The sequence below is a fragment of the Halogranum roseipondis genome (assembly GCF_059695585.1).
Genome location: NZ_CM185235.1, coordinates 2425181 through 2479387, shown reverse-complemented (window position 1 = coordinate 2479387; position 54207 = coordinate 2425181). Strand labels below are relative to the sequence as shown.

Here is a 54207-nt window from a genome sequence, read left to right as displayed (position 1 = left end):
CTTCGAGAGCTTCGACGGTAGTGAGCGTCTCCGCCGGGTCGAGTTCGTAGGCGACACGGCGGTCGTCGGCGACGTTGGTGACGCGGCGCGTCTCGGTCACGCGGTCGACGGCGTCTGTGTCACGCTCGTCACCGTCTCGACGGCCGGCGAGGACACCACAGACCTCTCTCGGATCGTCGCCGACGCCCTCACGCGCGTGAGACAGTAGTTCGGCGCAGACTGGAGCGGGGAGAACGAGTCTACTCGAAGTCACGGCGCATGGCGATCTCGAACCAGGGACACAGACGCAGCTGACGGTACCACTTGGGATGGTCGTGCAGATGCTCGTAGTCGGCCCAGAGCAGCCCGGCGATCTCGTCCTCGTCGGGGTCGAGCGTGGTGTCCTCGAGCGTCACCTTCAGCACGGCACAGACCTCCCACTCGACGCCCTCGTTGGGGTAGTAGCGTTTGTACTCGAAGCGGTCGGTCAGTTCGACGCCGTCGTACTGGTCGGGCGTGATGCCGAGTTCCTCTTCGAGACGCTGTCGGGTCGCCTCCTCCTGACTCTGCCCCTCGACGGGGTGGGAGGCGACGGTGCCGTCCCAGTGGGTGTCCCAGAGCCGTTTGGAGGGTGCACGCTGACCGAGGAGGATGCGCCCCTCCTCGTCGAAGACGAGACAGGTGAACGCACGGTGGCGGATGCCGTCGCCGGTGTGGGCGTCGAGTCGGTTGACGAGCCCCTGTTCGTTGTCGTCGGCGTCGACGGCGATGACGTCCTGTCCGGCGTTCTTGTGGCGCTCGGCCGCTGCGGCGTCGTCCGAATCGGCGTCCGATCCGGTCGCCGAAACGTCGTTCGTGCTCATGCGAGAGTCATCGGTGAGGGGGATGAAGGAGTCTTCGATGCGACCCCGTCGAGCGAGAGACCTCGTGTCTCCGACACTCACTGGGAGTTGGGGATAAGAACAAAGGCCCGCCGCCGAGTCTGCAGACGTGTGTACGCCGTCGACCTTCACAGTCACAGTCGCTTCTTTCACGCCTGGCGAGGACGGGCAACGCGATACGACGCCTTCGGCCTCAAGCTCAACACCCTCGCGGCGCGACTGCGCGGACTGGACGCGCTGGCCGTGACGAACCACGACTACAGCTACTCCGCGGAGACACGGTTTCCGACGATCCCCGGCATCGAAGTCTCCACGTCCGACGGGCACGTCGTCGTCGTCGGTGCGAACCCACCGGACAGAACCGAGGTCGGCGAACTCAGTGCGTCCGAGACCGTCGACCTCGCACACGACCGGGGCTGTGCGGCCATCCTCGCTCACCCGTACCGAAACAGCAACGCCCGAAACTCGGGGGCCGACTTCGACGCCGTCGAGATCAACGGCAAGAACCCCGAACACATCGCGAAGACCCAACAGCTCGCGAAGCAACTCGACCTCCCGCTCGTCGGCGGCAGCGACGCACACTACCTCGTGGAGGTCGGTCGCGCCTACACGAAGATCGACGCGGACGACCTGACTCCCGCGGCCGTCGCCGACGCCATCCGCGACGGACGGGTGACCGCCGTCACCAAGTTCGGCCCGTTCGACCGGCTCGTCGACCGTGCCTACACGCGAATCCACGCGGAGAAGAAGTGGATGGAGTCCGACAGCGTCGAGACGGCCGAGCGCTGACTCGCCGTCCGCTCGCACTCGTCAGTCCGGGTTCGGGTCGTACTCGTCGCCGACGAACACGCCGAGGCTCCGTGATCGCGTGCTGACGTCGAGTGCGTTCGCCTCGACCATCTCCCCGTCGAGGCTGAACTGGACGGTGTCGTCGAGGACGCGCAGTCGCAGCGACGGGGTCTGGAGCCGAGTGATGCTGGCTGTGTCGCTGCCGAATAGGCGTTGAACCGCCGCCTCCCCTGCGAGATTGATCGTGGGTTTGTCCTCGACGATGGTGACGTCGAACTGACCGTCTTCCATGTCGGCTTGCGTCCGGCCTTCGACCGGGAACCGGCGGCCGTTCCCGACGAGCGCGAAGATAGCCTCCCCCTCCCAGGCGTTCTCTCCGACCGCCTCCACGCGGAGGCGCATCCCGTCGTACTCCGAGAGCGTCTGGAGGGTGTTGACGACGTAGGCGAGGATACCGAGTCGGTCTTTCGAGTCGGGCGTCGTCGCGGCGCTCGCCTCGGCGGTGATACCGCCGATACAGGAGTTGACGAACGGCTGCGTCGGCCCTTCCGGGACGGAGGCGACGCCGAGATCGATACGCCGCTGTGTCGCCTCCTCGATCACCTCGAAGGCGTGTTCGATGCTCCGGATCCCGAGGTTGCCAGCGAAGTTGTTGCCGGTCCCTGCCGGGACGACGGCCAGCGTCACGTCGTCGAGTGCGTCCGCCTCTACGAGTCCACGGACGACCTCGTTGATCGTCCCGTCGCCGCCACAGGCCGCGACGATCTCCGCACCGTCTCGGGCCGCGTCGGCGGCGAGGTCGACGCCGTCACCCGACTCGCTCGTCTCGCTGATGGAGAAGCCGTGGTCGACGGCGAGGTCCCTGACCTGCGTTGGGTGTGAGCTGTCGCCGCTGACTGGGTTGAGAACGAGGACACGGTCGCTGAACGCCGGATGGCCGCCATCCGTCTGTCGCTGGCGCTCGATTGACATCGTCTGTCACTCGCACGGAGCGACACAAAACCCTGCCGGCTAGCCGAGTCGCTCGTCGAGGATGAGTCGGGTCTTCGTCCGCTTGACCTCCTCCAGCTCGCGCGCCTGCGTGATGAGCTCGTTGACGCCGCGGGTGTCCGCACAGTCGACGACGAGGACGACGTCCTCCTCGCCGCTGACCTGCCAGGCGAAGTCGACCTCCTCCCACTCGGCCATCTGGTCACAGACGACGGTCGTGTCGACGTCGACGGCGACGGACACTTCGATCATCGCCTTCACGTTCCCGGTCCGGGTCGACACGGTGAACCGTTCGATGACGCCGTCGTTCGTCAGTCGTTCGACCCGGTTGCGAACCGTCCCTTCGGAGGTCCCGACACGCTCTGCGATCTCCGTGTACGGCGTTCTCGCGTCTCGCCGGAGGATGTTCAGGATGCGTCGGTCGAGGTCGTCCATACACGACCCTGACCAGCGACGCTCATAGTGATTACGAAATTCGTAACTCAACTACGAAAGTAACACTTATGGGTCCGCTTCGATATGTATCTCGTAATGTCGGACGCCTACATCGCACTGGCCGACGGCCGCGTCGTCGAGGCGCGTGGCCGCGTTCCGGGGCGTACACGTGGCGAACTGGTATTCACAACAGCCTACACGGGCTACGAAGAGAGTCTGACCGATCCCTCCTACGAGGAGCAGGTCCTGACGTTCTCGTACCCGCTCATCGGAAACTACGGCGTCCGAGACGAGCGACTCGAGTCCGACCGCGTCCACCCGCGTGCGGCCGTCGCCCGCGAGTTCACCGACGACGTCGTCGAGTGGCTCGCCGAGGAGGACGTCCCCGCAATCGACCACATCGACACGCGCGACCTCGTGACGTCCATCCGCGAAGAGGGCGCGATGAAGTGCGGTATCGCCGTCGGCGACGACGTCACCCCCGAGGACGCCCGCGAGGAACTCGCGAAGTGTAAGGGGATGAGCGAGCACGTCGACATCGGCAAACAGGTCAGCGTCGACGAAGCCGAGCACTACACGGGCGGCGGCGTCGCGGACGTCGCGCTCGTCGACTGCGGAGCGAAAGGCTCCATCGTCTCCTCACTGACGGAGCGTGGCGCGGACGTCCACCTCCTCCCGTACGACACGACGGTCGCGGAGATCGAGTCGCTCGACCCCGACGTACTGTTCATCTCGAACGGCCCGGGCGACCCGGCCAACTTCGAGCAGGCGGCGACGCTCGTCGAGGAGTTCGTCGGCGAGATCCCCATCGCGGGCATCTGTCTCGGCCAGCAGGTCGTCGCCCGCGCACTCGGCGGCACCACCGAGAAGATGGCCTTCGGCCACCGTGGCGTCAACCAGCCCGTCATGGACCTCGAGACGGGGCAGGTCGTGATGACGACGCAGAACCACGGCTACACCGTCGCCGACCCCGGCGACACGCTGAACGTCACCCAGCGCAACGTCAACGACGACACCGCCGAGGGGCTGGCGAACGCGGACCTGGACGTCATCACGCGTCAGTACCACCCCGAGGCGAACCCCGGGCCGCACGACACGCTCGGCTTCTTCGACGAGGTGCTCGGGATGGTCGACCACGGCGGCGACACGCAGCGGAAAGCCGTCGCCGACGACTGATCACGACGGCCGGACGAGGCCGTCGCCGACGACTGATCACGACGGCTGGACGAGGCCGTAGACGACCCGACCGGCTGACCACCCGGCGCACCACACCACTGTCCTCCTCACGTTTTTCGACGCGACCGAGTGACGACGCTCGAAACCGCCTCCGACGAGTCGATCCGGCGACTACTCCTCGAGCAGCAACCCCACCGCGTCGGAGATCGCGTTCACGCGCGCGGCGTGCTCGTAGGACTCCTCGCGGATGCCGTTCGTCACGTAGGCGAACCCGACGTTCCGCTCGGCGTCGCCCCACGCGAAGACGCTCCCGAGTCCCGCGTGGCCGAACTGTGTCTCGCGGCTGACCGTGCCGAACATGTCGTTGGCCAACCCGCCGGTCCAGAAGCCCAGTCCGTACCGCGCGGGTCGCGAGAGCGTCCCGTCGTCGTCGGTCTCGGCGTGCATTCGCGTCGCGGTCTCGACGGTCGACTGGTCTAACAACCGCGCCCCGTCGAGTTCGCCGCCGTCGGCGAGACAGGCGTAGAACCGCGCCATATCGCGGGCGGTGCCGATACCGTTCGCCGCCGGGATCACGGCGCGGTGGACCGCCTCGTCGTTGAACGCCTCGGCCGACTCCGACGCCGGAATGCCGAGTCCTTCGCCGACGTCCCGGCAGCGGTCGAACTCCTCGAAGCCGACGAGCGTGGCGACGTCGTCGGCGTCGTCGTCGCGGAGACCGATCGAGGTGTCGTCCAGCCCGAGCGGGTCGAACACGTTGGCGGCGACGTACTCCTCGATGCGCTGGCCGCTCACCCGTCGGACGAGTTCGCCGACCAGCCAGCCGAAGTTGAACGTGTGGTAGGCCGGCCGTTCGCCCGGTTCGTAGACCGGATCGATCTCCTCCATCGCGGCGACCGCGGCGTCCCAGTCGCCCCACTCCTCGGCCCGCTCGTCGAACTCGCCGTAGGGGATGCCCGCCGTGTGGCTCAGTACCTGCCGGACGGTGATCTCGGCCTTCTCGCTTCCCGCGTCGGCGAACTCGGGCCAGTGGTCGACGACCGGATCGTCGTAACCGAGTTCGCCCCGTTCGACGAGTTGGTGGAGCGCCACGGCGGCGAACGGTTTCGTGCAGGAGAAGAGGAGGTGTCGCGTCTCCGACGTCGTCTCCGCGCCGTCGGGACCGGTGACGCCGCCGGCGAAGTCGACGACGAGCTCGCCGTCGACGTACACGGCCAGTTGCGCGCCGTGGTGGAGGCCGACGGCGAGCTGTCGTTCGAACGCGCCTTCGAGTCGTCGCCGCTTCGCGTCGCTGAATCGGGCCATGGGACCTAGCTAACGTGGCAGCCGTTTAACCGTATGGTCGCGGGAAGAGAACCGAGGGGAGCGAAAACGAGCACAGAGCGACGGGACTACCGCGACAACGGCGACAGGCGGTAGAGCGCTCGAGCGCCGCGAAGTGCGCCGGTCTTGGCGAATCTCCCACCTTGGAGCGCGCCGACCTTCGCGTAGTAGCCGCTCTTGAGCGCGCCGACCTTCGCGTAGTAGCCGCTCTTGCGCGCCGCCCCGATACCGTAGTGTTTCGTCGAGGCGACGAGCGGGGTCCGCCGACCCTGCACCTGCGTGTCGCCGTTGCGGATTGCGTCGAGGATCATGTCGGCGTCGACGTTCGCGCGGTGGGTGTCCTCGAAGGTGATTTCGGTGTAGGCGCGGCCGACGTACTCGAGGTGGTGGGCGTCGCTGGCGGCGACGCCCGGGTAGCCGTTCCCCGCGGCGAACGTCCGCGCGCGGCGGTTCTTGTACCCGGTGAACAGCCACGAGTTGTACGTCTCGACGGCGTCGCAGTCGGTCAGGTAGCGCTTGCGGACGCCGTGTCGACTCCGCTGGAACGGGTGGGGGACGATGGCGACCCCGCCGTGGTCGCGGACCCACTCGACGGTCTGCGCCATCGGTTGGCGACGCGGCGGCATCTCCTCGACGCCGATGGCGAGCAGGTGGCCGTGAGCGGTGGACACCTCGACGCCGGGGATGCCGACGAGGCCGTAGAGGGGGGCCAACTCGGCGGCGCGGAGGGACTCGTGGAGGACGTCGTGGTCCGTGATGACGACCGCGTCCAGTCCGATCTCGGCGGCCTGCTCCAAGATGAGCTCGACGGAGTCGTGGCCGTCGTAGGAGGCGTCGGAGTGGACGTGCGGGTCGATCCGGACGGTCAGTTCGTCGGGCACGTTCGCCGACTGTTCGAACTGCAAGAATAAAAGCATGCCTGCCCGACTCCCCCGATCTCTTACAAAAACGCGCTCCAGCGAACGGTTTTGTACAGTCCGCTGGTAGCAGTTGGCATGAGTGCACCTGCCAAGGAGTACGTCGAAGCGGTCCCGCTCGCCGACCTCCGCGAGGAGGGGCGAAAACTGGTCACGGTCGACGGCGCACACGTCGCGCTGTTCCACCACGAGGGCGAGGTCCGCGCCGTCGACAACCGCTGTCCGCACATGGGCTTTCCGCTCACCGAAGGGAGCGTCGACGACGGCATCCTCACCTGTCACTGGCACCACGCGCGGTTCGAACTCTCCTGCGGCGACACGTTCGACCCGTGGGCCGACGACGTCCAGGCGTACCCCGTCGAGGTGCACGACGGGACGGTGTACGTCGACCCCCATCCGGAACCCGACGAACCGCCCGCCCAACACTGGGCGAACCGACTGGAGGACGGCCTCGAACAGAACCTCCGACTCGTCACCGCCAAGGCCGCCATCGGCCTCGTCGACGCCGGCGTCGATCCGACCGAACAGGTCCGGCGAGGCGTCCTGTTCGGCACGCGCTACCGCGAGGGCGGGTGGAGCTCCGGCCTCACCATCCTGACGCTGCTGGCGAACGTCCTTCCGGATCTCCGCGAGGAAGACAGAAAGCGCGCGCTCTATCAGGGGAACGTCCACGTCGCGGCCGACTGTGCGGACCAACCGCCGAAGTTCGACCAGGAGGCGTTCGACGCGCGCGACATCGACCCGGAGCGTCTCCAGTCGTGGTTCCGCGAGACAGTCGAGGTACGCGACGCCGACGGCGCCGAACGCTGTCTCCGGACGGCGATCGCCGAGGGCTGTTCGCAGTCCGAACTGGCGGGGATGCTCGTCGCCGCCGCTACCGACCACCGCTATCTGAACACGGGCCACACGATAGACTTCGTCAACAAGGCCTGCGAGGCGCTCGATCTCGTCGGGTGGGAACACGCCGAGCACGTCTTGCCGAGCCTCGTCGAGGGACTCGCCACCGCCGACCGCGCCGAAGAGCGGTCGTCGTGGCGACAGCCGGTCGACCTCGCCGCCCGTCTCGAGGAGACGTTCGAGCGCCTCGACGACCTCGTCGACGCGGGTGAGGGTTCGGAGTGGACGGAACCCGACGGCTTCACCGACGCGCTCCACAGCGACGACCCCGAAGCCGTCGTCGTCGCGCTCGAAGACGCCGTCCGCGAGGGGGCGACGGTCGAAGCACTCGCCGCCGCCGTCGCGTTCGCCGCCGGGAAGCGGGTCGCGCAGTTCGGCACGTCCAACGAGTTCTCCGACTGGAACACGGTTCACCACACGTTCAGCTACGCCAACGCCGTCCACCAGTTGAGCCAGCGCACGGAGTCCAGCGAGCTCTACCGCGGCGTGTTCGACGCGGCCGTCAACGTCTATCTCGACCGCTTCCTCAACACGCCGCCCGCGCCGCTCCCCGACGAGGGCGACGCCGACGCGAACCCCGAGGAGTTGCTAGCGGACCTGCTGGAGACGTTCGACACCGAAGGGCGAGTGAACGACGCCGGTCGACTCGCGGCACACTACCTCGACGCCGGTGGCGACCCCGCCCGACTCCGACAGCGACTTGGCGAGGCACTGCTCCGCGAGGACGCCGGCTTCCACACCTACCAGGCGATCGAGACCGGGTTCGCCCAGTGTGACGAGCGCGCGGACGCCGGCGAGCGCCGGACGCTCCTCGTCGCCGTGGCCCGCTATCTCGCGGCTCACTTCCCGACGCGTCGCGAGCGAGAACAGACGTTCACCATCGCTGCGCGACTGCAGCGCGGCGAGATGATCCACGAGCGGTAGTCGGGTACGCGGTTCGGCCGACCGACGGCGCCGGGCGCCTCAAGCGCCCGGGATGCCGAGCGCACCCGGCGCGACCAGCCCGAGGAGGCTCAGCGCGTAGAGGACGACGACCGCCGCCAGCCACGCGACGAAGCCGACGCCCGCCGCGGCCGCCCAGCCGCCGGGGTAGCGCCAGTTGATGACGCCGACCCAGATGATGAGCATCAGTATCGGACCGATGAGCGGGATCCAGCCGACGAAGAAGCTCATGACGGCCCACACGAGCGCCCCGATGGCGGCGGTGACGAAGGCGTAACCGTACGACGCGGAGTCGTCGATGACGAGTCGTGCTCCCACCATGATCCCCAGCCCGCCGATGAGCAGGCTGATGAACGCGATGAGGATGGAGTCGACGAGCGCCATGATCAGTTGTCGACCTTCCAGCTGACGTCCAGTTCGAGCGACTCACGGTTCCCACGCAGAAGTGAGGAACGCTCGACCACCTCGATCTCGCTCTTGACCCGGTCGGGTGGGTGGAGCTGAACCGTCTTGTTGCCGACCGAGATGTCCATCTCGCCGTCCCGTTCGAACTGGTCGGCGATCGTTCGGAGGTAGTCGGCAAACTCGTCGCGGTTCATCTTCGTCTTGTGTTCGGTCGAATCCGCCATAGCTGTCAGTACGGGAGAATTCCGCAAAAGCCTACGGGCCGCTCGCCGTACACAGATGGTAAGCGACTTACGATGTGCCGCCGGAGATTTCGGCATGATAGCTGTCGTCGGCGGCGGAATCGCCGGACTCGCCGCTGCCTACCGGCTCCAGCAGCGTGGCCACGAGGTACAGGTGTTCGAGGCGACCGACGAGGTCGGCGGCCTCGCCGCGCTCTACGAGACGCCGGGAGACCCCATCGAGAAGTTCTACCACCATCTCTCGAAGTCAGAGGAGACCATCGTCGAGTTGGCGGAGGAACTCGGCGTCGGCGACCGCCTGGAGTGGCGCATCGGGAAGAACGCCTACTACGTCGACGGCGTCGTCCATCCGCTGGACACGCTCCCGCAGATCGCGGCGTACCCGCACATGAGCTTCTACGACAAGTTCCGCCTCGGGATGCTCACGCAGGAGATCGACGTCCGCGGCGGGGTTCCGAAGTTCGACACCTACGACGACCTCGAGGACTTCGAGCACGTCCCGATCAAGCAGTTCCTGCTCGAACACACCACTCGCGGCGTCTACGAGAACTTCTTCGAGCCGCTGTTGCGTGCGAAGTTCGGGAGTCGGATGGACGACGTCAGCGCCGCGTGGCTGCTCGGCCGCATCAAGTTCCGCGGCGAGCGCGACCTCCTGCGCGGCGAGTATCTCGGCTACTTCAAGGGCGGGTTCGCCCCCTTCCTCGACGCGCTCGTCGACGCGGTCGGCCGCGAGAACATCACCACCGACGCGCGCGTTCAGGAGGTCGCCGTCGACGATGGTGCGGTCTCTTCGGTCACCGTCGAGGCTGACGGAGAAGAGACGAGCTACGACGCCGACTCCGTCGTCGTCGCCGCGATGCCCAACGTCCTAGAGGACCTCGTCGGCTACGAGTGCGACATCGACTTCCAGGGGGCGGTCTGTGCCGTCGTCACGATGGACGAACCGCTGACCGACACCTACTGGCTCAACATCGGCCACGAGGCGCCGTTCGGCGCGCTCATCGAACACACCAACTTCGTGCCGCCGCAGCGGTACGGCGGCCAGCACCTCCTCTACGTCGCCAGTTACATCCAGGACTCCGAGGAGTGGCTCTGGCAGGCCGACGACGACGAGGTCGAAGAGCGGTGGCTCGACCACATCGGAGAGATGTTCCCCGACTTCGACCGCTCGTCGGTCCAGCAGGTGCGCATCGCCCGTAACCCGCGGGCCGCACCGGTCTACGAACGGGGCTACCTCGACATGGTCGTCCCCTACGATCTGGCCGACGACACCGCCGAGGGCGTCTACTACGCCGGGATGGCGAGTCGCGCCCAGTACCCCGAGCGCAGTCTCAATGGCGGCATCGTCGCCGGGTTCGAGTGCGCCGACCGAATCGCGAAGAAGCAGCGGGCCGATCGGACGGCCGACGGGCCGACGGCCGGACAGCCACAGTCGGACTGACCGCGCGAACGCAGCCCAACGAACCGTTCGCTCGGCTCAACTCGGCCGAGTTCTCCACCTCTCTTTGCCGTCGAACTCGGCGAGCAGCGTGTCTACCGGAACAGCCACGAGAGCGTCCGTCGGGAGCGAGAACGGCATCGACCCCAGCAGAGATTGTCATCGGTTCGGGACCGACCGGGATCGTATGCTGCGAACCGAAACCCCCTTATGCGAAACTGACTGACTAATCAGTTAGTGACCGTTGATTCGATTCCCTCCGACCCACCCGACGCCCACGAGTCGATCATGCGGGCGACCTATCGCGCGCTCTGTACGCACGGGTTCGCCGAGCTGACGATGCAGGACATCGCCGACGAGGCCGACAAGAGCACTGCCCTCCTCCACTATCACTACGACACGAAGGAGAAGCTCCTCGTGAGCTTTCTGGCGCACATGCTCGCACGGTTCGACGAGCAGATCGCCGAGACGGACGGCGCGTCGGCGACCGAACGACTGCAGTGTCTCTTCGACCGCCTCAGCCCCGACAAGGGCGACGAGGACCGCGACGGGTTCTACCGTGCGCTGTTCGAACTCCGGGTGCAGGCACCCTATCGCGAAGCCTACCGTGAGCAGTTGCGGGCGAACAAGGCGTCCATCCAGCGCATCGTCGCCGACATCGTGCGGGACGGCATCGAGACGGGCGAGTTCCGCCCCGTCGACCCCGAACAGACGGCCCGGTTCGTCCTCGCTGCCCTCGACGGCGGACGGAGCGCCGCGGTCGTCCTCGGCGACGAGGAAGATCCGGCGGCAGTTCGCGCAGGGCTGGACGAGTTCGTCCTCGAGAGCCTCCGACGGGACACAGACGACGCAGTCGAGACGACAGATACGGAGGCGACGGAGTGAGCGCCGCCGGTCGCGACGTCGACCTCGTCGACGGCGAGTTGGTGAGACCGATGTTGGTGCTGTCGCTCCCGATCGTCCTCTCGCAGTTGATGCAGGTCGGCTACAACCTCGCCGACACGTTCTGGGTCGGTCGCGTCGGCTCGACGGCCGTGAGCGCGCTGTCGTTCTCGTGGCCGATCGTCTTCCTGATGATCTCCATCGGCGGCGGGTTCACCGTCGCCGGCACGGTGTTGGTCGCCCAGAACAAGGGGGCCGGGAACCACGACGCCGTCGACCACGTCGCCGGACAGACGATCGGCTTCGTCGTGCTCGTCTCGGTGGTGTTCTCGGCCATCGGCTACGTGCTGACGCCGCTACTCCTCCCGCTCATCGGGACCACCCCCGGTACCGCCGTCCACACGATGGCGGTCGACTACACCCGGACGATCTTCCTCGGCGTCTACTTCATGTTCGGCTTCTTCATGTTCCAGGCGCTGTTGCGCGGGTGGGGGGACACGAAGACGCCGATGTATCTGATGGCGTTCGGCGTCGTCCTCAACGTCGTCCTCGACCCCTTTCTCATCCTCGGGTTCACGGAGAACCCCCTCTTCGGCGTCGTCGGTCTCGAGGGGCTCCAGTCGTCGCTGTTCGCGGCGACCGGGTTCGCCGGGTTCGGCGTGCAGGGGGCCGCCATCGCGACGGTGTTCTCCCGTGGTGTCGGCGCGCTGGTCGGGATGTACCTCCTCTTTTCGGGTCGCGTCGGCATCCATCTCTCACCGCGCGACCTGATCCCCGAGCGCGAGACCGTCGAGAAGATCGTCCGCATCGGCGCGCCGTCGAGCGTCGAGCAGTCGACGCGCGCACTCGGCGTGACCGTCCTGACGGCCGTCGTCGCGTTCGCGGGGGCGCAGGCCGTCGGCGTCGACACCGAGGCCGCCGTCGCCGCCTTCGGTATCGGTAACCGCCTGAACTCGCTGGTGTTCCTCCCCGCGATCGGACTGGCACAGGGGACCTCGACCGTCGTCGGACAGAACCTCGGGGCGGACCAAGCCGAGCGCGCGAAACGGGCGGTGCTCGCGAGTTCGGGTATCATCGCCGCCGCGCTCGTCGGCGTGAGTGCCGTCGCGTCCCTCTTCGCCCGCCCCATCGTCGCGGTGTTCATCCCCGGCGAGGAAACCGTCATCGGGATCGGCGTCGACTATCTCCGCATCATCGCGCCGACGTTCGCCTTCCTCGGCGTGTTCAACGTCGTCAACGGCGGGTTCCGTGGCAGCGGATCGACCCGAACGGCGATGGCCTTCTCGCTCGTCTCGCTGTGGGTGCTCCGCATCCCGGCGGCGCTCGTGCTCGTCACGCAGTTCGGGTTCGGTCCGACCGGCGTCTGGTGGGGGATCGCCTTCTCGAACGTCGCCGCCGCGGTGCTCGGGTTTCTGTGGTTCCTACGGGGGACGTGGCAGAACAACGTCGTCGACACGTCGCGACCGACGCCGGCCGACGATTGAGAGGGGTTCGGCTACTCCGCCGCTTCCTCGGGGTCGGCACCGCCGCGGGTGATCTCGCCGCTGTCGTCTTCGACGTAGACGTCGTCGGCGAACCCGCCTTCGGCGTGCGGATGCTCGGGGTCGTCGAGTCGCTCCGGCGTCGACGCGGCGTCGGGGATCTCGCGGTTCCGGAAGTCGCCGAGCGGGTCGGCGATGGTGATGTCGTGCGTCTCGAAGAACGGCTGGTACCGCTCGTAGTGTTCCTCGAGTTCGTCGACCGGGAACTCCATCATCTCCGTCCAGCCGTGGTTGTAGAAGTCGAAGTTCGCCTGGATGTGGGTGATCTCCCGCGCCTGCGCCTCGGTGAACCCCGCTTCGAGCGCCGACACGTAGGTGTCGAACGTGCAGTCGAAGAACGCCTCCATGTGCGGTTCGCGCTCCTCGCGACGACCCTCGGCCGCCTTCTCTCCGAAGACGTCGACGTGGAGATCGACGAGTTTCTCGGTGACTTTCTCGCCGACGACGGGTGCGGTCAACGCCTGCTTGAACGCGAAGTGTCGCACGTTCTGACGGAGTTTCATGTGTCGGAGTTGGAATTCCGTCGCCTTGAAGGCCACGCTACCGGTCGTCTCGCGGTCCGCGACGACGGATCGACGCCGGTCCGTCCGCCTCGCTCGGTCGATGGGCCGTCGGGCGGTTTCGGTCGCGACATTCGGCTTCTAACCTCCTTATACCCCTTTCAGACGAGGAATGGTGAAGATAGCAACCCACATTAACCCCGGATACAAACCCCCTGCACATGACAGAGTCGTATGTGATAATCGGCGACGGGATCGCAGGGAGTTCCGCCGCCGAGACCCTCCGCGAGGAGGCACCCGACGCCGACATCACCGTCATCACCGACGAGGGGGAGGCCCTCTACAATCGGATCCTCATCAAGGAGTTCGCCAAGGGGAAACTCCCCGAAGCGCCCATCTCGATCCACGACGAGTCGTGGTACGAGGAGCGCGACGTCGAACTCCGACTGAACACGCACGTCAAGAACATCGACCCCGAGGGACACACCCTCGAGACCCACGAGAGGAGGTGCTCGACTACGACAAACTGCTCGTCGCCACGGGCGGGACGCCGACGCAGCTGCCGGTCGACAACAGCGACGCCGAGGGGGTCCACCACTTCTGGACGTTCCAGGACGCTCGCCGCATCAAACAGAGCGCAGAGTCCGGAGAACAGGCCGTCATCGTCGGGGCCGGCCTGCTCGGTATCGACCTCGCGGCCATCTCGGGTGCCCAGGGGATCGACGCGAAGTATCTGATGCGGGGCAACGCCTGGTGGCGTTACGCGCTCTCGGAGGAGGGCGCCGAGATCATGCACGACGCGATGCGCGACGTCGGCGTCGAACCGGTCTTCGGCAGCGGCGTCGACCACTTCGAGACCGACGACGACGGCCACGTCACCGCCGCCGTCGACCCGAACGGCGACCGCTTCGAGTGTGACTGGGCGGGCGTCGCCATCGGCCTGAACTTCAACACCGAGATCCTCCAGGGGACCGGCGTGAAGCAGGACGACGGCGTCCTCGTCGATCAGCACATGCAGACGAACGTCGACGACGTCTACGCGGCCGGCGACCTCACGCGCTTCTACGACACCATCCTCGGCGAGTACGCCCAGAACGGGTCGTGGGGGAGCGCGAAAGAACAGGGGACCATCGCCGGCAAGAACATGGTCGACCCCGAGTCCGCGGAGTTCCGCTGGGTCTCCTCGTACTCGATCACGCACTTCGACTTCCCGTTCCTCTCGTTCGGTCATCCGACCATCGGCGACGACGAAGTCGAGAAGAAGTACTCCGACACCGAGTACCGCCGCCTCGCACTGAAGGACGGCAAGATCGTCGGCGGCGTCCTCATCGGCGACCTCGCGCCGCAGAGCGCCTACAAACGACTCATGAAGGAAGAGCGCGTCGTCGGCGACCAGAAGGACGTCCTGATGCAGAAGAAGTTCGACCCCGACGACCTCGCACCGACTCAAGAGCAGTAACCCCGACTCTCCCGCCCGTCTTCCGTCTCTCGTTCACCCGCTCCCGTCTTCGTTCGACCGTCCCGTTTCTCACCTCGTCGTCCGTCTCGATCCAACTGTCTCGTCGTCTGGATAGTCGTCAGCAGTAACTTTTATGTACGACTGTGGTCATTGGTATCGTATGTCACAGTCCGTCTCACCGGCAGTACAGTCGCTGTCACGCGTCGAACAGGTCCACCCCTCGGCGCGGGTACGCCACTTCGACCAGTTGAGTGAGCCGGCACAGGAGTACGTGCTCGCGTGGGCCGACGACGAGACCGTCCCGAAGGTGGTACCCGACGACCTCCAGTCGGGAGACGTCGTGGTCTTCACCGACTACCTCCGCGTCGACTGAGAGCGCTTTCTACGGCGACGCCACGTCCGGCAGATCGAGCGGACCGTGTGTAGACGGCGTCAGTACGCGACCGAAGCGGTTTTGCGAGACCCGACGCGAGTGTAGACCATGGACAACAGCGGGACGATGACGCTCGCGTTCGAACTGGAGGCGCTGAAGGAGGTCGCCGACCCGAGCGCCGTCTTCGAGGATGCCCGACAGTGGACGAAGTACGTCGGCGTCGTCAGCGAGAAGCCGACCTACGTCGTCACCAACTTCACGCGCAAAGAGCGCATCCGACAGGACTTCTTCTCCGGCCCTCGCGGCGTCGAGGAGAGCCTGGAGAACGTCAAGCGGCAGTTCGACACCGACCGCCACGTCTTCGTCGGGACGACCGACGAGGACCGCGAGGTCGCCGAGGGCTGCGGGTGGGAGTTCCTCCACGTCGAGGACGCCGCCGAGGCCGCCGACTGGACGCTCGCCACCGGCGACGACGACGAGGAGGACCCGTTCGACGCCGAGACGCGCGACGACTGGCCCTGAGACGTCCGGCGGGAGAGTGTCGTTATCGAAAGCCCTAATCGGCGAGACTCCTACTGAACCGATAATGAGTCACCAGCTGCCCGACGTCCAGGCGACGCAGCCCGACGTCACCGTCGGGCTCAGTCAGGTCGGCGTCACCGGCGTCGAGAAACTCGTGAAGCTCGCCCGCGACGGGAAGCGTCCACTCATCCTGATGGCGGAGTTCGAGGTGTTCGTCGACCTGCCGGGCGGTCGGAAGGGGATCGACATGAGCCGCAACATGCAGGTCATCGACGAGGTGCTCGAGGCCGCGGTGAGCGAACCCGCCTACCGCGTCGAGGACCTCTGTGGCGAGGCTGCCGAACGGCTCCTCGCGAAACACGACTACACCACCACGGCGGAGGTCAAGATGACCGCGGACCTCATCATCCGCGAGGACACTCCCGCGAGCGAACTCCAGACCCAGAGCACGACGAAGATCATCGCCAGCGCGACCGCGACCGACGAGGGAACTCGCGAGGAGATCGGTGCCGAGGTCGTCGGGATGACCGTCTGTCCCTGCTCGCAGGGGATGTCTGCCTCTCGCGCTCGCGACGTGCTACAGGACCTCGAAGTCGACGACGACACCATCGAGGAGTTCCTGGAGAAGGTTCCCCAGCCGGGACACTCCCAGCGCGGCCACGCGACGCTCACCATCACCAGCGAGGGGTCGCCCGACGTCGACCTCATCGACATCGTCGACGCCGCCCGCGACTCGATGAGCGCGCGCATCTACAACCTCGCGAAGCGACCCGACGAAGACCACATGACCTACCACGCCCACGCGAACGCCAAGTTCGTCGAGGACTGCGTGCGCTCGCTGGCGGAGTCGGTCGTCGACCAGTTCGACCACCTGCCGGACGACGCCGTCGTCCACATGAAACAGTCGAACGACGAGTCGATCCACCAGCACAACGCCCACGCCGAGCGCGAAGTGACGATGGAACGACTCCGCTCGGAGATGCGTCCGTAGGTCGCGATCCGCGGTTCGGACCCCGTCCGTTCTCGTTGCTTACTCCGACAGCGACAGCGACAGCACCTCGGCGCTCTCCCAGCGGGGGTCGAAGACGCGGCGGACGTCGCTGGCGAACTCGGGGTCCTTGAGGTCGATCATCGCGAACGTCTCGCCCGGGTCCAGCGGGTTCGGCACCTCGATGCAGACCTCCGCGTCGTCGATGAGGTTGAACGTCCCCGAGACGTTGTCCGTCGTCCGCACCTCGAACTGCGGGTGGTCGACCAGATAGTCCGCGTACCGGTCGCCGACGCTCGGCGGGAGCGTCTCGACTAGCTCCGGCGACATCAGGAGCAGCACCTCGACGCCGCGGTCGAGCGCCTGCTCGAGCTCCTCGACGACGAGTTCGCCGACCTCGCCGAGGTCGAACTGGACGGACGACGACCCCGCGACCATCACGATGTGGCGGTCGGCCGCGGCGAGGCGTTCGAGCAGCAGGTCCACCGTCTCGTCGGGGCCGACGGCCGCCGTCCAGAACTGTCCCTCGACGGGTTCGCTCGCGTCGAGTTCGTCGACCAACTCGTCGACGATCCCCTCGTACTGGCGGGCCTTCTCCTCGAGCTCCTTCCGTTTGTCCTCCAGCAGTCGGTCCAGCGCCGTGTCGGGTTCGACGGCGACGTACTTCTTCGGTCGACTCGCCGCCTGACTCCGGACGAGACTGTACTGCTCGAGGGTGTTGAGCACGTCGTAGATGCGGCCCATCGGCACGTCGCTGGCTCGTGACAACTCCTTCGCCGTTGTCGGTCCGGTTCGCAACAGCGCCCGGTACGAGCGAGCTTCGTACTCCGACAGCCCGAGGTCCCGAAGGTCGGCCATACTCCACCAACGAAAGCCACGAATAAAAACACATCGGACGTTTACACGGAGAATCAGTTGGTCGGTTGTTTCGGTCGTCCGGTTCAGAGTCGCCCGGTTCAGAGTCGTGCGTGTTCGGCGACCGTCGCCATCAACTCCTCGGGTGTCTCGGCGGGATGTCGCTCGTCGCCGTCGAGGAGATACGCCGTCCCGGCCTCGTAATCGCCGGCGGCGTCGGGGAGGACGATCTTCTCGTGGTCGGCGATGCGGAGCGCGGCACGGTGGAGGTCCGAGCCGACGTCGTCGGCGACGGCGACCACGAGCGGATCGCGGCAGAGTCGGGCGGCGACCCCGCCGTAGCCGGCCACCTGCACGCCGATTCTGTCGGCCGCGCCGGCGAACGCCCCGATCGCGTCGCGGGCGACGTCGCGGTACGACTCGTCGTCGGCGAGTACCGCGAGATCGAGCAGTGCGTCCGCCATCTCGACGTTGCCGTCGAGGGGACGGAGCGGTCTGTCGAGCATCCCCGGTCCGGCCGCCGGACCGTCGCGGAATGACCCCTCGTCGAACAGCTCCTCGACGGCGGCGTCGGCGACGGCGCGGGCGACGTCGAGTCCCTCGCCGAGCACCTGCTGGGCGCGACAGAACGCGGCGACGACGCGGGCGTGGTCTTCGAGCAGGAGCGACTCGCCGACGTCGTCGCCGGCGACGAAGCGAGTGACGACGCCCTCACGCTCCCGGCCGACGAGGTCGGTCCGGAGGGTGTCGAGGATGCGCCGCCCGTACTCGCGGGCGTGTTCGTCGTCGGTGTAGGCGTGGTAGGTGAGAAGCGCGTCGGCGGCGAGGGCGTTGCCGCCGGCGAAGACGGTCAGGTCGGTCCGGGGTCGTCGCGCCTCGGCGCGCTCCTCGGCGTCGAGCAGGTAGTAGTCCCGTCCCTCGGCCGGTCCCTGACTGCCGCCGACGCCGAGGCCGGTCCAGAGCTCGTCGGTGAGGTAGTCGACGGTCCGGGCGGCCGGTTCCCGGTAGACCTCGTCGCCGGTGTAGAGGTAGGCGTTGGCGAAGGCCCGCAGGAGCGTGGCGTTGGCGTCGACCCGTTTCTCGTGGTGGACGTCGCTCCAGTCGCCAGCGCCGGCGTAGCGGAAGAACCCACCGGAGACGTCGTCGAACAGGTGGTCGCGGACGGCGTCGAGCGTCCGCAGCGCCTGCTCGCGTTCCCGCTTCAGCGCGAACTCGACGGTCCGGGCCATCGGGAACTTCGCGTCGGACCCCCACCCGGCGAACCGCTCGTCGTACTTCTCGCTCAACTGGCCGGCGAGGTGTTCCTCGATGGCGGGGGTGACCTCGCTCGACGGCGTCGGGTTGCCGGCGAGTGCGCGGGGGACGCGTCCGGCCTCGGAGCCCTTCGCGTCCCACATCTCGCGGACCCGGTCGAGCACCTGTCGCATCCCGTCGGGACCGAGATACATCGCACCCGTCAGCAGTTCCCCGTCGGGCGTCAGAAACGCCGTGGTCGGGAACCCGCCCATGTTGTAGCGTTCGCGGACGCGCGGGTGGCGGTCGACGTCGACCCGAATCGGGACGAACCCGTCGTTGACGTTGGCGGCGATGCGCGGTTCGGCGTACGTCTCGGTGTCCATCTCGTGACAGCTGGCGCACCACGTCGCCGACAGCGAGAGGAGGACGGGCTTGCCGGTCTCGCGAGCCTCGTCGAAGGCCGCCTGCCCCCACTCTCGCCACTCGACGTGCGTCTGGTCGGTCATGCCTACGAGTCGGAGGCGGTGCCGGGTAAGGGCTTCGAGGTAAGTTACCCACGACTGAAGTCGTGGGCTTTCACCTCGAACTCTGTGTGAGCGCAGAGCGTTGTCGTCTGGTTGCACTGTCGCGTGGTTCCGTCCTCCCCTCCGTCGGTGAGGTTAGGTTTCATTTACAAGCAGAATCTACGAGACGTTCCCTCTGAAACCTCTATCCCTCCCATGGAACCCGACGACGCTCACAGAGAGGAGTCTCCGCCGCGCCGGAGTGAGACCGAGCAGTTCTCCGGTCTGGAGGCCCTCTCCGAAGAACCACTGAACGCCCAGACGGCATCGCGCAAGCACCTCGAGAGCTACCTCACTCCGAGAGAAGAACACTACGTCAGGAGTCACCATCGCACGCCAGACATCGACGAGCGGGAGTGGACCGTCTCGTTGCGGGGGTTGCTGGACGAAGACGTCGACCTCTCGATGGACGACATCAAACACCGGTACAGTACCGAGTCCGTCGTTCACATGATGGAGTGTTCGGGGAACGGTCGGGCGTACTTCTCTCCGGACGCGGAGGGCGACCAGTGGACCTACGGGGCCGTCGGCCACGCCGTTTGGACTGGCACGCCAGTACGGGAGATTCTCGACGACTGCGGTGCTGCGACCGACGACGGACTCTGGCTCACGGTGATGGGAGGCGAAGCCGCCGCCGACGAGGACGTGTTCTGCCGGTCGATTCCGATGTCGAAGGCCGTCGACGACTGCCTGCTCGCCTACGAGATGAACGGCACTCCCATGACCCCGGAACACGGGTATCCCGTTCGTCTCCTCGTTCCCGGTTGGTTCGGGAACAACAGCGTCAAGTGGGTCGAAGAGATGCGGGTGATGGAGAAGATGGTCAGCGGCGAGGAGTGGGAGTCGAGAGACGGACGCGACTACACGAACTATCAGCAGTCGTCGTATCGAATCCTGCCGGCACAGGACGACGAACCCGACCGGCACGCGTCGGTCGACACGCACAGCACCTACGAGCAGATGCAGGCAAACGACGTGCAGAACGCCTATCTCTTCGACCAACTCGTCAAATCGCTCATCACGTCGCCGGACGACGAGAGCGAACTGACGCCGACGCCCGACGGCTGCGTCGAAGTAAACGGCGTCGCGTGGGCAGGAGACGACGAAGTCGAACGGGTCGAGATCTCGGTCGATGGGGGCGAGACGTGGGACGAGGCGGAGTTCGTCGGGCCGGAGTTCGGTCGACACGCCGTTCGAAAGTTCCGGTACGTCTGGGAGGCCCCACAGGGAACGCACACCCTCCTCTCGCGAGCGACAGACGAGACGGGACAGACGCAACCGGCGACGGTTGCCGACCCGGAGGCAGGTCTTCGCGAGATCGACGACACGCAGTATCCGTGGAACCAGAAAGGCTACGGAAACAACGCCTTCGTTCCGCTCGGGGTCACGGTCACTGTCGACGGTTAGACGACGCACCACGAGACGCCGGACACCACGTACATCGCTCCGGAACGTCTCGAGTCGCGCGCCCTCTCCGGTTACCCGAGAGCGCGACGTTTAAACGAGCCAATCGACAAAGAGCCTCTATGGCAGAACCGCGCGTGCCGGGCGGGGGCGGCGACGTTCTCGAACTCCCCTGTGGCGAGGAGAAACGGATCCGCGACCTCGACATGGGGATGCGAGAGTTCGACTGCGCCTGCGGCGAGAGCCACGCCGTCGTCATGGACATCCACCCCCCGGACCGCTTCATCCCGGAGTTCCTCGTCGAGGTGTTACGAGAGGCCATCGAGACGACGAGCGAGGAGATGCCGGAGTTCGACACGCCGCACATGCTCGGCATCGTCCTCGAAGAGTTCCCTCGACAAGTGGTCTCCGAGGACGTCACTCAGGACCACGACGTCGGCTACTCGATGGTGTGGGTGACGGCGTTCGACTCGCGTCGACTCCACGAGATCATCGTCGAACTCCTCGTCGAGCTGATGGAACACGCCGTCAGCCACACCGACGACCCGAACGCGACCGCCGAGTTCGAGTCGCAGATGATCGACTTCGACGTCGAGGAGTTCGTCGACCAGTACCGTGCTCAGCGCGACGTCGACGCCGACGACGTCTACGTGTGACCGACGCCACCTGACGCGAGTCGCTGCCGTCGTCGGCCGTCACAATCAACCGTCTGGTGGTCGAATCGCGTCACATGAGCGACGACACGAACTCCGACAGAGAGCAACGACCGATCGAACCGGGGATGGTCGTCTACGACCACGAGGGCGATCAACTCGGTGTCGTCACCGGGATGACGAGTGAGGGGTTCGAGGTGTCGATCCGCGAGGAGAGCCTGTCCGTCGACGACGACGGGTACGCCGACAGTCAGGACATTCAGGAGCACGACCCCGGACAGGAGTTCGGCGAGGGCTACATCATGTGGCGCTGTGCGGAGTGCGGCGAGATGGGCGAACTGGAGGACGGACTCCCGGAGGAGTGTCCGAACTGTGGCGCAGAGGCGGTCCAGAAGTGGCGGGAGGACTGATCCGATGAGCGACCAGCCCACCGTCCGCCGAGCGGAACCGGACGACGCCGCCCGCGTGCGCGAGATCGCCGAGAGCACGTTCACGCAGGCGTACGCGCTCAGTCCGCAGGACATCGAGACGATACTCGACGCGGAGTTCGTCGAGGACGACCTCCGGTCCCAGTTCGAGGGCGACGACACGACGCTCGTCGCCGAGGACGACGGCGTGCTCGCGGGGTTCGTACGACTGGACGTCGACGATGGGTCCGTCCGCTGGCTCCACGTCGACCCCGAGCGCCGCGGTCTCGGCGTGGGGACGACGCTGTTCGAGGCGGCCGTCGACGAACTCGAGTCCCAGGGAGTCGAGACGGTGCGTGGCGTCGTCCTCTCGTCGAACACCGCCGCCGGCGCGTTCTTCGAGCGGTTCGGTTACGGGAAGACCGACGAGTGGCGGACGGAGATCGACGGTCTCGACGTCGTCGAGTACGCGTTCACGGCGCAGGCCGACGTCGAGGCGGACGACCGGGGCAACGACGCCGCCCGCGAAGGGGACCGTGAGGAGTGGGACGCCGACGCCGTCGCGAGCGAACTGCCGGACACCGCCACTGCCGACGGCGAGGAGGTGTACCTCGGCGACGACGTGGTGCCGGGGACCGAAGGCGGGTTCGTCTCGACGTACACCGACGGCGAGCGGACGACGGAGCACGGCTACTACTGTACGAACTGCGGGTCGACCGACGTCTCCATCGACAGCATGGAGCGACTCGAGTGTCAGAACTGCGGGAACGTCCGACGGCCGGACGACGACTACGACGGGTCGTACCTGTAGCGACGCGCGCGCGGACCATAGCCCGGTCGTCGAACCGTTCAGTATCGAACACCATACCGGCGAAACGTCCGGTCATATAGCTTGTGCTCGCCGCTGAGTAATCAAAAGTTATTGTGTCTCGGCCACAATCCCGGGTTGGCTTCGAAATCCCTTGCCCGGAGGTTCGAGAAGCCATTCGCGACGTGTCCCAGCACGTCGCATTTTCGTCCCTGAAAGGGAGCGGCTTCCGTTGGACTCCACCGATGGAGGGATGTTAACTCCTGCGTCTCGTTTCGTCGTCGCGTGTCTTCGTCCGTTCCCAGTGTGACCGTTCGACCCTCGAGTCGAAACTCTGGACTCGCTCTCCGTCGCCGCCGCTTCGGGCGACGATCGTGTCGTCGTCTCACACCCCTCCCAGATCGGTCGTCTCGCGACCGCTCCGTCCGGCACGACAGCCTCGATCGGTGTGCGACGCCGATTTCGAAATTCGCAAAACTGCTTCGCACCTCGTAATCTTTCGCCGGGCTTATTACGATGTACGGATTTCGTCTCGATGATGACCGACGAGAACACCGCCGACGGAACTGCATCCGCGTCTCAGTCGTCCGAGCAGAGAACGATCCTGCTCATCGGTAGTGGACCCATCCAGATCGGCCAGGCAGCGGAGTTCGACTACTCCGGTGCACAGGCCTGCCGCGCACTGCAGGAGGAGGGAGCCCGAGTCGTTCTCGTCAACTCGAACCCCGCGACGATCATGACGGATCCGGAGATGGCCGACCGCGTCTACATCGAACCCATCACGACCGACGCCATCTCGGAGATCATCGAGAAGGAGCGTCCCGACGGCGTCATCGCCGGCCTCGGCGGACAGACGGGGCTGAACGTCACCGCCGAACTGGCCGAGGAGGGCGTCTTAGAGGAGTTCGACGTCGAGATCATGGGGACGCCGCTCGACACGATCTACGCGACGGAGGACCGCGATCTCTTCCGGAAGCGGATGGAGGACATCGGCGAGCCGGTACCCGCCTCGACGACCATCTCGCTCGACGAGGGCGAGTCCGTCGAGTCGCTCACGGAGGAGAACCTGGTCGACCGCGTGGAGGCGGCCGTCGACGCCGTCGGCGGCCTGCCCGTCATCTCGCGGACGACCTACACGCTCGGTGGCTCCGGCTCCGGCGTCGTCCACGAGATGGACGAACTCGTCGAACGTGTCCGCAAGGGACTGCGCCTCTCGCGCAACAGCGAGGTGCTCATCACCGAGTCCATCGCGGGCTGGGTCGAACTCGAGTACGAGGTGATGCGCGACGCCGACGACTCCTGTATCATCATCTGCAACATGGAGAACATCGACCCGATGGGCATCCACACCGGCGAGTCGACGGTCGTGACCCCCTCGCAGGTCATCCCCGACGACGGCCACCAGGAGATGCGCACTGCCGCACTCGACGTGATTAGGGAGTTAGGAATCCAGGGCGGCTGTAACATCCAGTTCGCCTGGCACGACGACGGCACGCCCGGCGGCGAGTACCGCGTCGTCGAGGTGAACCCCCGCGTCTCCCGCTCCTCTGCGCTCGCCTCGAAGGCGACCGGCTACCCCATCGCCCGCGTGACGGCGAAGGTCGCCCTCGGTAAGCGTCTCCACGAGATCACGAACGAGATCACGGGCGAGACCACCGCCGCCTTCGAGCCCGCGATCGACTACGTCGTCACGAAGGTCCCGCGGTGGCCGAAGGACAAGTTCGGCGACGTCGACTTCGAGCTCGGGACGGCGATGAAGTCGACCGGCGAGGCGATGGCCATCGGCCGCACCTTCGAGGAGTCGCTGTTGAAGGCGCTCAGATCCTCGGAGTACGACCCCGCCGCGGACTGGGCCGAGGTCGACGACGAAGAGCTAGAGGAGGAGTACCTCGTGACGCCGACGCCCGACCGTCCCTACGCGATGTTCGAGGCGTTCGACCGCGGCTACACCGTCGAGGAGGTCATCGACCTGACGGGGATCAAAGAGTGGTACGTCGAGCGGTTCAAGCGCGTCGCCGACTCGACGGTCGCGGCCGCCGAGGGCGACTTCACCGAGGCGGCGACCGCCGGCTTCACGAACGCCGAGATCGCCGCGACGGCTGGTGCGTCGGTCACGGAGGTCGAAGAGCAGGTGCCGGGTCGCACCTACAAACAGGTCGACACCTGCGCCGGCGAGTTCGCCGCCCAGACGCCGTACTACTACTCCTCGCGCAAGCCGGAGTTCGTCACCGGCCCGTTCAAAGGGCAGTCCGCCGGCGGCGAACTCCGCGTCGACCCCGACGTCGAGAGCGTCGTCGTGGTCGGTGGCGGCCCCATCCGCATCGGACAGGGCGTCGAGTTCGACTACTGTTCGGTCCACGCGGTCCGTGCGCTCCGCGAGATGGGCATCGACGCCCACGTCGTCAACAACAACCCCGAGACCGTCTCCACCGACTACGACACCTCCGACGGCCTGTTCTTCGAGCCGATCACGGCCGAGGAGGTCGCCGACGTCGTCGAGGCGACTGGCGCCGACGGCGTGATGGTGCAGTTCGGCGGACAGACCTCGGTCAACATCGGGGAACCGCTCGAAGCCGAACTCGCGCGCCGTGACCTCGACTGTAGCGTCCTCGGGACGACCGTCGAGGCGATGGACCTCGCGGAGGACAGAGACCGGTTCAACGCGCTGATGGACGACCTCGGCATCAAACAGCCGAAGGGCGGCACCGCGACGAGCGAGGCAGAGGCGCTGGAACTCGCCAGCGACCTCGGCTACCCGGTGCTCGTGCGTCCCTCCTACGTACTCGGCGGCCGTGCGATGGAGGTCGTCTACGACGACGCGGACCTGAAGGAGTACATCGAGGAGGCGGTCCGCGTCTCGCCCGACAAGCCGATCCTCGTCGACCAGTTCCTCGGCGGCGCGGTCGAACTCGACGTCGACGCCGTCTCCGACGGCGAGGACATCCTCATCGGCGGCGTGATGGAGCACGTCGAGACCGCGGGCGTCCACTCCGGCGACTCGGCGTGTATGATCCCGCCGCGCTCGCTCGACGAGGAGACGCTCGGCCGCGTCCGCGAGGTCACGGAGGACATCGCTCGCGCGCTCGACACGGTCGGGCTGATGAACGTCCAGTTGGCAGTCAAGGACGGCGAGGTCTACGTGCTGGAGGCGAACCCGCGTTCCTCGCGGACGGTGCCGTACGTCTCGAAGGCGACGGGCGTCCCGATCGCGAAACTCGCGGCGAAGGTGATGGCCGGGTCGACGCTGGAGGAACTGCAGGCCCAAGAGCAGATTCCCGAACAGGTGAGCGTGAAGGAGGTCGTCCTCCCGTTCGACCGCCTACCGGGGTCGGACCCGCGTCTCGGCCCGGAGATGAAGTCCACGGGCGAAGTGATGGGAACGGCGTCCTCGTTCGGCAAGGCCTACGAGAAGGCCCAGTCGGCGACGGGTAAATCCATCCCGGCCGACGGGACGGCCGTGGTCGACCTCTCTGCCGAGGAGTTCCCAGACGTCGACAGCGAGGAGGCACAGGAACTCGTCGACGGCTTCGGCGAGTTCTTCGACCTCGCAGAGTTCGACGACCTCGAAGACGCAATCCGCAGAGGGAAGGTCGACCTCGTCGTCTCGCGCAACCGCGACGCGCTGGAGGTCGCCGTCGAGGAGGACGTGACCTACTTCTCCACACACGCGAGTGCGAAGGCCGCACTCGAGGGGCTGCGCGCACGCGACGACCCGATCGACGTCCAGGCGGTCTCCGACCGTCCGACCCGGCAGGCCGAGTGGGGGAAGTAGACGGCGAGCGCCGTTCGAGCGGACCGGAGTAGAACCGACTCGTAACGACGCTCTCGATTGCGCTGACGTTTCTCTCTCGCTGGCGACGCGGTTATCTTCGCTCCGGTCGTAGTCTCATCGACAGGCGTCGGTCCGCCGTCGTCGGATAGTGGCCTGGCCACTCACGATCACACAGTCTTCGGCGGACCGCCCTGCAGTTTTAACCACGCCGAGCGGCTGCGACGGAGAGAACCGTCGACACAGCGGCGGGAACGCGGCGAAGACGCGACGCTCGGTCCGCTCAGTCCGAAACCGCTCAGTCCAGTTTGTTGAGCGCCTCGAAGAAGTCGGCCTCCGGGCCGGCGAGGCGGACCGGCGGGTCCGTCCGAGCGACGTGGACGTCGACGGGTGGGACGACCTCGTAGGCGTTCCGACCGTCGCTGACGACGACGCCGGACGGTGCCCCCGAGAGACTCACCGTGACCTCGCTGTCCGGGGGGACGACGAGCGGCGGCATCCCCCCGTCGGCGCACATCTCGGTGACGACGAGTCCGTCGACGCGCGGGTGGACCAGCGGGCCACCCTCGCTGAGGTTGTACGCGGTCGACCCAGTCGGCGTAGCCACGAGGACGCCGTCGACGTGACCGCTCGTGTAGAGCGCGTCGTCGACGCGGACCTCGACGTCGACACCGCCTCCGCGGCCGCGGCGCGGCCCCTGTACGACCACCTCGTTGACCGCGGGTTCGCCCTCCCAGTCGTCGACGCGGGCGGCGAGTCGGGGAACGTTCCGCGTGCGTAACTTGCCGTCGCGGTGCGCCTCCACCTCGGCCATCACGGCCTCGACGGCCGACTCGGGTGGGACCGCGTTGAGAAAGCCCACTTCGCCGAGGTTGATCCCGAGGATGGGGGTGTCGCGTGCGCCACGGGCCGCAAAGAGGAACGTGCCGTCGCCTCCGATGCTCACGACGAGGTCACAGGTGGCGAACGCCGTGGCGTCGACGCCATCCGCGTCGAGCGTCCGGGCCGTCTCCTCGTCGAACCGTACCGCGACGCCCGCCTCGTCGAGGCGCAACTGGAGGTCTGCGGCGAGTCTCGCTGCTCGGCGGTTGCCCCGCTGTGCGACGATGCCGACGTTCATGTCCGGCGGTTCTCGTCGGGCCGACAAAAGGCCTCCGTACGGGCAACATTCATCACATCGGCTCCCGACGTGTCGGTGATGGCAGATCGGACGGTCTCAGGCGACGCTCGACCCCAGTCGGACGGAGGCGACGACGATGGCTGACGACGACTGGTTCGAGCGGGCGCTCCGCGAACAGGACGACGAGAGGGAGGAGACCGTCGACGCGGACGTCGAAGCCGAAGCCGAGACTGGGGGCGACGACGGGACGGACCGACCGGACACCGACGAGTCGGACGAGTTCGACGACGCCGGCGCTGACGACCCTTTCGCCGAGGATTTCGCCACCGCCTTCGAGAACGCACCACGCCCGTCGGGGATGGAGTCCGACGAGTTCGGGTTCGGAGCGTTCGGAGAGGCCGGTAACGACGGATTCGCGTTCGGAGAGGCCGGTAACGACGAGTTCGGATTCGGCGCACCCGGTGACTCCGCGTTCGACGAGGAGGCGTTCGAGTCGGAGATCGACCGGATCGAGATCGGGATCGACGGCCTGGACGAGATGGTTCTCGGGGGTGTGCCCGAACGATCGCTGATGACCGTCATCGGGAGCGCCGGAACCGGGAAGACGACGTTCGGACTCCAGTTCTTGGAGGAGGCGCTCGCGAACGGCGAGAGCGCGGTCTACATCACGCTCGAAGAGAGCGAGGAGGCGATCCTCGCGACCGCCGAGGAGAAAGGGTGGCCGTTCCGTCGATACGTCGACGAGGACCGACTCGCGGTCGTCGCGCTCGACCCCGTCGAGATGGCCAACAGCCTCGCGAGCATTCGCAACGACCTCCCGCGACTCGTCGAGCAGTTCGACGCCTCGCGACTCGTGCTCGATTCGGTCTCGCTGCTCGAGATGATGTACGACGTGCCGTCGAAGCGCCGAAACGAGGTGTTCGACTTCACGCGGTCGCTGAAGGAGGTCGGCGTGACGACGATGCTCACCTCCGAGGCGAGCGAGGACAGCCCCTACGCGTCGCGATACGGTATCGTGGAGTATCTGACCGACGCAGTGTTCGTCCTACAGTACGTCCGTCCCTCCGACTTCCAGGAGACGCGGCTGGCGGTCGAAATCCAGAAGATCCGCGACGCGAACCACTCTCGGGAGACGAAACCCTACGAGATCACGAACGAGGGCATCAGCGTCTACCGGCAGGCGAACATCTTCTGACCGCCGACATCTTCTGCCCCCGTTCGCGCCGACCGTGCGACAAAAGGGCTATGAACGCTCGCTGGGAACGGGCAGACATGAAACCGCGCTACCTGATAGCGCTCTTGCTACTCATCCCACTGGCCGACTCGCTGGCGCTGGTCGCGTTCGCGCAGTTCGTCCTCGACTGGCGGCTCGTCGTCGCGTTGGTCGTCCTCACCGGACTGGTGGGGATGCTCCTCGTGCGCGCCGAGGGACGGCACACGCTGCGTCGGTTCGAGCGCCGCGTCTCGATGGGCGAGATCCCGACGAACGAAGTGATGGACGGCGGCCTGCTCGTCGCGGCCGGCGCGTTCCTGCTCACCCCGGGGCTCGTCACCGACGGCATCGGCTTCCTGCTGGCCGTCCCGGTGACGCGCTACCCGATCCGCGAGGTGCTGAAGCGCTACGTCGTCCAACCGTACCTCGACAAGCGGGCCGACGGGTTCGTCAGTGGAACCGTCTGGACGGGCGGCTTCCCCGGCGGCGACGAGACGTACGATATGGACCCCGAATCGTACCGGTTCGAAGACGACAGCTGAGCCGGTTTCGCCCCCTGCGAACACGCCGCAGTCTGGCGAAAAACCGACAGACCCAAAGGGCAAAGCAAAGGGGAATCTTTAAACACCAATCGCCGCAATGAGTAAATGCGCCAACCTGGGCCAATAGCTCAGTCAGGTTGAGCGCTCGGCTGATAACCGGGAGGTCCGCGGTTCAAATCCGCGTTGGCCCATCCAACATGTTCACGGCCCGCGGCCGTGAACGGCTGGGGCCAGTCAACTCCCCGGCCACCTAACTTCGTTACAACGACACCGAGAGAGGCGTCCAGCCTCCGACGGTGTGTTCTCGTGGTGACTCGCTTCACGGGCGACGAGCGTCGGCGTCGTCACTCGCTATTTCAGCTCGCACGGCGACTCTCTCGTCCGCGAGGAGGATCGCGTCGTCCGCCGCGGGGAGTGGTCCGCCAACCCACACGGCAGCAACCGGACCGCAGTTCGAGGAGTGCGACCGAGGGCAAACCTTCCGGGCAGCAGGTTTGCAGGGGTCGCATCTCCTTATTCATCTCCCAGACACATCACTATTCTGTTGTATTTGTTGTCTAAATATTTCTCGTTGAAACAGCGACTATTATTCCGATAGCAAAAGACAGTTCCGTACGTTCGAGTGAATCACTGCCTTTCACTTCGGCTCGTTCGTCCTCGCCCAGCGCGGACGCTCCGGCCTCGAACCTCCACCGGTGGACAGTCGCTCATCTAAATAGATATTTAGATAGAAGATTAGATGGGAACAGACGGCGTTCGACCCCTGAGACGGCTCAGACCCGAAGCAGTCGCAGCCGACCGGCGAGGAGGCCGAGGAGCGCGCCCGTCAGGTGAGCGACGAGTGCGCTCCCCGGCGCGCTGAACAGCAGCGTCAGTCCGGCGGCGACGACGGCGACGAGTGCCACGAACAGTCGCGGCGGGAGACGGAGCCGATCGAGGACCGTCGACGAGACCGGGTTGGCGGTGACGACGTAACCGACGAGTGCGAACGCCGCGCCGCTGGCACCGAGTACCCCAGTCGCCGGACCGACGAGACTCCCGAGCCAGACGTGCGCCAGCCCGGCGAGGACGCCCGTCGTCACGAAGAAGGCGTGAAACCGGTACCGGGTGGTCGACGTCGCGACGAGCGTTCCGGCGAGGGCGACGACGACGGCGTTCGACAGCAGATGTGTCGGCCCGGAGTGAGCGTACACGCTCGTCACGAGCGCCCACGGCGGCGTGAGCACGGGCGGAGCGAGGACGAACAGCCCGAGGAGACCGACGAGCGAGGCGCCCCACGTGAGAAGCGAGACGACGACCATCGCCACGAGCGTCTCGACGACTGGGTTGCCCGTGACGGCGGCGAGCAACGAACGGTCGTTTCGGTCGACGGGAGGGCGAGAGTGAGCGGACACGGCTTCGCCTTCAGTTCGGGGCGACCGGAGCAAAACTCTTCGCACGGCTGGTGACCGACGTCCTCCCGTCCTCGGCGCGAGGCATACACCCTTAGCCTCTCAGTCCCTACGTTAGTCGTGGCACAAGACGAATTCAGTCGCATCACGGGCCTCCCGGACGACCTCGGCATCGACGCGGACCTCCAGCGAACCCAGCGGCTGTTGACGGTACGCGTCGACACCCGACGGTACGGGAAACCGGTCACTGTCGTCGCCGGGTTCGACGGCGACACCGACGTCAAGGCGCTCGCGAGCGACCTCAAGCGGACACTCGCCTGCGGCGGCACCGTCGAGGACGGCGAGATCGAACTCCAGGGTAACCACCTCCAGCGCCTCCCAGACCTACTTCGGGAACGCGGCTACGACGTCGAACGCTGAGACGACAGTCGGTTCTCCGGACACCGGACACGTCGCGTCGACGGACTTATCTTTCACGTGTCAGTCTGTCGGGGCATGCCCTCCAGACGCCCATCCGCTCAGCGTGTCTTGTCTCATCCGCGTCCCGTCGACGAGCGCAGTCGTCGTGAGGTGACCCGACGTGCCTGACTTCGGGACTCGACTCGCCGACGGCTGGTCTCGGGCGAACGCGGCACTCGAACTCGCGTTCGTTCCACTCGTCGTCGCGTTCTTCGACGTCGACGCGATACAGCAGATCCTCGCCAGCGAGAGCGACTTTCAACTCGGCGTGTCGTTCAGTTTCCCGTCGGCGGTCGTCGACGTCTGGACCTTCGTCAACGTCCAGCGAGAGACGCTCCACGTCGGAACCGGCGGTCCGGAGGCGAGTCCCGGCGGACTGTTCGTCTACTTCTCGGTGGTCGGCGCGGTTGCCGGAACGGTTCTCCTGGCCGTCCTTCAGTCGATGCTCACGGCCGGCTATCTCGGGAGTCTCCGGCAACTGCTCGCGACGGGGTCGTACGACTTCGGATCGGGCGTCCGGCGATACACCGTGCCACTGGTGACCTATCAACTGGTCGTGACGCTCTCGGGGCTCGCACTCGCCGGTCTCGGTCTGCTCGTCGGTCCCGGTCTCCTCGTCCTCGTGCTCGTCGCCATTCCACTCTTCCTCGTCCTCACGTACGTCTTCTATCCGGTTCCGTACCTCGTCGTCCTCCGCGAGCGAGGACTCGTCGACGCCGTCCGCGGCAGCGTCGACCTCGCGACCGGCGGTGGCCCGTACGTCGCCTACACGCTCGGCTTCATGGGTTTCTCGGCGCTCGTGTCGCTCGTCGGGACGGCCGTCGTCGCCAACCTCGGTGTCGTCGGTATCGTCGTCGGAGCCACCGCGGCCGCACCGCTCGGGGTCGCGTTGAACCTCGCGACGCTCCGGTTCCTCGCCGACGTCGACGACGCGTCACCGACGTTCGACGAGTGGGAGACGGACGACGAACCGTCACCGTCGACGGGTTCGGCCACGTCGACGGACTGAGTGCGGCGTCAGAACCCCTCCCGGAGGTAGACCGTCTCGGTCGGAAAGAGCGTCACGAGCGTCTCACGGGCCGCCGCAGACTCGACGGTCAGGTCGCCGTCTCGTTCCAACTCGTCGACCGACAGCGACCCGAGAGCCAACTGTGAGAGCGCGCCGATGTCGAGACTCGCGTCGGCGTCCGCGTCGCTCCGGCGACAGGTCACGCCGTCGCTCCCGACGGTCAACTCGAACGTGCCGTCGTTCCAGTCGCAGTGGTCGTCGCGGACGGCGAGCGCGACCGACCCGGTCGCGTCGTCGGGCAACGACAGCGCGTCGACGACAGTTTCGAGGTCGACGATGCGGGCCATCGGTCCCGGCCGGACCTCGACGTCCGCAGCGCGGGGGTCGGGGAGCGCCTGGAGCAGTCGCGTCTCGCCCGCCCTCCCGCGAAGTCGGACCGTGTCGACTTGCGAGTCGTGGTCGCGGCAGAACCGCAGCAGGTGGCCGCGGGCCTCGTCGTCGACGGCGGCGAGTTCGAAGACGTCCATCCGCTTGTCGTCGCCGTCCTCGTCGACCGTGTAGCAGAGGTAGCCACGAAGCTGTCCCTCGTCGTCCGCCCAGCCGTAGACGTAGGGGTCCTTCCGCCACCCCTGGAACGTCCGGTAGCGCCACCAGCCTTCGGTACGCTGGAGTCCGAGCGCCTCGGTCGCCCACGCGCGGTGGACCTCGTCGAGTTCGGCGTAGTCGTCGGCCTCGAGACGACGGAACCTCCCGGCCGGATCGGGGACGACGTCGCCGAGCTCCGCGGGTGGCACCGACGCCGCGATCGACGTGTTCGTCATGGCGTAGCCGAACCGCCGGTAGAAGGCGTACTCGAACGGCCAGAGGACGGCGAGCCCGATCTCCTCCTCGCGGAACTCGCGGTGGAGGTTCGCGAGCAGGTCGGCGACGTACCCCTGTCGGCGCGACTCGGGCGGCGAGGCGACAGCCGAGACGCCGCCGACGTGGTGGAACTCGCCGCGGACTCGGGCGGTGAAGTCGTAGTACGCACACATCACGACGAGGTCGTCGGCGTCGACGTCGGCGATCGGCGTGTCCGGGTCGACGTCGTACAGTCCGCGCCGGTGATACTCCTCCGGTCGCTCGTGGTCCTCGTCGTCGGGATCGGGCCCTCGCTCCGGTTGGAAGGCGTAACTGAGGAGTCGGTGGACCACCTCGTCGTGATCCTCGGGGATGGGTCGATAGTCCATGCGCTCGCATCGACAGCCCCGACTAAAGCGTTCCGGGTCGTGTGTCACACCGAGACACACCGGAGAGCCGAACCGAGGGATTCACGGCGATTCGGTCCGGAGAGGAAGCCATGAGCGACGTGACTGAGAGGAGCGGGCTGCTGGCCGGCGACAGAGTCCTCATTCTGGCGATCCTGTTCGTCGGGGTCGTCGGCTCCGGGCTGGCGCGGTGGTTCCTCGGCAACGCCGGTTATCCGACGTTCGGTTCGTTCGTGTTCGTCATGGGGTATGCGGGGATGGTGTTCGTCCTCTGGTACGGCTGGCTCAGAGAGATGGATCTCACCGGTCCCGGCGGACGGTAGAACGGAACTTTAATGCGGGATTCGCGGTGAGTTACGAGCAAGAATGCTGCCGCTACAGCTCATCGACAGTTTCCTGCTCAACTACAACATCGGGCAGGCACTGCTGCTGGGATTCGTCCTGACGACCCTCGCGGCGCTGCCCCTGAAATCACAGAAGATCCTCGGCATCAACACGATCCTGTTCGGCGTCATCTTCATGCTCACGCCGCAGTCGCTCGCGAAGCCGCACTACCTGTTTTTGGGGCTGGCGCTCCTCGTCGTCGGGCCGCTGGTCTACGTGACCGCACGCGACTGATCGGCAGCGTCTCCCCCGACACGGGGTCGTCGACTCGGTCCCGTTCTCGCCGCTCTCAGCTCCCTCTCGAACGGCGTCTCCGCTACCTTTTTCTTCCGACCTCAGAAACCGAGAGGCATGATTACGGTGAGGGCCCCAGCGACGAGTGCGAACTTGGGCAGCGGTTTCGACGTCTTCGGGGTGGCCCTCGACCGTCCGGCAGACGTCGTCAGCGTCGAGAAGGCCTCACGGACGACCATCGAGGTGACGGGTGCGGGCAGTCAGTTCATCCCCGAAGACCCGAAGAAGAACACGGTCGGTGCCGTCGTCGAGGCGCTCGACGCCCCGGCACACATCAAGATCGACAAGGGGATCCGTCCCGCCTCGGGGCTCGGATCGTCGGCGGCGAGCGCTGCCGCCGTCGCCGTCGGCCTCAACCAGCTGTACGACCGCGGACTCACTCGGAAGGAACTCGTCCCCATCGCGGGCGAAGGAGAGGCAGTCGTCTCGGGTGAACCCCACGTCGACAACGTCGCCCCCTCCATCCTCGGCGGGTTCACCATCGCCGCCGGCGACGACGTGACGACGGTCCAAGCGTCGATCCCGCTCGTCGCCTGCCTCCCCGAGATCGCGGTGTCGACGCGCGACGCCCGCCGCGTGATCCCCTCGGAGGCGTCGCTGGACGACGTGGTCCACACGGTCGGCCAGGCGGCCACGCTCGCCACGGGGATGTGTCGCAACAGCCCCGACCTCGTCGGGCAGGGGATGTACGACAGAGTCGTCACGCCCGCCCGCGCCGAACTGATCACCGGTTACGAGGAGGTCCGTCAGGCGGCGTTCGACGCCGGCGCCACCGGTGTCACGGTCAGCGGGGCCGGACCGGGCGTGCTCGCCGCCTGCCACTCTCGGGACCGTCGGGAGATCGCCAGCGCGATGGTCGACGCGTTCGCCGACGCCGGCGTCGACTCGCGGGCCTACCAGACCCGCATCGGCAAGGGCGCGGAAGTCCTCGACTACTGAGACGCCGACGACGCGTCGACGACGTCTGTCACCGGTTCGCGTGCGCCGAGATGACAGTTCTCCGAGAATCTTCATCACCCCACGTGTCGAATCAAAAGTATGAACCGCGCACTCGTCGTCGTCACTGACTCCGCCCACAACGACCGCATCCTCCGCGAGGCCGGCGAACTCGCCGCCAGCAACGGAGCCGAACTGGTGTTGCTCTCGGTGACGCCGACCGAAGAGTACGAGGACACTCACGACGCCGTCGCGAGCATCGACTCTTCGGACCTCGTCTACACCATCGAACAGGCCGAAGAGTCGGTCGTTCGCGATATCGAGCGGACGGCCTCGGAGGCGTTCGAGGGGCTCGACGTCGACTACCACACGAAGGCCGTGTTCGGTCGCGAGGTCGACAGTATCCTCGACGCCGCCGACGCGTACGACTGCGACCACCTGTTCATCGCCGGTCGCCGCCGCTCGCCGACCGGGAAGGCGCTGTTCGGCGATCTGACGCAGCAGGTGCTCCTCTCGTTCGACGGCCCGGTGACGGTGTTGCTCGGCGACGAGAAGTAGGGTCTCTGTTGTCGCTGTCGCGGGAACGGTGCTGTCGTGGTCGCGGTAACGGAAAGCGTACGAGAGCGTTGTCCCGCGAGCGAGGGCCGAAGGCCCGAATCTCGCGGCTTTTCTCATCGAGGTTTTTTGGCGGGGTTCGAGGCCACCGAAGGTGGCCGAGGACCCCGTGAAAAAAGGTCGGTTTTAGACCCCGCGACCCTGCAGTTTCTCGTCGTCGGTCATCTCGCTGTTCGACTGCCCCTTCATCCCCTTGCCGATGTTGGCGGCGATCTCCGCGAGCGTCTCGGGGTCGTCCCAGTTGTTGACCGCCTCGACGATGGCGTTGCCCATCGAGACGGGGTCCTCGGCACCGAAGATGCCCGACCCGACGAAGATGCCGTCACAGCCGTGGTGCATCATCAGCGCCGCGTCCGCGGGCGTGGCGATGCCGCCGGCCGCGAAGTTGACGACGGGGAGTCGACCCATCTCGGCCGTCTCGTGGACGAGGTCGGCGGGGGCCTCGTGTTCGCGGGCCCACTTCTGCCGTTCCTCGTGGTTCATCCCCTCCAGTTGGCGGATCGCGCCCTTGATGGCGCGCTGGTGGGTGACCGCCTGGTTGACGTCGCCCGTCCCGGCCTCGCCTTTGGTGCGGATCATCGCCGCGCCTTCGTCGATGCGGCGGAGCGCCTCCTGGAGGTTGCGTGCGCCGCAGACGAACGGCGAGGTGAACTCGCGTTTGTCGATGTGGTACTCGTCGTCGGCGGGCGTGAGTACCTCGGACTCGTCGATCATGTCGACGCCGACGGCCTCGAGGATCTGCGCCTCGGTGTGATGACCGATGCGGGCCTTCCCCATCACCGGGATGGACACCTCGTCGATGATCTCCTCGACGGACGCGGGGTCGGCCATCCGGGCGACGCCGCCGCGCTTGCGGATGTCGGCCGGCACCGCCTCCAGCGACATGACGGCGACCGCGCCGGCGTCCTCTGCGATCCGTGCCTGTTCACGCGTGACGACGTCCATGATGACGCCGCCCTTCTGCATCTGTGCGAACCCGCGCTTCACGAGATCTGTTCCGCGCTTGAGTTCCTCGAGGTCGGTCTCTTCGGGCATACGTGTGCGTTCGACCGGACGCACTTAACGGATATCGTTCCCGTGTTGTCACGAGCCACGAACGGTCGTCTCACAGCGGTGGTTAATAGCTCGGAGCGCGATGTACTGTCGAGTGATTCTCGTGTCCACAGTTACGCAATCCAGCCCACGCGCCGGTAAGACGTTCACCAACGCGCTGCTCGGCGCAGTCGCCACCGTCGTCCTCGCGTTCGTCCCGTTCTCGCCCATTCTCGGCGGCGGCGTCGCCGGCTACCTCCAGCGCGGCACCCGCGAACAGGGCGTGAAGGTCGGTGCCCTCTCGGGCGTCCTCGCGACGGTTCCCGTCGTGGCCGTCGTGTTCCTCGGCGTCGCACTGTTCACGATCGTTCCACCGGGGGCCAACCCGCTCGGCGTCGCAGTCGGCGGGCTGGCTCTCGCGCTGGTGGCCTTCCTCGTCGCCGGTGTCTACACCGTCGCGCTCGGGGCACTCGGCGGCTACCTCGGGGCGTACCTCGCTGAAGACCGCGTCCGCTGACCGCCGCTGCTATCGTCATCGCTTTGTAAACACCTGCCTTCGAATCCGTCATGTCTGTGACTGACGGGCGTGGGGGACTCCCCGACCCCGACGACCTGCCGCGGTGGCTCGCGCCGCTGCCACGCTGGTTGGAGGACTTCGGACTGCGGATCGCGTGGGTCGTGGTCGCCATCAACGTCGTCGGGACCGCCTTCGGGTTCTGGTACTACGGCTTCCAGCCGATCCCGCTGTCGACGCCGCTCGTCGGCCTCCAGTTCGCGAACGAACCGCTCGTCATGTGGCCGTTCGTCCCCGACAGCCCCGTCGCGACGTTCTTCATCGCCCTCTCGCTGGCGCTGTGGAAGCTCGGTCGATCCAACGAGTACGTCAACGCACTGGCGTTCTTCGGCTGCTGGAAGCTCGGCTTCTGGACGCCGTACGTGCTCGCGCTGTTCTTCGACGGCTTCATCGGCGTCGGCTGGCCGATGTACGCCTTCCTGTTCGGGAGTCACCTCGCGATGGTCGTGGAGGCGTTTCTCATCCATCGCTACTCCGACTTCCCGGTGAAGGCCGTCGCAGTCGCTCTCCTGTGGTACGGGTTGAACGACGTCGTCGACTACTTCGTTCCCCTCGTCGGGACGCCGCACCACACGTTGCTTCCGCCGCAGCTGCTCGACGCGACGACGGGGTTCTACACCCACCCCTCGCCCGCCCACGAGTACGCCGCCGCCGGCGCGGTCGTGTTGACGCTCACGGCGACGTTCTGGACGCTGTCGACGCGCGTGAAGAAGCTCGAATCCCGAACGGGCGAGTAGCCGCTGCGCGTTCGACGCGCTCGATCGCACCTCAGGCTTAATCCGCACCCCGCCGAACGTGCTCACGTGACTCTCTTCGAGACAGTCTCCGACCTCACGCTCGCCGTCGAGTCGAGCGACCGCACCCGCAACGAGCGCGACACCTCGAGCGGGTTCACCCGCGCGACGACCGTCTACGGTCTCCACGGTGGCGGCGAGACGGGACGCGGCGAGGACGTCACCTACGACACCGAGGACCACGACGCCCTCGCCGACGCCCCGGCACTCGTCGGCGACGACGACGGACAGATCGCCCCCGGTGAGTACACGTTCGCCGAGTTCTCGGCCGCGCTGGACGACGTCGACCTCTTTCCGACGAAGGAACCGGAACGCGACGCCAGCGACCACTACCGGCGCTGGGCCGTCGAGTCCGCGGGGCTGGACCTCGCGCTCCGACAGGCGAGGACGAACCTCGGCGACGTCGTCGGCCACGACTACGACCCGGTGCGGTTCGTCGTCAGCACCCGCCTCGGCGACCCGCCGACCACGGAGCGCGTCGACGCACTGCTCGGGCAGTATCCCGAGACGGAGCTGAAGCTCGATCCGACCGCCGAGTGGACCGAGGACGTCGTCGCCGACCTGGCGGAGACGGGCGCGGTCCGCATCCTCGACCTGAAGGGGCGGTACGAGGGGACCGAGGTCGACCAGGAACCGGACCTCGACCTCTACGAACTGGTGTTCGAGCACTTCCCGGACGCCGTCGTCGAGGACCCCGGTCAGTCGGCGGCGACGGACCCGCTGGTCGAGGCGAACGCCGACCGCATCTCGTGGGACTACCCCATCACGGGCGTCGAGAGCGTCGAGTCGCTCCCGTTCGAACCGGAGTGGTTGAACGTCAAACCGTCGCGGTTCGGGACGGTCGAGTCGCTGTTCGACACGCTCGACTACGCCGCCGAGAACGACATCTCGCTGTACGGCGGCGGCCAGTTCGAACTCGGCGTCGGTCGCGACCAGATCCAGGCGCTCGCCTCGCTGTTCTACGCCGACGGGCCGAACGACGTCGCCCCCGGCGTCTACAACGACCCCGAGGTCCCCGACGACGCGCCGACGAGTCCGCTGTCGCCGTCGTCGAGTCCGACGGGACTCGGGTTCTGACCGACCGTCGCGAGAGCGGTCGTCCGCGCGGCCGTCAGTCGTCGGCGTGCGCCCGGACCCACAGTTCGCCGATGCGCGAGAGCCGCGTCCGGTAGGACTTGCCGTGTTCCTCCTGCTCGATGTACCCCTTGCCACCGGGTCCGAGCCGGTCGACGTTGTAGATGACCTTCGAGCGGAAACTGTCGGTGTACTCCTCGTTGAGTTCGCGGGCGAGCGCCTCGGCCAACTCGGAGACGGAGGCGAACTCGCCGTGGTCGCCGAGTTCGAAGAGGATGACCTCCTCGAACGGTTTGACGTTCGCGAAGGAGGCGACCGGCAGTTCGACGATGTGGTCGTCGCCGATCTGTTTCGCGCCGATGGTGGTCCCGCGCTCGTCGAACTCTTCGAGCAGATCGGAGATGCTGGTGAGTCGGTCGGTGACGCGCTCCTCGTCGACGTCGCCGTCGCGGACGGTGCGGAGGAGCTCTCTCGTCGCCCGGAGTTCCTCGGCCATCTCGGTCTCCAGATACTTCTCGGGAGCCGTGTAGTAGGTGTGGATTCGGTCGCGGTCCGCCTGTCGTTCGAGCGTGATCGAGTGGGCGGCCAGTGCGAAGGCGAAGGAGACGGGACGCGGCATCGCGCTGACGTTGACCCACACCTCGCTGCCGGCGTCGAGTTCGGCGTTGATGAGGTCGTACGCCTGCTCGAAGGCGGCGTCGTAGTCGTAGACGTCCGCGAGCACGACCCGCTCGGTCTCCGCCCCGAGGAGGTTGGTGAAGTCCTTCTCCAACTTCTTCGAGAGGTTCCGAGAGTACTCGACGTTCGCCTCGCTGCCGACCGCGCCCTCGAGGAGGATGACGCGGTCGACGTCCAACTGATCGCGGATCAGCGGCGCGATGAGCCGGTCGTAGTCGAAGCCGACCGGGACGATGTGTGTCTGCATGGGCGGCGATTCGCAAGACCCGGGCAAAAGGGTTCAGTTCGTGGGCGTCGCGACCACGAGCGAGACGCCCGGCGCGGTGAGGAACGACCGTCGGTCCCGCACCTCGAAGCCGGCCTCGGCGAGCCACGCGCTCACGTCGCTCACGTCGTGCGCTCGCTGGCCGAGCGTGACGAGGTAGGTGAGTCCCACGAACCCGACGGTCGCCCGAGACAACGCCGTCCGGGCGGTGCCGTCGAACTGATCGAGCACGTACAGCCGTCCGTCGGGCGCGAGCGCCTCCCGCACGCGCTCGAACAGCGCGACGCTCTCGGGGCCGTCGTGGGCGTGAACGACGTTGAACAGCAGGGCGGCGTCGTAACCCTCGCCGAGCGAGTCGGTCGTGTAGTCGCCGGCGACGAAGGAGACGCGAGCTTCGACGCCCCGCTCGCGAGCGGTCTCCAGCGCCACCTCGCGGGCCGGTTCGGTGTCGAAGACGTCGACCTGAACGGTCGGGTGGCGCTCGGCGAGCGTCGCCGCGTACAGGCCGTGACCGCCGCCGACGTCGAGCACGCGGGCGTCGCCGGTGACGTCCAGTCTCTCGACGGCCATCGGCGCGAGGACGCTCGCCGCCGCACGGAACCCCTCGTGAGCGAGTCGCCAGCGGTCGGGATGGTCGTCGAGCCACTCGTACAGCGTCTGTCGCGGCGCACCCTCCCTGACCGCCGTCACCGCTTGTGCCTCCCAGAACGGGAAGACGACGTCGTTCCAGAACGCCAGCCACGGGCCGACGCCGTCGGCGTCGAGCATCCACGCCGCCGTCATCTCGGTGTTCGCGTAGCGCCCGTCCTCTCGGTCGAGATAGCCAAGCGCGACGAGGAAGTCACAGAGCGGTTCGAGCCCCTCGGGCGCACAGTCGAGTCGCGTCGCGAGGTCGGCGAGGCTCGTCGGTCCCGATTCGAGGGCCGCAAACAGGCCGAGTTCGAGTGCGAGGCCGACGGCTCGTTCGGCCGCGCCGCCGACCAGATCGAGCACCGGACCGGGGGCTCTGTTCAGCCGAAGCAGGATCAACCGCTCGAGGGCGTTGGGTACGACGGGCACGAGACGAGTACGTCGGCCGAGCATATCAGGCTGTAGCAGCGCGGGTCGACCCGTCGGACGGCGTCACTCGGCGGTCGGGAGTCGCATGTAGACGCCGCCGCGGACGTAGTCGACGCCGAAGAACGCGAGCATCGCCGCGCCGACGACGCCGGCGACGGCTCCAACCGGCGAGACGGACCCTCCGGTCAGGACGTCGTCGACGGTCGTGACGAGCATCGAGAGCGCCAAGAGGAGTTGACCGACGCCGACGAGGACGTTCCATCGGACGGTCGCGGAGCCGACGGCGAACGAGTCACGGAGTCCGGCGACGAACAGCAGCGCCCCCGCGAGCGTCAGCGACCCGACCCAGAGCCACGTCGTCGGCTGCGACGGAACACCGGTGACTGTCGAGAGGAGGGCGGCGAAGGCGAGCAGTCCGACGCCGAGGAGGACCAGCAGGCGGCGCATGCGTCCCCCGTCGGCGGGGACGGTGGTAGCTCTTTGGGCGCTTTGGGCGCTTTGAGCGATTTAAGCGACTCAGAGCGCGTCGACGACGTCTCGGCTCGAGACGATCTCGGCGAACTCGCCGTGGAGATGCGTCAACGCCGTCCGATGCAGCTCCTCGGCCGTGTACCGTCTCCCGTCGGGTCCCTCGCGGTCGAACGTCGCCGTCCCGTCGGCGACGAGGAGTGGGGAGAAGCCGAGGTTCTCCGCCAGCCGCGTCGTCGTCGACACGCAGTGGTCGGTCGTGAGTCCCGCGATCACGAGCGTCTCGTGGCCGCCCTCACGGAGGAACGCTTCGAGGTCGGTCCCGACGAACGCACCGTTGACCCGCTTGACGAACTCCGCCTCGCCGTCGCGCGGTTCGAACCCCGGTTTGAACGCGAATCCAGAGCCGTCGCCGCGGAGCGGGGAGTCCTCCTCCGTGGAGTCGTGTCGGGCGTGGACGACCGGGCGGTCGGCGGCACGCCACGCGGCCAGCAGCTCCGAGAGCCGGGACTCCAGCTCCGGGTTGTTGCGCTCGCCCCACGTCGGGTCGTCGAACCCCCGTTGGAGGTCGACGAGGAGGAGCACCGCGTCGGCGGGGATCGAGAGAGTCACGCCCGAACCTCGCGCCAGCGCTCGGGGAGGGGGGCCTTCGGATGCTCCCGGCTGATCTCGATGGGACACTCGTCGGGCGCCTGTGACTCGTCGGCCGAGAGCATGTACTGGTGCCACTCGCGGTCGCCCTCGACGCCCCAGTCGCCGATGTCGGCGTGCGGACAGACGCCGTCGTAGTTCTCGATGCGCCGTTGGATGGTCTCGCGGGCCTGCTGGCCCGCGTCGGTGTCGACGGTGATCCCCTCGAACAGCGTGCGAGGCTGGAAGGTTATCTCGAGGCCGAGCGGACAGAATCGGCTCGTCCGTTGCTCGTAGAACGGCGCGCGACAAGTCGGGAACATCGGCTCGCCACCGAAGGAGAACTCCCAGAAGTCGCTGTCGGGGTCCGTGGGGATCTCTTCGGGCCACGGCTCGGGGTCGTGAACGTGGAGGAACTGGAGGACGTGCCAGAGTCGTTCGTGGTACTCGCGCTCGGTGAGTTGCTCCTCTGGTGGCTTGAAGAACGTCACGAGCGAGCAGCGCTCGCTGAACGCCTCGAAGACGTCGAGATACTCGAGGAGGTTCTCGCGGAGCGCGAACAGCGCGTCGGGGTGGGTCGTCGACTCGACGAAGGTGTAGAGCGCGTCGCCGTTGCGTTCGGATTCGACACCGAAGTAACAGGGGAACGGTTCGCCGTCCCGCTCGTCGACCATCGAGGCGTGGAACGTCTCGAAGTGGTCGACCGCCCAGTCGGGGAACCCGCCGGACTCGATCCGAGCCATCACGGTCTCCTGGTCGAACAGGGACTGAACCCCCGATTCGTTCATACGCCGTCTCGGGACTGCGCGGCGATTTAGGTTTCGGTCCCCTCAGTCGGCCTGCAGTCCGTCGGTGAACCGGGCGGCGTTCTCGTCGGCCGTCGGCGACGTCAGCGCCGAGACGCCGACCGTGAGCACGAGACCGAGCAGCATCCCGTAGAGCGCAAAGTCCCAGCCGAGGTAGGTCGTCGGCAGCGGGCCGAAGACGTGTCCGAGGTAGAACGCCTGACTGCCGGCGAGTCCGGCGACCATCCCGTTTCGGTTCGTCCGGGACCAGTAGAGCGCGACGATCACGGGCAGAGCCAACTGAGCGTAGCCGCCGAACGCCGTGTCGCCGACCTGAACGAGCGACCCCGGGCGGAACAGGCTGGCGACGAACGCGACGAGTGCGAAGCCGACGACGCCGATGCGGGCGACCCAGCCCTCGCGCTGGCTGCTGGCGTCGGGGGCGACGAGCGGCCGATAGAGATCACGCGTCAGGTACGACGACCCCGAGAGGAGCATCGAGTCCGAGGAGGACATCATCGCGGCCATCGCGCCGGCGACGACGAGCGCCGCGAACCAGACGGGCGTGTACTCGTTGAGGAGCGCCGGGACGACGTTGCCACCCTCGGGGACCGTCACGCCGAGCCCTCGCGCCCACGACCCGAGCATGAACGCCGGAACGAAGAGGAGGACGACGAGCACGGGCCACAGCGCGAACGACCGCTTCAGGACGCGCTCGGACTTCGCGACGAAGAATCGCTGGTTGATCTGCGGGAACATCGCCACGCCGAAGGCGATAGTGACGGCGGTCGACAGCATCCACTTCGCCGAGTAGAGGCCGCCGCCGCCGAGCGTCAGGAGATCGAAACTGCCCGCTCCGCCGCCGAGTGCGAGGAACTCGGGGTTCGTCTCGGCGAGGGCACCGGTCGCCGCCTCGGGACCGCCGACGGAGACGAGCACCCACGCGACGGCCGCCCACGTCACCGTGAGCATGAACAGTCCCTGGATCGTGTCGGTCCACGCGACGCCGCGGAGCCCCGCGAGGACGACGTAGACGATCATGAAGACGGTGATGAGCGCCGCGCCCGCCCAGTAGGGGACGACGCCGTTCGTGAGGCCGACGAGCGCCTCGCCGGCACCCATCTGCTGGAGCATCACGTACGGGAACAGCCAGAACAGCGAGATGCCGGCGACGAGCGCTCTGAGTCCGGTGGACCCGAAGCGGTCGCCCAGCATCTCGCCGAGCGTGACGTAGCCGTGCGTGCGGCCGACGAGCCACTGCTTGTAGCCGACGACGTACCAGAGGATAGCGAAGAGGATGCCGTCCATCAGTCCCATGACGAGAATCCACTCCGGACCGGCGGTGAACGCGAGGTCGGGGCCGCCGAAGAAGGTGAACGCCGACAGTAGCGTCGCGAACGTCGTAAAGAGGAGGACGACCGTCCCCATCGACCGACCGGCCAGATAGTAGTCTTCGGCTTCACGGCTCGTCACGCGGTAGGCGAGGAGGCCGACCGCGAGCGCGACGACGAGGTAGACGGCGATGACGGCCAGTTGGACGCCGAGCCCGTCCGACTGCAGCGGGACGAACTCAGCCACGAGTGACCCCCGCCAGCAGCTGCCAGTCCGACCGGGTGAAGGCGTAGAACGCCACGGTCGCGGCACCCATCCAGCCGATGTGCCACCACAGCCACAGCGGGAGCCCGGCGACGACCCGCGAGTCCCCCCACAGGAACCACGGGATGGCCAACGCCACCAGTACGCCGAAGACGGACGCCCAGAGGAGCGTCTTCCACTTCCGGTTCATACGTGACGCGTAACCCACACAGCTACCTAAGTATTACTGAAAACTCACATCAAGGCAGGTTTGAAGAACTATTTTCTTCACAAGGGTCTGGTGGAGAGGGTCGTCGTGCCACGGAAGCTATGACGACACGCCTGCGTGTCTCCACCATGCAGACGGCGATCCAACTCTACTCGCTTCGCGCGCTCGACGAACCCGTCACACAGCTCCTCGAACACGTCTCGGAGACGCGACTCGACGGCGTCGAGTTCGCCGGAGCGGGCGGTGAACCGCCGGGACAGATCCGCGAGGCCGTCGATCGAGAGGGGCTGGGCGTCGCGGGTGCGCACGTCCCCGTCGAAGCCGTCGAGTCGGACCTCCCGGCGGAGGCCAGCAACTGCCAACTGCTCGGGAGCGACAGGCTGGTGATCCCCATCCTCGACGAGTCGCGGTTCGCCGACCCCGCGGCCGTCGCCAAGACGGCAGAGGCGCTCTCGGAGTTCGCCGAGTCGCTCGCGCCGTACGAACTCCAACTGTGTTACCACAACCACGAACTGGAGTTCGCCGAGGTCGACAACCGCTTCGCCTTCGAGCAGTTGGTCGAGACGACCGAGGGCGTGGCGTTCGAACTCGACGTCGGGTGGGCGTACGCAGCGGGTGCCGACCCCGTCGACCTGCTCGACCGCTACGCCGAGCAGATCCCGGTCGTCCACCTCAAAGACGTCGCCGTCGATCCCGAGGCCGAACGCGGTGGGCGGCCCGTCGACCTCGGGGCCGGCGACGTGCCGCTCCGAGCGTGTGCGGCCGCAGCCCGCGAGGCCGGCGTCGAGTGGGCCGTCTTCGAGCACGACGACCCCGACGACCCGATGGCGTTTCTCGACCGTGCCGACGAGTGGGCTGCCGACGTCCGAACTCGGTGACGGCGGCGGCTCTCGTCAGTACGATAGGTATTTCCCTCGTGGAGAGCGTATATAAGACGAGTGGGCCACGCCCACGATACTATCACCATCATCACCCCACGGAGGGGATATCACATGGACGACACAGCCAAATATCTCATTCACGCAGCCATCACGGCCGACGGGGTCGTCGAGCGGAGCGACGTCGTCGGCGCCATCTTCGGGCAGACCGAAGGGTTGCTCGGCGACGACCTGGACCTCCGCGACCTCCAGCAGTCGTCGAAAGTCGGCCGCATCGACGTACAGATACAGAGCGAAAACGGGCAGTCCTACGGCGAGGTGACCATCGCCAGTAGCCTCGACAAAGTCGAGACCTCCATCCTCGCGGCCTCCCTAGAGACCATCTCCCGAGTGGGGCCGTGCAAGGCCACCGTCGAGGTGACGGACATCGAGGACGTCCGCGCCGCGAAGCGCCGCGACGTCGTCGAGCGGGCCAAAGAGCTGCTGGCCGACTCCTTCGACGACAGCGTCATGACGAGTCGCGAAATCCTCGAGGAGGTCCGAGAGTCCGTCCGCGTCGAGGACATCACCGAGTACGACGGCTATCCGGCCGGACCAAACGTCGAGAGCTCCGACGCCATCATCGTCGTCGAGGGCCGTGCGGACGTGCTGACGCTGCTCCGCTACGGGATCAAGAACGCCATCGCCGTCGAGGGGACGAACGTCCCCGAGAGCGTCGCGACGTTGACCCAGGACCGTAACGTCACCGCCTTCCTGGACGGCGATCGCGGCGGCGAGCTCATCCTCCGAGAACTCGCGCAGGTGGGGCACGTCGACCACGTCGCGTTCGCCCCGCGCGGCCGCTCGGTCGAGGACCTCGCCCGCCACGAGGTGATGTCGGCGCTTCGGGACAAGGTCCCCTACGAGACGCACCAGAGTGACCCGACCAGCCAGCCGGCCGTGACAGCGACGGACGGGAGCACGACTCCCGCCCCGGAGGACCCCGCGGACCCTCGACCGGAGCCGTCGGCGACGACTGAGTCGCCGGTGGCTCCCACTTCGGACGACGACCCCGAAGACGAACTCGAGGAGACGACGCCCGTCGAACCGGACGTCGAACGCGAGGACGCCGAGTCGAGGGGTTCGACGGCAGCCGTGACGCAGACGACCGACGCGCCGGCCGACGAAGCTCCCGAGACGAGCGATCCGAGCAGGACGGACCAGAGCGACGTCGCTCCCGACGTGACCGCGAACGGTGAGACGAGCGGGACGGACGAGACCACAGAGCGCGAGGACGTCGACAGGTCGGACGCGTCGGTCGACTCTTCCGAGTCGACAGAGACGGCCGAGGCGACCGAGACGTCGGAGACGGGCGACGGCGACGACGCGACGGAACCGCCGCCGTCGATCCACGAACACGTCCGACAGATCATCGAGTCCGGGTCGGCGAGCGTCCGCCTCCTCGACGACTCGCTCGTGGCGCTCGACGAGCTGGCCGCCGCCGACGCCTTCGACGCCGTCGCCGACGCGGACACCGTCCCCTACGCGCTCGTGGTGGACGACGAGGTGACGCAACGACTCGTCGACGTCGCCGCCCAACGGGGCGTCGAGCACATCGTCGGCCGCTCAGCCGGCGAGTTCGTGAAGAAGCCGGTGGACGTTCGTGTGCGGACGGGAGAGCAGCTGTTGAGCAGCTGAGTCAGTCGGTTCGCAGTCGTCTTTTCGCCGGAGAACGGCGTCAGCTACCTGGAGCGCAGCAGGTCTCACCGGTCGGGCACAGTTCCCGACTCGTGAGAGGGCTCACGTCGCGGCTGGCGATAAGGTATTTCCATCAGCCGGCGGTAGTCAGAGACCCCTCACTCGACGATCGCCGGAGGGACTCAGCTGGAGATTTTGTCACATGTCTACCGGAGATACCCTCGCAGACGAGATCGAGACGATATCGGACGCAGAAGCCGACGGCGAGCAACTCGTCACGGTCGCGATTCCCGCCGACGAGTCGCTCGAAGCGATGCGTGGCCGCGTCGAAGAAGACCACGCCGAGGCCGAGTACCTGAACGACCGAGAGGAAGTTCGGAAGCCGCTCAAACAGGCGCTCGAGGAGACGCGACGGATCCTCCACGACTACGACGAGACCCCCGAGAACGGTCTCGTCGCGTACGTCGGTACCGTCGGGGGCGACCTCGTCACGAAGGTGTTCGACGACCTGCCGGACCCGGTCACGGAAGCGACCTACGGCTACGCCAACGAGTTCGACACCACGCCGCTGGAACCCACCACGAGCGGGACGGAGACGTACGGGTTGGTAGTCGTCGCCCGAGAGAGCGCCGTGGTCGGACGCTACGACGGCGAGACCATCGAGCAGGTCGAGACCGTCGAGAGCGACGTCCCGAGCAAGCAGGCGGCCGAAGGGGCGAAGGAGGACCGATTCGAAGGCCGGAGCCAGGAGCGAAAGGCGGAGTTCTTCGAGACGGTCGGCGACGTCCTCTCGCGGACGTTCCTCGAGGCGCGACACGGCGAGAGCGAGACCGACGCACCAGCCCACGACGACGCCTCGGTCGCGGGACTGGTGCTCGGCGGGAGCGAAGTCACCGTCGAGGAGTTCCGAGAGGGAGGCCACGTCCCCGACCGTCTCGCCGACGTGACCGTCGGGTCGTTCTCCGTGGAGTACGGCACCGAGGCCGGTCTCCGACAGCTCGTCGACGCCGCCGAGGAGACGGACGCACTCGACACCACCGACGCACGAGCGGCGCTCGATCGATTCCTCGACGCGCTCGCCGACGACGACGAGTCGGCCGTCGGCGGTCGTGACGACGTCGACGAGGCGTTGGAGTACGGTGCCGTCGAGACGCTGCTGCTCGCCGAGTCGCTGCCCGCCGAAGACGCACAGACGCTCCGAGCGCGGGCCGAAGAGAAGGAAGCGACCTGCGTCGTCGTCCCGGAGTCGCTCGACCGCGCCGAGCGCTTACAGGCAGGCTTCGACGGCGTCGGTGCCGTTCTCCGGTTCGACGTCGAGTAGCGTAACCGAGCGCTCGCCTCGACGCCTCGCAGTCTTTCTCCGAACGACTACGCCGACATAACGAACCACAGCGCCGGATCGCCCTCGAAGTAGTCCTCGCGGCGTTCGATCGCCTCGAACCCGTAGTCGCGGTAGAACGCCCGTGCGCCCTCGTTGTCGGGAGCGACGGCCAGCGTGATCTCGTCGCCGTCGTCGAGCGATTCACGCACGGCATCGAGCAGCGCCGAGGCGTGTCCCTCGCGACGGTGAGCTTCCGAGACGACGAGTTCGGCCACGTGGACGCCGTCGCCGGAGACGGGGAGGACGTAGCCCACGACAGCACCGTCGGCCGACGAGACGAGCACGTCGCCGACGGCGAGCCCGTAGTCCAACAGGTCGGGGCTCCGTCTCGGCAGGAGCGACTGCAGTCGACGCAGTCGGGTGCCGTCGGTCGGCCGGGCGCGACGGACGCGTGGTCCGCGCTCGCGCGGCGTCTCGGCCGTCATAGCAACACCACCGCGAGACCGGCGCTCACGAGCGCGCCGGCGAGCGTCGCGAGGAAGTTCACGGCCTGGTTGCCGAGTCGGTCGCCCTCGACGGTCGCGCCGAGGAGGCTGTCGACGGTCATCCCGCCGACGCCGCCGAGGACGATCACCGCCGCGCCGACGACGGGGTCGCCGAGGTCGAGCAACGCGACGGCGATCGACGCGACGAGCGCCGCGCCGGCGATGCCGGCGAGTTCGCCCTGCCAGGTGACGCCGCCGTCGGTTCCCGGCGGGACGCGCTCGAACGTCGTGATGAGTCGCGGGTCGTCGTAGAGCCCGCCGATCTCGCTGGAGAGCGTGTCGCTCATGGCGGCGGCGAGCGACCCGGTGAACGCGAACAGGAAGAGCGACGACGGCATCGAGAGCGTCGAACTCGCGGCGAACCCGATCACCGCAAAGAGCGCGACGGCGGCGTTGCCGAGGACGTTGCCGCTCCCGCGAGCGCCGTCGTTGTCTTCGGCGACCCCGCGGTCGAGTTTGTCGTCGTACTTGAACTTCGCGGCGAGGCCGCCGACGGCGAAGAAGGAGATGAGCACGGCGAACCAGCCGACGCCGCCGAGGACGATGGTGAGGAGCCCGAGGAGGACGCCAGTGACCATCCCCGTCACCGAGGCGGTCCCGAGTGCGTAGGCGACGTAGCCGAGGAGGACGGTGACGGCGAGTCCGACGACGATTCCGACGGCGGCGATGTCGAGCACGAGTTGGGTGAAGAACCACAGCAGGAGACCGACGGAGAGCATCACGAGCGGGTCGTCGCGCTCGTAGAGCACCGACCGGAGGAGCGCAGCGACGAGCGCGCCGGTGGCGGCGAGGAAACTCGCCGTGGGGAGGTCGACAGCCGCGCCCGTCGCTGTCTGAACCGCGAACTGGCCGACCGTCCCCGCGAGGAAGCCGGCGACGGTGAACCCGGTGACGGCGGCGAACGGGTCGCTCCAGCGTCGGGCGACCAGTTTCTCGCCGACGTTGCCGTAGGCGAGGATGAGCACCGAGGCGACGAAGACGCTCGTCGGCATCGCCTGTCGCGGCGGCACCGCCAACTGTGGGGCGGTCGCCAAGAGGGCGAGTCCCGTCGCCGCGAGTGTGAAGCCGGCGAGGCCGTTGAGTCTGCCGTCCTGGTGGTCGCCGGGGCGGGCGAACAGCTCGAACATCGGCCCGTCGTCGACGACGAAGGCGGCGAGGACCGCGATGACGGCGAAGGGGACGGCGGCCGCAGCACCGAGTGCAGGGGCCGCGAGCGACAGCGTCCCCACCGCAGCGAACCCCCCGGCACGCCGGAGTGTCGAAGTCACACCTCCCGGTATCTCCGACGCGCACTTAACCCTCCCGACACGGAAGGGGTTTAACGGTCCCGCCGCGTTGCCTCGCGTGTGGGACTCTACGACGCCTACCTCTCGATGCGCTACCGTCGCAGTCCGGCGGACCCGCCCGCACACGTCGCCGTCGTCATCACGGAACGCGACCTGCTGGAGCAGGGCGCGTACGACACGCTCGAGGCGTTCCTGGGCTGGGCATTCGAGTACGGAGCCGAGCGCGTCACGGTCTCCGTGAGCGTCCTCGACGAAGCGGTCGTGCCGACGCTCGAACGCGAACTCCGCGAGATCGAGACACCGAAACCGGTCGCCGTCCGCGGTCCCGGCGACACCGAGCGCGCCGACGACCCTATCCAAGTGAGCATCGGCCTCGGCGGGAAACACGAGTTCGCCGAGGCGGTCCGGTCGTTGGCCGAGGAGGTCGAATCCGGACGGCTGGAGCCAGCAGACATCGACGAAGCCGACGTCGAAGAGCGGCTTGTCTTCCCGGACGAACCGGATCTCGTCATCAAGACCGGTGCCGAACGGCTCTCGGACTTCATGATCTGGCAGTCGGTCTACTCGGAACTGTACTTCACCGACGTCAACTGGCGCGACTTCCGCAAGCGCGACTACCTCCGCGCCGTACTGGACTATCAGGACCGCCAGCGGCGATTCGGGCGATAGCCCGAAGCACGCACCTCCGCCACGTCCGCAGGAGGCCGACGCCGACGAGACGCTACCCCCGAGCGGCGAGATAGACCGCAGCCAACTCCCGAAGCGCCGGATGCGGAACCGCCGCCGGTCGCGCCCGCTGGACGAGTGCGAGCGCCGTCTGGAACGTCCGACGCTCCTCGGCGGCGAGCGCCGTCGCGACGACGGTGCTGCTCCGCGAGACGCCCGCTCTGCAGTGGGCGAGGAGCGACCCGTCCCGGTCGAGCAGTTCGCGAGCGGTGTCGACGGCCGCCGCGAACGCGGTCCAGTCGTTGCCGGGGCCGTCGGTCAGGGGGCGGTGATGCGTCGTCGACGGATGAGACTCCGCGGAGACCGAGAGGACGAACGCGAACGACCGGTCGTGTGCCGTCGGGTCGGCGGCTGCCGCGTTACCGACGAACAGCTCCCGGCCGTCGACGCGGCGGACGACCGGTTCGGTCTCGACGTAGCCGAACGGTCGGAGGAAGCGCATCGAAGGCTCCGCTTCCGGTGGGTCGGTTGCGGTCACGGTTGGTCGGCGTTCTCTCCGCCGTCGACAAAGAACCGTCGGCGAAGTGCCGCCGCCCCGCCGAGTCGTCGTCGTCCCGGAGAAGAGTCGTCACCGCCGAACCGTCCTCGGCCGAAACAACGGTCTGCAACGGTCGGGAAACTCGCCGACCTTTTTGTGAGTGTGTGACGAGTGAACACAGTACGAGGTCGGCGGTGACCGAGGCTGCCGACTGGAGACCAAATCATGCAATGTCAACAGTGCGGGCAGGTCGGTGACTGGATCGGTGAGACGAGCGAGTGGACTGCAGTCGGCCAGTCGACACGCTCGCTGTTCGAGTGTGAGAGCTGCGGCAACACGCAGTACACGAACGGCTGATCTCGGGGTCAGTCCGCCGACTCGGCGTTCTGCCGTTCGAGTTCCGCGGAGAGTTCCTCGGCACCGCGGTTCGACAGCTGGTCGCGGAGTCGCGTGCCGACGGCGAGCGCCTCCTCGAGTTCGACGCCGGCGACGGCGCGGACGAGGGCGACGGCGCGCTCCGTTCTCGTTCGTTGCCACGACGCCTCGCGCGACTCGTAGGTGCGGATGCCTCGCAGGAAGTCGACCTTCGAGAACTCCGGCCAGTAGGGCGCACAGAAGTAGACGGCCGCCTCGTTGCCGTTGGCATGCCACGGCAGGAAGTTCGACGTCCGCTCGTCGCCGCCGGTCCGGATGATGAGGTCGACGTCGCGGACGGGCTGGCGGTAGAGTCGCCGCTCCACCTCGGCGTCGTCGACGTCGTCGAGCGCGAGGTCGCCCGACTGGACCGCGGTGACGACGTCGCGAGCGGCGCGGAGCAGTTCGTTCCGGCCGCCGTAGGCGAGCGCGATGTTCAGGCGGAACTGCTCGTAGTGGCCGGTGCGCTCCTCGGCGTAGTCGACGGCGTCCGTCACCCGCTCGGGGAGGCGGTCGATGTCGCCGATGGCACGGACGCAGACGCCGTTGTCGTGGACGCGTTCGGCGTCGGCGAACTCGTAGAGTTTGTCCTCGATGAGGTCGAACAGCGGTTCGAGTTCGTGCTCCGGGCGGTTGAAGTTCTCCGTGGAGAAGGCGTAGAGCGTGAGTTCCTCGATGCCCAACTCCTCACACCAGTCGAGCACCTGCTCCGTCGTCTGGGCGCCGGCACGGTGCCCGTCGGGCGCGTCGTCGCCGCGGTTGCGCGCGTAGCGGCGGTTCCCGTCCTGGATGATCGCGACGTGCGTCGGGCCGTCGTCGACTTCGCGGCGGAGCAGTCGCTCGTAGGCACGGTCGACTCCCTCTCGGACCCTCGTACGCATGGCTTGTCTGTGGCTGTCGCCGCCGACCCGTATACGTGTTGTCATCGACCCAGAGAGGTCGGCTTCCGTCCCGCTGCTCTGTGCGACAGCAGAGCACGTTTCCGCCCTAATCCGGCGTGAGGAGCGGTGAAAGACGACTGGTTCGAGGGATAGCCGCAAGCGAACTCCGCACCGCCGACGGCGACGAACCGCCACCCGTATATCCCCGTGTCGACGACAACGGAAGCATGAGCGACGTTCTCGACGAGGACCTCTATCAGCGCACCCTCGCGCTGCTCGAACCGGGCGACATCGAACTGGTCGGTATCATCGTCCACACCGACCTCGGTGGACAGGAAGACCTGGAGATGCACGAACTCACCGTCGAACTGAACGACGTCATCGCCGAGCACGCCGGCAAGGGCGAGACGTACATCTACGCGGGCAACGACAGCACCGACTTCGCCTCGAACCAGTTCCACGGCCTCACGCTCGAGGACGACGAGTTCGTCTGGGAGTGCCAACAGCTGCTCCGCGAGGGGACGTTCGACCTCGTGTTCTACTACGAGGCGACGGCCGACCAGGACGCCATCGTCGCGGCCGTCGAAGAAGTCGACCACGTCGACCGCGTGACGCCGGTCCCGTAGGCCCGCTTCTCGACGACGCTCTCGGCTCTGTCGGCCGACAGCGGCGGCGCTGGGGGGCGACCGTGGGTCGCCGTATCCCGCGTCGCTTATGCTTCGGCAGTCCCGAGACGAGTACATGAAACAGGTGGACGCGGACCTCTCCTCGCTCGACCGTGCCATCATCAACGCCTTCCAGGGTGGGTTCCCCGTCGTCGAACGCCCCTTCGAACCGGCCGCGGCCGCCCTCCGCGACCGCGGCGTCGACGTCACTGCCTCGGAACTGTGTGAACGCATCCGGGAACTGGACGACGAGGGCGTGCTGACGCGGTTCGGCGCGCTCGTCAACGCCCAGGAGATCGGTGGCAACGCGACGCTCGTCGCGATGCACGCCCCACCCAAACGGTTCGACGAGGTGACCGACCAGGTCAACAGTCACCTCGAGGTCGCACACAACTACGAGCGGGAGCATCCGCACCTCAACGTGTGGTTCGTCGTCAGCGTCGCCGACGAGGACCGCATCGAGGCGGTGTTGGCCGAGATCGAGGAGGAGACCGGTCAACCGACGTACAACCTCCCCAAGATCCGGGAGTTCCGCGTCGAGGCGAAGTTCCTCGTCGACGGTCCCGTCCCGGAGGGAGACGTCGACCTC

58 protein-coding genes, 1 tRNA gene and 1 pseudogene (2 of these 60 only partly in view) are annotated in these 54207 nt (G+C 67.1%); 34 read left to right on the top strand and 26 right to left on the bottom strand.

The features are described from left to right. Together EOHIBHHM_RS12965 and EOHIBHHM_RS12960 are read right to left on the bottom strand one after the other, a co-directional pair. Positions 1 to 253 carry the 5' portion of a desampylase gene (locus EOHIBHHM_RS12965; RefSeq protein ID WP_497251214.1) on the bottom strand. The gene continues 194 nt to the left of window position 1, outside the view, so only the first 253 of its 447 coding nucleotides appear in the window; it begins with the start codon at positions 251 to 253; the stop codon falls past the left edge of the window. Then, a complete protein-coding gene (locus tag EOHIBHHM_RS12960) occupies positions 240 to 842 on the bottom strand; it encodes an NUDIX hydrolase (protein ID WP_497251212.1) in 603 nt (200 codons plus the stop codon). The genes EOHIBHHM_RS12965 and EOHIBHHM_RS12960 overlap by 14 nt, the downstream gene beginning before the upstream one ends. 129 nt (positions 843 to 971) lie before the next feature. On the opposite strand from EOHIBHHM_RS12960, the gene EOHIBHHM_RS12955 reads away from it, so the two are divergent. Further along, positions 972 to 1649, top strand: coding sequence for a PHP domain-containing protein (locus EOHIBHHM_RS12955; RefSeq protein WP_497251210.1), 678 nt, complete (start codon positions 972 to 974; stop codon positions 1647 to 1649). Between the two features lie 21 nt (positions 1650 to 1670). On the opposite strand, the gene EOHIBHHM_RS12950 is transcribed toward EOHIBHHM_RS12955, so the two are convergent. Beyond that, a complete protein-coding gene (locus EOHIBHHM_RS12950) occupies positions 1671 to 2621 on the bottom strand; it encodes a diacylglycerol/lipid kinase family protein (protein ID WP_497251208.1) in 951 nt (316 codons plus the stop codon). A gap of 39 nt (positions 2622 to 2660) precedes the next feature. After that, entirely contained in the window at positions 2661 to 3074 is a 414-nt protein-coding gene (locus EOHIBHHM_RS12945; RefSeq protein ID WP_089823094.1) for an Lrp/AsnC family transcriptional regulator, read from the bottom strand. A 96-nt stretch (positions 3075 to 3170) separates the two neighbouring features. Here EOHIBHHM_RS12945 and carA point away from each other — a divergent pair, with 96 nt between their 5' ends. Continuing rightward, positions 3171 to 4250, top strand: a complete 1080-nt coding sequence (gene carA, locus EOHIBHHM_RS12940) for a glutamine-hydrolyzing carbamoyl-phosphate synthase small subunit (protein WP_497251206.1) — start codon at positions 3171 to 3173, stop codon at positions 4248 to 4250. A 171-nt stretch (positions 4251 to 4421) separates the two neighbouring features. Here the strand turns inward: carA and EOHIBHHM_RS12935 are convergent, their stop codons facing one another. Together EOHIBHHM_RS12935 and EOHIBHHM_RS12930 are read right to left on the bottom strand one after the other, a co-directional pair. Then, entirely contained in the window at positions 4422 to 5555 is a 1134-nt protein-coding gene (locus EOHIBHHM_RS12935; protein WP_497251204.1) for a serine hydrolase domain-containing protein, read from the bottom strand. Positions 5556 to 5641: 86 nt separating this feature from the next. Continuing rightward, positions 5642 to 6490 carry a CehA/McbA family metallohydrolase gene (locus EOHIBHHM_RS12930; protein ID WP_497251202.1) on the bottom strand — a complete coding sequence of 283 codons (849 nt, stop codon included), beginning with the start codon at positions 6488 to 6490 and terminating at the stop codon, positions 5642 to 5644. Between the two features lie 78 nt (positions 6491 to 6568). Here EOHIBHHM_RS12930 and EOHIBHHM_RS12925 point away from each other — a divergent pair, with 78 nt between their 5' ends. Beyond that, complete coding sequence (locus EOHIBHHM_RS12925) at positions 6569 to 8311, top strand: Rieske (2Fe-2S) protein (RefSeq protein ID WP_497251200.1); 1743 nt, start codon at positions 6569 to 6571, stop codon at positions 8309 to 8311. A 39-nt stretch (positions 8312 to 8350) separates the two neighbouring features. Here EOHIBHHM_RS12925 and EOHIBHHM_RS12920 read toward each other — a convergent pair whose 3' ends face one another. Continuing rightward, entirely contained in the window at positions 8351 to 8713 is a 363-nt protein-coding gene (locus EOHIBHHM_RS12920) for a hypothetical protein (protein WP_497251198.1), read from the bottom strand. Positions 8714 to 8715: 2 nt separating this feature from the next. After that, a complete protein-coding gene (locus EOHIBHHM_RS12915) occupies positions 8716 to 8958 on the bottom strand; it encodes an amphi-Trp domain-containing protein (RefSeq protein ID WP_497251196.1) in 243 nt (80 codons plus the stop codon). Positions 8959 to 9052: 94 nt separating this feature from the next. On the opposite strand from EOHIBHHM_RS12915, the gene EOHIBHHM_RS12910 reads away from it, so the two are divergent. From EOHIBHHM_RS12910 to EOHIBHHM_RS12900, 3 genes are all read left to right on the top strand, one after another. Further along, positions 9053 to 10417 carry an NAD(P)/FAD-dependent oxidoreductase gene (locus EOHIBHHM_RS12910; RefSeq protein WP_497251194.1) on the top strand — a complete coding sequence of 455 codons (1365 nt, stop codon included), beginning with the start codon at positions 9053 to 9055 and terminating at the stop codon, positions 10415 to 10417. 234 nt (positions 10418 to 10651) lie between these two features. Beyond that, positions 10652 to 11299, top strand: coding sequence for a TetR/AcrR family transcriptional regulator (locus EOHIBHHM_RS12905; protein ID WP_497251192.1), 648 nt, complete (start codon positions 10652 to 10654; stop codon positions 11297 to 11299). Beyond that, positions 11296 to 12780, top strand: a complete 1485-nt coding sequence (locus EOHIBHHM_RS12900) for an MATE family efflux transporter (RefSeq protein ID WP_497251190.1) — start codon at positions 11296 to 11298, stop codon at positions 12778 to 12780. Before EOHIBHHM_RS12905 ends, EOHIBHHM_RS12900 begins: the two co-directional genes overlap by 4 nt. A gap of 11 nt (positions 12781 to 12791) precedes the next feature. Here the strand turns inward: EOHIBHHM_RS12900 and EOHIBHHM_RS12895 are convergent, their stop codons facing one another. Then, positions 12792 to 13340 (bottom strand): DUF6149 family protein, encoded by a 549-nt coding sequence (locus EOHIBHHM_RS12895; protein ID WP_497251188.1) that lies wholly within the window; start codon positions 13338 to 13340, stop codon positions 12792 to 12794. Positions 13341 to 13558: 218 nt separating this feature from the next. On the opposite strand from EOHIBHHM_RS12895, the pseudogene EOHIBHHM_RS12890 reads away from it, so the two are divergent. The 4 genes and pseudogenes from EOHIBHHM_RS12890 to mptA all read left to right on the top strand — a co-directional run bounded on the left by EOHIBHHM_RS12890 (position 13559) and on the right by mptA (position 16682). Beyond that, positions 13559 to 14796, top strand: a pseudogene (locus EOHIBHHM_RS12890) (NAD(P)/FAD-dependent oxidoreductase). A 160-nt stretch (positions 14797 to 14956) separates the two neighbouring features. Continuing rightward, on the top strand, positions 14957 to 15169 hold the full coding sequence (locus EOHIBHHM_RS12885) for a DUF7979 domain-containing protein (RefSeq protein WP_497251186.1): 213 nt from the start codon (positions 14957 to 14959) through the stop codon (positions 15167 to 15169). Positions 15170 to 15277: 108 nt separating this feature from the next. Beyond that, positions 15278 to 15691, top strand: a complete 414-nt coding sequence (locus EOHIBHHM_RS12880; RefSeq protein ID WP_497251184.1) for a DUF7124 domain-containing protein — start codon at positions 15278 to 15280, stop codon at positions 15689 to 15691. Between the two features lie 64 nt (positions 15692 to 15755). Then, positions 15756 to 16682 (top strand): GTP cyclohydrolase MptA, encoded by a 927-nt coding sequence (mptA, locus tag EOHIBHHM_RS12875; RefSeq protein WP_497251182.1) that lies wholly within the window; start codon positions 15756 to 15758, stop codon positions 16680 to 16682. 39 nt (positions 16683 to 16721) lie between these two features. On the opposite strand, the gene EOHIBHHM_RS12870 is transcribed toward mptA, so the two are convergent. Both EOHIBHHM_RS12870 and EOHIBHHM_RS12865 read right to left on the bottom strand, forming a co-directional pair. Beyond that, on the bottom strand, positions 16722 to 17537 hold the full coding sequence (locus EOHIBHHM_RS12870) for a TrmB family transcriptional regulator (RefSeq protein ID WP_497251180.1): 816 nt from the start codon (positions 17535 to 17537) through the stop codon (positions 16722 to 16724). 98 nt (positions 17538 to 17635) lie between these two features. After that, positions 17636 to 19276: a DUF255 domain-containing protein gene (locus EOHIBHHM_RS12865; RefSeq protein WP_497251178.1), complete on the bottom strand. Its 1641-nt coding sequence runs from the start codon at positions 19274 to 19276 to the stop codon at positions 17636 to 17638. A gap of 213 nt (positions 19277 to 19489) precedes the next feature. Between EOHIBHHM_RS12865 and EOHIBHHM_RS12860 the strand changes: the two genes are divergently transcribed. From EOHIBHHM_RS12860 to carB, 5 genes are all read left to right on the top strand, one after another. Beyond that, on the top strand, positions 19490 to 20740 hold the full coding sequence (locus EOHIBHHM_RS12860; protein ID WP_497251176.1) for a sulfite oxidase: 1251 nt from the start codon (positions 19490 to 19492) through the stop codon (positions 20738 to 20740). Between the two features lie 119 nt (positions 20741 to 20859). Then, positions 20860 to 21393, top strand: a complete 534-nt coding sequence (locus tag EOHIBHHM_RS12855) for a DUF5815 family protein (protein WP_497251174.1) — start codon at positions 20860 to 20862, stop codon at positions 21391 to 21393. A gap of 74 nt (positions 21394 to 21467) precedes the next feature. Beyond that, positions 21468 to 21800 (top strand): TFIIB-type zinc ribbon-containing protein, encoded by a 333-nt coding sequence (locus EOHIBHHM_RS12850; RefSeq protein ID WP_497251172.1) that lies wholly within the window; start codon positions 21468 to 21470, stop codon positions 21798 to 21800. A 4-nt stretch (positions 21801 to 21804) separates the two neighbouring features. Continuing rightward, positions 21805 to 22608: a GNAT family N-acetyltransferase gene (locus EOHIBHHM_RS12845; protein ID WP_497251170.1), complete on the top strand. Its 804-nt coding sequence runs from the start codon at positions 21805 to 21807 to the stop codon at positions 22606 to 22608. Positions 22609 to 23143: 535 nt separating this feature from the next. Continuing rightward, positions 23144 to 26377 (top strand): carbamoyl-phosphate synthase large subunit, encoded by a 3234-nt coding sequence (gene carB / locus EOHIBHHM_RS12840; protein WP_497251168.1) that lies wholly within the window; start codon positions 23144 to 23146, stop codon positions 26375 to 26377. A gap of 295 nt (positions 26378 to 26672) precedes the next feature. On the opposite strand, the gene EOHIBHHM_RS12835 is transcribed toward carB, so the two are convergent. Continuing rightward, positions 26673 to 27494 (bottom strand): NAD(+)/NADH kinase, encoded by an 822-nt coding sequence (locus EOHIBHHM_RS12835; protein WP_497251166.1) that lies wholly within the window; start codon positions 27492 to 27494, stop codon positions 26673 to 26675. Between the two features lie 136 nt (positions 27495 to 27630). On the opposite strand from EOHIBHHM_RS12835, the gene EOHIBHHM_RS12830 reads away from it, so the two are divergent. The 3 genes from EOHIBHHM_RS12830 to EOHIBHHM_RS12820 all read left to right on the top strand — a co-directional run bounded on the left by EOHIBHHM_RS12830 (position 27631) and on the right by EOHIBHHM_RS12820 (position 29440). Further along, positions 27631 to 28689, top strand: coding sequence for a KaiC domain-containing protein (locus EOHIBHHM_RS12830; protein ID WP_497251164.1), 1059 nt, complete (start codon positions 27631 to 27633; stop codon positions 28687 to 28689). Between the two features lie 77 nt (positions 28690 to 28766). Then, complete coding sequence (locus EOHIBHHM_RS12825) at positions 28767 to 29249, top strand: FxsA family protein (RefSeq protein ID WP_497251162.1); 483 nt, start codon at positions 28767 to 28769, stop codon at positions 29247 to 29249. Positions 29250 to 29366: 117 nt separating this feature from the next. Continuing rightward, positions 29367 to 29440 (top strand) — tRNA-Ile (locus tag EOHIBHHM_RS12820). Between the two features lie 582 nt (positions 29441 to 30022). On the opposite strand, the gene EOHIBHHM_RS12815 is transcribed toward EOHIBHHM_RS12820, so the two are convergent. After that, a complete protein-coding gene (locus EOHIBHHM_RS12815; RefSeq protein ID WP_497256997.1) occupies positions 30023 to 30550 on the bottom strand; it encodes a rhomboid family intramembrane serine protease in 528 nt (175 codons plus the stop codon). A gap of 210 nt (positions 30551 to 30760) precedes the next feature. Between EOHIBHHM_RS12815 and yciH the strand changes: the two genes are divergently transcribed. Continuing rightward, positions 30761 to 31060, top strand: a complete 300-nt coding sequence (yciH, locus tag EOHIBHHM_RS12810) for a stress response translation initiation inhibitor YciH (protein ID WP_497251160.1) — start codon at positions 30761 to 30763, stop codon at positions 31058 to 31060. 160 nt (positions 31061 to 31220) lie between these two features. After that, positions 31221 to 32108 (top strand): hypothetical protein, encoded by an 888-nt coding sequence (locus tag EOHIBHHM_RS12805; RefSeq protein WP_497251157.1) that lies wholly within the window; start codon positions 31221 to 31223, stop codon positions 32106 to 32108. 8 nt (positions 32109 to 32116) lie between these two features. On the opposite strand, the gene EOHIBHHM_RS12800 is transcribed toward EOHIBHHM_RS12805, so the two are convergent. Further along, positions 32117 to 33337, bottom strand: coding sequence for a GNAT family N-acetyltransferase (locus tag EOHIBHHM_RS12800; protein ID WP_497251155.1), 1221 nt, complete (start codon positions 33335 to 33337; stop codon positions 32117 to 32119). A gap of 110 nt (positions 33338 to 33447) precedes the next feature. On the opposite strand from EOHIBHHM_RS12800, the gene EOHIBHHM_RS12795 reads away from it, so the two are divergent. The 4 genes from EOHIBHHM_RS12795 (at position 33448) to EOHIBHHM_RS12780 (ending at position 35527) form a co-directional block, all read left to right on the top strand. After that, a complete protein-coding gene (locus EOHIBHHM_RS12795) occupies positions 33448 to 33678 on the top strand; it encodes a DUF7996 family protein (protein ID WP_497251153.1) in 231 nt (76 codons plus the stop codon). Positions 33679 to 33721: 43 nt separating this feature from the next. Further along, positions 33722 to 33973 carry a DUF8006 family protein gene (locus tag EOHIBHHM_RS12790; RefSeq protein ID WP_497251151.1) on the top strand — a complete coding sequence of 84 codons (252 nt, stop codon included), beginning with the start codon at positions 33722 to 33724 and terminating at the stop codon, positions 33971 to 33973. Positions 33974 to 34090: 117 nt separating this feature from the next. Then, positions 34091 to 34972, top strand: a complete 882-nt coding sequence (locus EOHIBHHM_RS12785; RefSeq protein WP_497251149.1) for a homoserine kinase — start codon at positions 34091 to 34093, stop codon at positions 34970 to 34972. Between the two features lie 99 nt (positions 34973 to 35071). Next, on the top strand, positions 35072 to 35527 hold the full coding sequence (locus tag EOHIBHHM_RS12780) for a universal stress protein (protein WP_497251147.1): 456 nt from the start codon (positions 35072 to 35074) through the stop codon (positions 35525 to 35527). A gap of 183 nt (positions 35528 to 35710) precedes the next feature. Here EOHIBHHM_RS12780 and pdxS read toward each other — a convergent pair whose 3' ends face one another. Beyond that, positions 35711 to 36619 (bottom strand): pyridoxal 5'-phosphate synthase lyase subunit PdxS, encoded by a 909-nt coding sequence (pdxS, locus tag EOHIBHHM_RS12775; protein WP_497251145.1) that lies wholly within the window; start codon positions 36617 to 36619, stop codon positions 35711 to 35713. Between the two features lie 121 nt (positions 36620 to 36740). Here pdxS and EOHIBHHM_RS12770 point away from each other — a divergent pair, with 121 nt between their 5' ends. From EOHIBHHM_RS12770 to EOHIBHHM_RS12760, 3 genes are all read left to right on the top strand, one after another. After that, entirely contained in the window at positions 36741 to 37133 is a 393-nt protein-coding gene (locus tag EOHIBHHM_RS12770; RefSeq protein ID WP_497251143.1) for a DUF5518 domain-containing protein, read from the top strand. A 50-nt stretch (positions 37134 to 37183) separates the two neighbouring features. Beyond that, entirely contained in the window at positions 37184 to 37927 is a 744-nt protein-coding gene (locus EOHIBHHM_RS12765; protein ID WP_497251141.1) for a DUF1405 domain-containing protein, read from the top strand. Between the two features lie 66 nt (positions 37928 to 37993). Continuing rightward, complete coding sequence (locus EOHIBHHM_RS12760) at positions 37994 to 39061, top strand: enolase-like domain-containing protein (protein ID WP_497251139.1); 1068 nt, start codon at positions 37994 to 37996, stop codon at positions 39059 to 39061. A gap of 34 nt (positions 39062 to 39095) precedes the next feature. Here the strand turns inward: EOHIBHHM_RS12760 and EOHIBHHM_RS12755 are convergent, their stop codons facing one another. The 7 genes from EOHIBHHM_RS12755 to EOHIBHHM_RS12725 form a co-directional block, all read right to left on the bottom strand. Then, entirely contained in the window at positions 39096 to 39983 is an 888-nt protein-coding gene (locus EOHIBHHM_RS12755) for an HFX_2341 family transcriptional regulator (RefSeq protein ID WP_497251137.1), read from the bottom strand. 33 nt (positions 39984 to 40016) lie between these two features. Then, positions 40017 to 41060, bottom strand: coding sequence for a class I SAM-dependent methyltransferase (locus EOHIBHHM_RS12750; RefSeq protein WP_497251135.1), 1044 nt, complete (start codon positions 41058 to 41060; stop codon positions 40017 to 40019). A 63-nt stretch (positions 41061 to 41123) separates the two neighbouring features. Continuing rightward, positions 41124 to 41507, bottom strand: a complete 384-nt coding sequence (locus EOHIBHHM_RS12745; protein WP_497251133.1) for a DUF7994 family protein — start codon at positions 41505 to 41507, stop codon at positions 41124 to 41126. Positions 41508 to 41576: 69 nt separating this feature from the next. Continuing rightward, complete coding sequence (locus EOHIBHHM_RS12740) at positions 41577 to 42140, bottom strand: cysteine hydrolase family protein (protein WP_497251131.1); 564 nt, start codon at positions 42138 to 42140, stop codon at positions 41577 to 41579. Further along, positions 42137 to 42946 (bottom strand): YqcI/YcgG family protein, encoded by an 810-nt coding sequence (locus tag EOHIBHHM_RS12735; RefSeq protein WP_497251129.1) that lies wholly within the window; start codon positions 42944 to 42946, stop codon positions 42137 to 42139. Before EOHIBHHM_RS12735 ends, EOHIBHHM_RS12740 begins: the two co-directional genes overlap by 4 nt. Before the next feature lie 42 nt (positions 42947 to 42988). Further along, positions 42989 to 44503, bottom strand: coding sequence for a sodium:solute symporter family protein (locus tag EOHIBHHM_RS12730; RefSeq protein WP_497256995.1), 1515 nt, complete (start codon positions 44501 to 44503; stop codon positions 42989 to 42991). Between the two features lie 10 nt (positions 44504 to 44513). After that, positions 44514 to 44729: a DUF3311 domain-containing protein gene (locus EOHIBHHM_RS12725; RefSeq protein WP_497251127.1), complete on the bottom strand. Its 216-nt coding sequence runs from the start codon at positions 44727 to 44729 to the stop codon at positions 44514 to 44516. 119 nt (positions 44730 to 44848) lie between these two features. Between EOHIBHHM_RS12725 and EOHIBHHM_RS12720 the strand changes: the two genes are divergently transcribed. The 3 genes from EOHIBHHM_RS12720 to EOHIBHHM_RS12710 all read left to right on the top strand — a co-directional run bounded on the left by EOHIBHHM_RS12720 (position 44849) and on the right by EOHIBHHM_RS12710 (position 48623). After that, positions 44849 to 45625 (top strand): sugar phosphate isomerase/epimerase family protein, encoded by a 777-nt coding sequence (locus EOHIBHHM_RS12720; RefSeq protein ID WP_497251125.1) that lies wholly within the window; start codon positions 44849 to 44851, stop codon positions 45623 to 45625. 114 nt (positions 45626 to 45739) lie between these two features. Then, on the top strand, positions 45740 to 47302 hold the full coding sequence (dnaG, locus tag EOHIBHHM_RS12715) for a DNA primase DnaG (RefSeq protein WP_497251123.1): 1563 nt from the start codon (positions 45740 to 45742) through the stop codon (positions 47300 to 47302). A gap of 202 nt (positions 47303 to 47504) precedes the next feature. Next, complete coding sequence (locus EOHIBHHM_RS12710) at positions 47505 to 48623, top strand: baeRF10 domain-containing protein (protein ID WP_497251121.1); 1119 nt, start codon at positions 47505 to 47507, stop codon at positions 48621 to 48623. A gap of 47 nt (positions 48624 to 48670) precedes the next feature. Here the strand turns inward: EOHIBHHM_RS12710 and EOHIBHHM_RS12705 are convergent, their stop codons facing one another. Both EOHIBHHM_RS12705 and EOHIBHHM_RS12700 read right to left on the bottom strand, forming a co-directional pair. Further along, the gene (locus EOHIBHHM_RS12705; RefSeq protein ID WP_497251119.1) at positions 48671 to 49108 is read right to left on the bottom strand and encodes a GNAT family N-acetyltransferase; all 438 of its coding nucleotides are present in this window, start codon (positions 49106 to 49108) and stop codon (positions 48671 to 48673) included. After that, a complete protein-coding gene (locus EOHIBHHM_RS12700; protein ID WP_497251117.1) occupies positions 49105 to 50436 on the bottom strand; it encodes a DUF92 domain-containing protein in 1332 nt (443 codons plus the stop codon). Before EOHIBHHM_RS12700 ends, EOHIBHHM_RS12705 begins: the two co-directional genes overlap by 4 nt. A gap of 78 nt (positions 50437 to 50514) precedes the next feature. Here EOHIBHHM_RS12700 and EOHIBHHM_RS12695 point away from each other — a divergent pair, with 78 nt between their 5' ends. Further along, a complete protein-coding gene (locus EOHIBHHM_RS12695) occupies positions 50515 to 51123 on the top strand; it encodes an undecaprenyl diphosphate synthase family protein (protein WP_497251115.1) in 609 nt (202 codons plus the stop codon). A 52-nt stretch (positions 51124 to 51175) separates the two neighbouring features. Here the strand turns inward: EOHIBHHM_RS12695 and EOHIBHHM_RS12690 are convergent, their stop codons facing one another. Beyond that, positions 51176 to 51622 (bottom strand): protein-tyrosine phosphatase family protein, encoded by a 447-nt coding sequence (locus tag EOHIBHHM_RS12690; protein ID WP_497256993.1) that lies wholly within the window; start codon positions 51620 to 51622, stop codon positions 51176 to 51178. Positions 51623 to 51883: 261 nt separating this feature from the next. Here EOHIBHHM_RS12690 and EOHIBHHM_RS12685 point away from each other — a divergent pair, with 261 nt between their 5' ends. Further along, positions 51884 to 52015: a hypothetical protein gene (locus EOHIBHHM_RS12685; RefSeq protein WP_497251113.1), complete on the top strand. Its 132-nt coding sequence runs from the start codon at positions 51884 to 51886 to the stop codon at positions 52013 to 52015. Positions 52016 to 52023: 8 nt separating this feature from the next. Here the strand turns inward: EOHIBHHM_RS12685 and uppS are convergent, their stop codons facing one another. Beyond that, positions 52024 to 52953 (bottom strand): polyprenyl diphosphate synthase, encoded by a 930-nt coding sequence (gene uppS / locus EOHIBHHM_RS12680; RefSeq protein WP_497251111.1) that lies wholly within the window; start codon positions 52951 to 52953, stop codon positions 52024 to 52026. A gap of 227 nt (positions 52954 to 53180) precedes the next feature. On the opposite strand from uppS, the gene EOHIBHHM_RS12675 reads away from it, so the two are divergent. Together EOHIBHHM_RS12675 and ahbB are read left to right on the top strand one after the other, a co-directional pair. Then, complete coding sequence (locus tag EOHIBHHM_RS12675; protein WP_497251109.1) at positions 53181 to 53579, top strand: DUF5778 family protein; 399 nt, start codon at positions 53181 to 53183, stop codon at positions 53577 to 53579. Between the two features lie 115 nt (positions 53580 to 53694). Continuing rightward, positions 53695 to 54207 carry the 5' end (the start) of a siroheme decarboxylase subunit beta gene (gene ahbB, locus EOHIBHHM_RS12670; RefSeq protein ID WP_497251107.1) on the top strand. 549 nt of this gene lie beyond the right edge of the window, so 513 of the gene's 1062 nt are visible here — the first part of the coding sequence; the start codon lies at positions 53695 to 53697; its stop codon lies beyond the right edge, outside the window.

Excerpts from the sequence above, each read along its gene's own strand:
- EOHIBHHM_RS12960 (WP_497251212.1), bottom strand. The coding sequence starts at position 842 with ATGAGCACGAACGACGTTTCGGCGACCGGATCGGACGCCGATTCGGAC.
- EOHIBHHM_RS12950 (WP_497251208.1), bottom strand. The coding sequence starts at position 2,621 with ATGTCAATCGAGCGCCAGCGACAGACGGATGGCGGCCATCCGGCGTTC.
- EOHIBHHM_RS12945 (WP_089823094.1), bottom strand. The coding sequence starts at position 3,074 with ATGGACGACCTCGACCGACGCATCCTGAACATCCTCCGGCGAGACGCG.
- carA (WP_497251206.1), top strand. The coding sequence starts at position 3,171 with ATGTCGGACGCCTACATCGCACTGGCCGACGGCCGCGTCGTCGAGGCG.
- EOHIBHHM_RS12935 (WP_497251204.1), bottom strand. The coding sequence starts at position 5,555 with ATGGCCCGATTCAGCGACGCGAAGCGGCGACGACTCGAAGGCGCGTTC.
- EOHIBHHM_RS12930 (WP_497251202.1), bottom strand. The coding sequence starts at position 6,490 with ATGCTTTTATTCTTGCAGTTCGAACAGTCGGCGAACGTGCCCGACGAA.
- EOHIBHHM_RS12925 (WP_497251200.1), top strand. The coding sequence starts at position 6,569 with ATGAGTGCACCTGCCAAGGAGTACGTCGAAGCGGTCCCGCTCGCCGAC.
- EOHIBHHM_RS12920 (WP_497251198.1), bottom strand. The coding sequence starts at position 8,713 with ATGGCGCTCGTCGACTCCATCCTCATCGCGTTCATCAGCCTGCTCATC.
- EOHIBHHM_RS12915 (WP_497251196.1), bottom strand. The coding sequence starts at position 8,958 with ATGGCGGATTCGACCGAACACAAGACGAAGATGAACCGCGACGAGTTT.
- EOHIBHHM_RS12910 (WP_497251194.1), top strand. The coding sequence starts at position 9,053 with ATGATAGCTGTCGTCGGCGGCGGAATCGCCGGACTCGCCGCTGCCTAC.
- EOHIBHHM_RS12895 (WP_497251188.1), bottom strand. The coding sequence starts at position 13,340 with ATGAAACTCCGTCAGAACGTGCGACACTTCGCGTTCAAGCAGGCGTTG.
- EOHIBHHM_RS12885 (WP_497251186.1), top strand. The coding sequence starts at position 14,957 with ATGTCACAGTCCGTCTCACCGGCAGTACAGTCGCTGTCACGCGTCGAA.
- EOHIBHHM_RS12880 (WP_497251184.1), top strand. The coding sequence starts at position 15,278 with ATGGACAACAGCGGGACGATGACGCTCGCGTTCGAACTGGAGGCGCTG.
- mptA (WP_497251182.1), top strand. The coding sequence starts at position 15,756 with ATGAGTCACCAGCTGCCCGACGTCCAGGCGACGCAGCCCGACGTCACC.
- EOHIBHHM_RS12870 (WP_497251180.1), bottom strand. The coding sequence starts at position 17,537 with ATGGCCGACCTTCGGGACCTCGGGCTGTCGGAGTACGAAGCTCGCTCG.
- EOHIBHHM_RS12865 (WP_497251178.1), bottom strand. The coding sequence starts at position 19,276 with ATGACCGACCAGACGCACGTCGAGTGGCGAGAGTGGGGGCAGGCGGCC.
- EOHIBHHM_RS12860 (WP_497251176.1), top strand. The coding sequence starts at position 19,490 with ATGGAACCCGACGACGCTCACAGAGAGGAGTCTCCGCCGCGCCGGAGT.
- EOHIBHHM_RS12855 (WP_497251174.1), top strand. The coding sequence starts at position 20,860 with ATGGCAGAACCGCGCGTGCCGGGCGGGGGCGGCGACGTTCTCGAACTC.
- EOHIBHHM_RS12850 (WP_497251172.1), top strand. The coding sequence starts at position 21,468 with ATGAGCGACGACACGAACTCCGACAGAGAGCAACGACCGATCGAACCG.
- EOHIBHHM_RS12845 (WP_497251170.1), top strand. The coding sequence starts at position 21,805 with ATGAGCGACCAGCCCACCGTCCGCCGAGCGGAACCGGACGACGCCGCC.
- carB (WP_497251168.1), top strand. The coding sequence starts at position 23,144 with ATGACCGACGAGAACACCGCCGACGGAACTGCATCCGCGTCTCAGTCG.
- EOHIBHHM_RS12835 (WP_497251166.1), bottom strand. The coding sequence starts at position 27,494 with ATGAACGTCGGCATCGTCGCACAGCGGGGCAACCGCCGAGCAGCGAGA.
- EOHIBHHM_RS12830 (WP_497251164.1), top strand. The coding sequence starts at position 27,631 with ATGGCTGACGACGACTGGTTCGAGCGGGCGCTCCGCGAACAGGACGAC.
- EOHIBHHM_RS12825 (WP_497251162.1), top strand. The coding sequence starts at position 28,767 with ATGAAACCGCGCTACCTGATAGCGCTCTTGCTACTCATCCCACTGGCC.
- EOHIBHHM_RS12815 (WP_497256997.1), bottom strand. The coding sequence starts at position 30,550 with ATGGTCGTCGTCTCGCTTCTCACGTGGGGCGCCTCGCTCGTCGGTCTC.
- EOHIBHHM_RS12800 (WP_497251155.1), bottom strand. The coding sequence starts at position 33,337 with ATGGACTATCGACCCATCCCCGAGGATCACGACGAGGTGGTCCACCGA.
- EOHIBHHM_RS12795 (WP_497251153.1), top strand. The coding sequence starts at position 33,448 with ATGAGCGACGTGACTGAGAGGAGCGGGCTGCTGGCCGGCGACAGAGTC.
- EOHIBHHM_RS12790 (WP_497251151.1), top strand. The coding sequence starts at position 33,722 with ATGCTGCCGCTACAGCTCATCGACAGTTTCCTGCTCAACTACAACATC.
- EOHIBHHM_RS12785 (WP_497251149.1), top strand. The coding sequence starts at position 34,091 with ATGATTACGGTGAGGGCCCCAGCGACGAGTGCGAACTTGGGCAGCGGT.
- EOHIBHHM_RS12780 (WP_497251147.1), top strand. The coding sequence starts at position 35,072 with ATGAACCGCGCACTCGTCGTCGTCACTGACTCCGCCCACAACGACCGC.
- pdxS (WP_497251145.1), bottom strand. The coding sequence starts at position 36,619 with ATGCCCGAAGAGACCGACCTCGAGGAACTCAAGCGCGGAACAGATCTC.
- EOHIBHHM_RS12765 (WP_497251141.1), top strand. The coding sequence starts at position 37,184 with ATGTCTGTGACTGACGGGCGTGGGGGACTCCCCGACCCCGACGACCTG.
- EOHIBHHM_RS12755 (WP_497251137.1), bottom strand. The coding sequence starts at position 39,983 with ATGCAGACACACATCGTCCCGGTCGGCTTCGACTACGACCGGCTCATC.
- EOHIBHHM_RS12745 (WP_497251133.1), bottom strand. The coding sequence starts at position 41,507 with ATGCGCCGCCTGCTGGTCCTCCTCGGCGTCGGACTGCTCGCCTTCGCC.
- EOHIBHHM_RS12735 (WP_497251129.1), bottom strand. The coding sequence starts at position 42,946 with ATGAACGAATCGGGGGTTCAGTCCCTGTTCGACCAGGAGACCGTGATG.
- EOHIBHHM_RS12725 (WP_497251127.1), bottom strand. The coding sequence starts at position 44,729 with ATGAACCGGAAGTGGAAGACGCTCCTCTGGGCGTCCGTCTTCGGCGTA.
- EOHIBHHM_RS12720 (WP_497251125.1), top strand. The coding sequence starts at position 44,849 with ATGACGACACGCCTGCGTGTCTCCACCATGCAGACGGCGATCCAACTC.
- dnaG (WP_497251123.1), top strand. The coding sequence starts at position 45,740 with ATGGACGACACAGCCAAATATCTCATTCACGCAGCCATCACGGCCGAC.
- EOHIBHHM_RS12710 (WP_497251121.1), top strand. The coding sequence starts at position 47,505 with ATGTCTACCGGAGATACCCTCGCAGACGAGATCGAGACGATATCGGAC.
- EOHIBHHM_RS12705 (WP_497251119.1), bottom strand. The coding sequence starts at position 49,108 with ATGACGGCCGAGACGCCGCGCGAGCGCGGACCACGCGTCCGTCGCGCC.
- EOHIBHHM_RS12690 (WP_497256993.1), bottom strand. The coding sequence starts at position 51,622 with ATGCGCTTCCTCCGACCGTTCGGCTACGTCGAGACCGAACCGGTCGTC.
- EOHIBHHM_RS12685 (WP_497251113.1), top strand. The coding sequence starts at position 51,884 with ATGCAATGTCAACAGTGCGGGCAGGTCGGTGACTGGATCGGTGAGACG.
- uppS (WP_497251111.1), bottom strand. The coding sequence starts at position 52,953 with ATGCGTACGAGGGTCCGAGAGGGAGTCGACCGTGCCTACGAGCGACTG.
- EOHIBHHM_RS12675 (WP_497251109.1), top strand. The coding sequence starts at position 53,181 with ATGAGCGACGTTCTCGACGAGGACCTCTATCAGCGCACCCTCGCGCTG.